Raw genomic sequence first — 55,171 nt, forward strand, 5'->3', positions numbered from 1 at the left:
CAACCGCCCCCCCCCCGCCACCCCCCTCCCTAAACCCCCCCGGGCCGCCCCCCCCCCGCCCCCCGTTGTGGGGGTTGGGGGGGGGGGGCCCCCCCCCCCCCCCCCACAACTCACTATGCGTGGGGGCGCGACTCGCGGGGTTTGTGCGTGTTGGCGCTGGCTCGATCGGGTTGACGAGCACGACCTCGGCCGAACTGGAAATGTACGCTTCGTCGTTCGGCCTGCTCCGCCGCGACTGGTGGTGGCAATCGGATGAGGTGGCCTTTGGTGACGGACGCTGTGCGGGCACGCCGGGTCGTGCCCGCGCGGGTCCGCATCATGGGCTGGATGCTGCTCCTCATGGCGATCGTCCTGGTCACGGTGACACTCGTGACCAGGACGTTGCTCATGCAGCGGATCGACGCGGACGTCACGTCGGCGCTCGAGCAGGAGGCGGGCGAGCTGAGCCGCGTGGCGCGGGCCGGGGTGGACCGGGCGACGCGGCAGCCGTTCCGCAACGTGCGGGAGCTGCTGTTCAACCACCTCCAGCGCCAGCACCCGGACGACGACGAGGTGATCGTGGGCTGGGTGGCGCCGGGGGAGGTCCTCGCACAGGACCGCGCCGAGCCGTTCGGCCTGGCCACGCGTCCCGACGTGCTCGACCCGATCCTGGCCTCCGACGCGACCAGCGGGAGCACCCGGACCGACGCCGGAGAAATGCGGTGGATCAAGGTCGAGGTGACCGGGCGGGCGGGGGACCGGGGCGCGTACGTCGTCGGCTACCTCGTGGACCGCGACCGCGTCGAGATCGACAACACCATCCAGACGCTCGTCGTGGTGAGCGCGGCCGGTCTCGTGGTGGCGGCGCTCGTCGCGTGGGTGGTGGCGGGCCGGATCCTCGCTCCGGTCCGGCTCGTGCGGCGCGCGGCCGCCGAGATCACCGAGCGGGACCTGACCCAGCGCATCCCGGTGGCGGGCCGCGACGACATCGCCGCGCTCGCGTCGCAGTTCAACTCCATGCTCGACCGGCTGGAACAGGCGTTCGCCACGCAGCGGCGGTTCGTCGACGACGCGAGCCACGAGCTGCGCACCCCGATCACGATCGTGCGCGGCCACCTGGAACTGATGGGCGACGACCCGGCCGAGCGGGCCGCGGTGGTGCGGTTGTGCACCGACGAGCTGGACCGCATGGGCCGGATCGTGGCGGACCTGCTGATGCTGGCGAAGGCGGAACGCCCGGACTTCGTGCGGCCGGAGCCGGTCGAGGTGGCCGAGCTGACCACCGACCTCTACGCGAAGTGCCGGGCGCTGGGCGACCGCGCGTGGCGGCTGCCGTCGATCGGCGAGTGCACCGCCCACCTCGACCCGCAGCGCGTCACGCAGGCGGTGGTGCAGCTGGCGCAGAACGCCGTCCAGCACACGGCCTCCGGCGACGAGATCCAGATCGGGTCGTCCTGCCGCGACGGCCGCGTGTCGTTCTGGATCACCGACCGCGGCCCGGGTGTCCCGGCGGCCGACCGCGAGGTCATCTTCGGCCGCTTCACCCGGGGCTCGACGGGCGGCGCCGCCGGACACCGCGTCGGCGCCGGTCTTGGCCTCGCGATCGTCCGTGCCATCGCGGAGGCCCACGGCGGTACCGTCCGGCTCACGTCACCGGAGGGCGGGGGCGCGACGTTCGCGCTGGACCTGCCGGACCAGTCGTAGGGTCGCCGCCGGGGTGGCCCGGCCGCGCGGGCCGGGCCACTCGCCGACCTCAGGTCGCGTCGCCCGCCGACACCCGGGCGCCCTGCTTGGCGGCGGCCACCTTCTCGTCGAGCCGGCCCTCCCACGGGTCGAGCCCCGTCTCGTACTCGTCGTGGCGGCGCCACCACTCGTACGCCCTGCCCTGCGGGTGGCCCTCCGGCGAGTCCTCCCAGTCCTCCTGCCTGCCGAGCGCGGTGAGGTCGAGGTAGCTCCACGTGCTGCCCAGCGCCTCGTCGCCGCGGTGGTTGAGGAAGTACGTGCGGTACACCCGGTCACCGTCCCGGATGAACGCGTTGGTGCCGTGCCACTCGTCCACACCGAAGTCGACGTCGAAGCTGTCGGTGATCGAGTACCAGGGCGCACTCCACCCCATCTCGGCCTTCAGCCGCTGGATGTCCCGCTGTGGCGCGCGGGACACCCGCGCGTACGTGGTGTCCCGGGCGTTCAGGTGTGCCAGGTGCGCGACCTGGTCGGCCATCAGCGAGCAGCCGACACAGCCGCGCTCCGGCCAGCCGTGCACGCCCGGCTCGAAGAAGAACCGGTAGACGACCAGCTGGCGGCGGCCCTCGAACAGGTCCAGCATGCGCACCTGCCCGTCCGGGCCGTCGAACCGGTAGTCCTTCTCCACCGGCGTCCACGGCATCCGCCTGCGTTCGGCGGCCAGCGCGTCGTGCGCCCTGGTCAGCTCCTTCTCCCTTCGCCAGCAGCTGCCTGCGTGCGTCCTCCCATTCCTGGGCAGGGACGATCCTCGACGCCTTCATCGTGCGTTTCCTCTCGATCTTCCGGGACTACGCCGGCAACCGGGCGGGGAGGCCGGCAGCGATGACGAAGCGCGCGTCGTGGAAGTTGACCGCGCGCGAGAACCGGCCGTCGACGAGCGTCAGCACCCACAGACCACCGGCCACGAGGGCACCGGACTCGTCGCGGCGGTAGGTGGCCATGGCCGGTTCGCCGTTGGACCGGGTGGGCAGCGCCCGGTAGTCCCCGGCGAACGCGTTCCGCTCCAGGAACGGCAGGCACACGTGCACGCCCTTGAACCACACGGGGTGCGGCACGGCCTCCAGGCTGAAGTCGTCGTGGATGACGGAGCGGATGGCGGCGGCGTCCCCGGCCTCGAACGCCGCCACGTAACGGTCGAGCAGCGCACGTTCCGCCGCCAGGTCCGGCGCGGACGACCGCTGGTCGGCCAGATCCAGCTCGTCAAACCGGCTGCGGGCCCGCTGCAGGAGGCTCTTCACCGCCGCGACGCTGATGTCGAGCGTCTCCGCGATCTCGGCGGCCGACCACGACAGCACCTCCCGCAGCAGGAACGCCGCCCGTTGCCGCACCGGCAGGTACTGGAGCGCCGCGATCAACGCCAGCCGCACCGACTCCCGCATCACGACCAGCTCGCCCGGGTCGCTGTCCCGGTGGCCCAGCGCCGCGTCGGGCAGCGGTTCGAGCCACGCGATCGACTCGTCGGTGTGGATGGCGGTGTCCGGGTCGGTCGCCGGCGCGCCGAGCCCGGCGGGCAGCACCCGCCTGCTCCGGTGGTGCAGGGCGGTGATGCAGGTGTTGGTCGCGATCCGGTACAGCCACGTCTTCAGGGAGGAGCGCCCCTCGAACCCCGCCATGCCGCGTACTGCCCGCAGGTAGGTCTCCTGCACCGCGTCCTCGGCGTCCTGGTACGAGCCCGTCATCCGGTAGCAGTGCGCGACCAGCCCGTCGCGGAACCTGCCGAACTCGTCGTGCAGCCGCACACCGCTCTCCGGTGAGATCGCCTCTGAGGACACGTCGTACTCCTGCCTGCCCGTCGGTCCGGGCTCCTTCATTGGACATCGTGCGCGGGGAAAAGGAATCGCTACGGCGCCCGCGGGTCGCGGCCGAGCGCGGCCAGCAGCCGCTCGGCGACCGGCCGGTCACCCGGCAGGGCGACCGGGTCGGCGAACACGCCGCGCCGGGTGTCGTCGTCGAGCACCAGCGGCAGCTCCGCGAGCAGTCCCGCGGCGAGGTCGCCGGGAACGGGCCGGGCGCACCCGGCTCCTCGCGCGGCGTCCCACCCGTGGGCGGTCGCCTCGATCGCGCCGACCACGACGAGCTGGCGACACCGCAGCGGCAGGCCGTCGACGTCGACCGACCGCCTGCCCAGCGGGTCCCGCGCCGCGTCGGTCAGGCACGCCGCCGCGTCGTCGAGCTCGCGACGCAACGTGCCCACCGTGACCGGCCCCGTCGTGGCGCCGACCGGTTCGGGCACGGCACCGGAGACCAGGGAGGTGGCCAGGAACCGCAGCGACTGCGTCAGGTGCACGAGGACGTCGGCCACGGTCCACCCGGCACACGCCGACGGACGACCGAGGTCGGCGAGCGTGATCCGTGCCGCCGACCCGGACGCGTAGTCGAGCGCGGGCGCGAGCAGGTTCCTCGTCATCCGCCCGTACGCAGCCGCTCGAGGGCGCCGCGCATGGCCGCCAGCCCGCCCATGTAGAAGCGGGGACCGAACGACACCCGCGCCACCCCCAGCGCCGCGAGCCCCGCCAGGTCGAGGGTGTCGCCGGTGTTGCCGTTGACCGGCCCCACCTCCGCGACCAGCGTGGCGAGGTTGTCGCGGGTCGACCCGCCGACCGGGTACACGCAGTCCGCGCCCGCCTCCCGGTAGAGGCGGCCGCGCCGGACCGCTTCGGCCAGCCGGTCCTGCTCGGGGATCCCGCTGACCGGCAGGAACACGTCGGTGCGGGCGTTCACGACGACCGGGACCCCGGCCTTGTCGGCCGCCGCCCGCACCGCGGCGATCCGCTCCGCCTGCTCCTCGGCGACCACCAGCCCCCTGGCCCGGTGGTCGACGTCCTCGAGGTTGCAGCCGACTGCACCCGCGTCGAGCAGCCGGGCGACGAACTCGTCCGGTTCGAGGCCGTAGCCCGCCTCCGCGTCCATGGTCACCGGCACGGGCACGGCGGCGGCGATCCGTGCGGTGGCGGCGAACATCTCCCGCCACGGCGCCTTCTCGCCGTCGTCGTGGCCGAGCACGTCGGCGACGGCGGCGCTCGACGTCGCCACCACGGGAAACCCCTGCTCGACGACGAGCTCCGCGCTCGCCTCGTCCCAGGCGTTCGGCAGCACAAGCAGCGGACCGTCGTGCAGTTCGCGCAGCAGGTCGGCGTGTGCTTTGAGGTCGGACATGACTACACCTTTCGTGGGATGACGGCACCGGCCAGCACACCCGCGACCGCGAGGCCCGCACCGGTCAGGACAGCGGCGGTGAAGCCGTCGGTGAACGCCGCGCTCGACGCGTAGCCCCCGGCCGACGAGAACCCGACGACCAGGACCGCCACCCCGAACGCGCCGCCGAGCTGACGCATCGCGCTGAACGCGCCGGACGCCTTCCCGACGAACCGCGGCTCGACGGCGGTCAGCACCGCGGACTGCGCGGCGGGCAGGCACATCGCGATGCCGGAACCGGAGAGCACCATCGGCACCGCGATCGCCCAGTAGCCGACGTCGGGGTCGGCGACGAGCGCGAGCCAGACCATGGCGACGGTGTGCAGCCCCAGCCCCGCGACGATGAACGGCCGCTCACCGAACCGGCCGACCAGCCGCCCGGTCCACTGGGGGATGACTGCCGTGGCCAGCCCCCACGGGACTAGCCCGAGACCCGCCGCCAGCGGCCCGTACCCGAGCCCGGCCTGCAGGAACTGGGCCATGAAGAACACCACGCCCAGCGCCGAGGCCCAGTGGAAGAAGATCACGACGTTGCCCGCCGAGAACCGGCGGGAGCCGAACAGGTGCAGCGGGAGCATCGGGTGTGCCGCCCGGCGCTGCCACCAGACGAACGCACCGAGCGCCACCAGCCCGGCCACGCCGGTGCTGAGCACCTCCGCGCTGGTCCAGCCCGCCGTGTTGCCCTGCACCAGCGCCCAGACCAGGCCGAACGAGCCGACGGTGACCAACGCCAGGCCGGGCACGTCGATCGCCCGGTCCGGGCCACGGCTCTCCTCGATCCGCGTCACGGCCAGGTAGACGAGCACCGCGCCCAGTGGCACGTTCAGCCAGAAGATCCACGGCCAGGAGATGCCCGCCACCACGGCGCCGCCGAACAGCGGCCCCAGCGGTACGGCCACCCCGCTCACGCTCGCGAACACACCGAGCGCCCGCGTCCGCAGCTCGGGCGGGAACGCGGCCGCCAGCAGCGCGAGGGCCAGCGGCATGACGAACGCGGCGCCGGCACCCTGCAGTACGCGCCCGGCGACCAGCGTCGCCACGTTCGGCGCGACCGCGCACGCCAGCGACGCCACCGCGAACACGGTCACCCCGGCCGCGAACACCCGCCGCCGGCCCCAGCGGTCACCGGCGGTCGCGGCGGTCATGAGCAGGACGGCGAAACTCAGCCCGTAGGCGTTGACCGTCCACTCCAGCTCGGCGACCGAGGCGCCGAGGTCCGTCCTGATCGCCGTCAGCGCGGTCGCGACGACCAACGCGTCGAGCACGACCATCAACGACGCGATCGACGTGATCGCGAGCACCCACGTCCGCTGTGTCGTCGGCGTCGCACTGGTGACCACCACGGTCTCCTCCTGGCCCGGTCGTCCGTCCACGGAGACTTGGACACCGGCGGCGCGCGGAAGGAATCGGTGGCGGCCTACCTGTTTTCGTGGATGATCGTTTCCGGCCGCAGCGGCCACTCCGACGTGGTGAGACCGAGCCGGTCGTCGTAGGGGTAGCGGTCGTACTCGTCGGTCCACCGCACCGTCCTGGTCGAGGTGGAAGCCGTCCGCGTCGGCGTAGAACCGCGAGAAGCTGGTCCGCCACTGCGAGTTGGAACCCCAGCCGTGCGACGGGGCGTCGGACGGTCGCGGATCACGCCACTCGCAGAAGCCGCCCGATCGGGTGAAGGTGGGGTTGTTCCGCAACGGGGCGAGACGACTTCGCGATGGGCGGGTGACCGAGAAGAGGGAGATGCTCATGCGGATCGTCACGGTGCTGGTGTCAGCGGGAACGTGTGCTGTCGTGGGCCTGATGGGCGGATGCGGAACCGGGACGACACTGGAGGAGACGACCACCACCGTGACCGTCGAGGAACCGGCGGCCGGGCCCGACGCCACGGGGGCCGCGGAGCGGCCACCCGCGGCCGCCCAGTGGACGATGCCCAACCTCGTCGGGGAGACGCTCCAGGACGCGCAGGACCGGATCCAGGCGCTCACCGGCGGTGCCGTCTTCCTCACCGTGTCGCACGACCTCACCGGGCAGGACCGCAACCAGGTGCTCGACCGGAACTGGCGGGTCTGCACCCAGAACCTCGCCCCGGGCGAGGCGTTGTCTCCGGAGTCGGAGGTCGACTTCGGAGTCGTCAAGCTCGACGAGTCCTGTTGACCCGCCACGTATGGTCGAACGAAACTAGAACAAGTTACAGTTGCGGCCGGGTGTGGTGGATCGAGGAGCGGGCATGGCCAAGAAGGTGCCACGTGGCAGTGAGGCCGACTACGTGGTCGTCGGCTCGGGCAGTTCGGGGGCCGCGATCGCGGGCAGGCTGGCCGAGTCCGGCGCGAGCGTGATCGTGCTCGAGGCGGGCAAGGCCGACCGGAACCTGCTGGTCACCAAGCCGGGCATGATCGGCCCACTGCACTCGGTGCCCCAGCTGAAGAAACTCGTCGACTGGGGCTACTACTCGGTGCCGCAGAAACACCTTCTCAACCGGCGGATGCCGGTGCCGCGCGGCAAGGTGGTCGGCGGCTCCAGCTCCGTGAACGGCATGGTGTACGTCCGAGGCAACCGCGCCAACTTCGACTCCTGGGCCGCCGAAGGCAACGCCGGCTGGGACGCCGACAGCGTGAACGCCGCCTACAAACGCCTGGAGGACTTCGAGGACGGCGAGAACGCGTTCCGGGGTGCAGGCGGGCCGATCCGGGTCACCCGCAACAAGATCCCGCAGGAGGGCGCGCTGCAGTTCCTCCAGGCCACCGCCGACACGATCGGCTGCCCGGTCCTCGACGACTACAACGCGGCGTCGCAGGAGGGCGTCAGCCGGATGCAGCAGAACGCCGCCGACGGGCTGCGGTACAGCGCCTCACGCGGTTACCTCCACGACCTCGCGCCCGCGACGCTGGAGCTGCAGTCCCGGGTGCTGGTGACCAGGGTGGTCATCGAGAACGGCCGTGCGGCCGGGGTCGAGGTCACCGACCCGGACGGCACCCGGCGGACCGTCCGCGCGGGCAGGGAGGTCATCCTCTCCGCCGGGTTCGTCGGGTCCCCGCAGCTGCTCATGCTGTCCGGTGTCGGCCACGCCGCGCACCTGCGGGAACACGGCATCAGCGTGGTCGCGGACCTGCCGGTCGGCGACAACCTGCACGACCACATGTTCCACGCGATGACGTTCCAGGCGTCGTCGAGCAGGCACAAGGGTACCGCGCCGTACTTCGCCACGGGCCTGGCCAGGGAGCTGATGCGGCCCGGCAGCACGTTCATGGCGAACTCCGTGTTCGAGGTGCTGGCGTTCCTCAAGACCTCCCAGGCCCGCGACGTGCCCGACCTCCAGCTGCACCTCCTGCCGTGGGCGTACGTGTCGCCCAACCAGGACGAGCCGATCCGGCACAAGGTCGACAAGCGCACCTCGCTCACCGTGCTGGCGACCCTCATCTACCCGAAGAGCCGCGGCACGCTGCGGCTCGCGTCGGCCGCCCCGACCGCGGCCCCGCTGATCGACTTCCAGTACCTGGCCGACCCCGCCGACCTCGAAGTGCTCGGCGAGGGTTCGGAGATGGTGCGCGAGATCTTCGCGTCACCGGCGTTCAACGGCTCGATCAGGGCCGAGACCCACCCCGGCGAGCGGCTGCGCGGCCAGGAGCTGCGCGACGCGATCCTCAACCGCGCCACCTCGGTCTACCACGGCGTCGGCACCTGCCGGATGGGCGTCGACGACCTCGCCGTCGTGGGGCCCGACCTCAAGGTCCGTGGCGTCGACGGGCTGCGGGTCTGCGACGCCTCGATCATGCCGTCGATCACCGGCGGCAACACGAACGCGCCCTGCATCATGATCGGTGAGATGGGGGCGCGGCTCGTCCTCGCGGGAGGAACGCCATGACCGGCACCCAGCTCGCGATCACCCGCCCGGCGACGGTGACCGACGCGTTCCTGCGGCAGCTCGTCGCCCGGGTGCCGGGTTCGTCCGGCGCCGCCTGGAAGCTCACCGAGGTCTACACCGGCGACGTCCTCGTCGAGCTGCCGCAGTCGACGCCCGCCGACATCGAGCAGGCGTTCGTCACCGCTCGCGAGGCACAACGGACGTGGGCCGCCACGCCCGTCCGGCAGCGGCTCGCGGTGTTCGACCGGGCGCACACGATCTTCGTCGACAACGCCCGGACCACCGCCGACCTCATCCAGGTCGAGAGCGGCAAGAACCGGCGGATGGCGATCGAGGAGACCTGCGACCCGCCGATGGTGATGAGCCACTACCTCAAGCGGGCCGCCGGACTGCTCGCGCCGGTCCGGCGTGGCGGGCCGGTGCCGTTCCTGAGCAACTCGACCGAGATCCGGCAGCCCAAGGGCGTCGTCGGGGTCATCGCCCCGTGGAACTTCCCGTTCGCCACCGGCATCTCCGACGCCATCCCCGCGCTGATGGCGGGCAACGGCGTCGTGCTCAAGCCCGACAACAAGACGGCGCTCTCCCCGCTGTACGGCATCCGGATGCTCGAAGAGGCCGGGCTGCCGAAGGGCCTGTTCCAGGTGGTGTGCGGAGAGGGACCGGACGTCGGGCCAACGCTCATCGACAACGCCGACTACGTGATGTTCACCGGCTCCACCGCCACCGGCCGCGTGATCGGCGAACGGGCGGGCCGCAACCTCATCGGCTGCTGCCTCGAACTCGGCGGCAAGAACCCGATGGTCGTGCTCGACGACGCCGACATCGCCGAGGCTGTCGAGGGCGCGGTGTTCGGCGCGTTCGGCAACACCGGGCAGATCTGCATGCACGTCGAACGGATCTACCTGCCCGAGTCCCGCTACGACGAGTTCGCCGACGCGTTCGTGGCCAGGGCGAAGGCGCTCGACGTCCGCGCCGCCTACGACTTCGGCCCGGAGATGGGCTCACTCGTGTCCGTCGACCACATGCACCGCGTCAGGTCCCATGTGGACGACGCGGTCGCCAAGGGTGCCACCGTCCTCTGTGGCGGCAGGCCCCGCCCGGACCTCGGGCCGGCGTTCTTCGAACCGACGATCCTCGAAGGCGTCACGAAGGACATGCTCTGCGGCGTCACGGAGACGTTCGGTCCGGTCGTCGCGCTGCACCGCTACCGCACCGTCGACGAGGCGGTCGCGCTCGCCAACGACACCGACTACGGCCTCAACGCGTCCGTGTGGGGCGGGAACATCGCCGCGGCGCGGGCGGTGGCCGCGCGCGTCGAGGCGGGCAACGTCAACATCAACGACATCCTGGCCACCGCGTTCGCGTCCAAGGGCACCCCGTCCGGCGGTGTGAAGAACTCCGGCGTCGGCGTCCGCCACGGCGACCAGGGCCTGCTGAAGTACACCGACGTGCAGAACATGGCGGTGCTCAAGAAGCAGGTCATGGGCCCGAAACCCGGCCAGGACTACGGGAGGCACGTGGAACGCGTGCTGTCGGGCCTGAAGATGATGCGGCGCCTGCGCATCCGGTGACGTGGACGGCCCGGCTCCCACCGGACCGTCCACCTCAGCCGATCAGAAACCCATGCGACAGCCGGACAGGACGATCTCCTGGCCCAGCAGTGTCACCACGCGCACCGAGTACTGCGCCAGCTGCCCGTTCGGACCGTTCACCGTCTGGTTGAGGTACACGGTCGCCACGAGCGGGATCGAGACGGTCGTCGGCGCCGTGCCGATCGGCTGCCCGTTGAGCGTGCCCACCCTGGACGACCCGCTCAGGCCGCTTTCCGTTGCCACACAACGGGTCTCGATGTCGGTCAGTCGGATCGCGCCGCCCAGGAGGTTCGCGCCGCTGATCTCCGCGGCGGCGTCCGTGTGGCCCGTCGACGGGTCGAGCGTGCACTCGGCGTGCAACGCCTGCACCGTCGCGAGCCCGGGCACCGACAGGCTCGCCGTGGTCAGGTCGCTGTTCGGCGGGCAGGTGGCGTGCGGGGTCTTCGACACGGTGATCACCCCGCTCGCGCTGATGCCCCATGCCTCGGCGCGCACGTACGAGACCAGCTTGACCACCGCGGTCGCCGAGCCGCCGTCGTCGTCGGTGACCGTCACGACCACCAGGTGCGCGCCGACCCCGGTGTAGGTGTGCTCCGCCGCGCAACTGCCCGAGCCCGCGCCCTGGTCGACCGTGCCCGTCACCGGCGCCGAGCCGTCGTCGAAGTCCACCGAGCACGTGTGCGTGTCGTTGGTGGCGATGTCGGTGAACGGCGCGGTGACGGTCACCGGCGTGCCGCGCAGCACGAGCGTGCCGTCGGCCGGGTCGGCGACGGTGACCGAGGGGGCGACGTTGGTCAGCGTCAGGTCGGCCGTGGCCGACACCGGCGGGTTCAGCCCGTCGTCAGCGGTGAGGCGCAGGGTCCACACGCCGTCGTCGGTGCACGTCACGGTCGTGTCGACGGCCGAGGCGTCGGCGAAGGCACAGGTCGCGCCCGCGTCCACACCCGAGGCCGGGGTCGCGGTCCACGTCGTGGTGAGGTTCGGCCCGTCCGGGTCGGTCACGAGACCGGCGATCGCCACGGGGGTGCCCTCCTGGCCCGCGTACGGTCCGCTCGGGTCGACCGTCGGCGGGTCGTTGACGATCACGGTCACGCAGTCGGTCACGGAGCCGTTGCCGCCGTTGTCCTCGCCGTGGGCGGTCACGCAGATCTCGTGCGTGCCAGAGGCGAGCGGGCCGGTGGCGTACGAGTAGTCCACAGTGGCCGGACCGTTCTGCGGCAGCCCGGGGCTGATCGCGGTCACCGGCGCCGCCGGTCCACCGTCCACACTGGCCGTCAGGGACGAGAGCTCCGACGCCAGCAGGTCCGGCAGCACGTCCGGCAGGTTCGCCGGGTCGGGCACGTGGGTGCACTCACCACCGGTGCGGTCGGCGATCAGTTGCAGGCTGTCGCTGTACGGGCCGCTCTGGCACGCGGAACCGGTGCCGACGGCGAAGGTGTGGATGTCGACGTTCGCGGGGACGGCGTCCAGCGCCGAGTTCACGTCACCGATGGACGCGCCGTCGGACAGGAACGCCACGATCTTGCGCGACTCGTTCTGCGCGTCGGTCACCGTGGTCGCCTTGACCACCGCGTCCGGGAAGTACGTGCCCGTGACGACGTCGCGCTCGGAGAACTCGCCGACGTGCCCCTGGCTCATCGAGCCGAGCACCTCCTCGACATCCCTGGTGCCGTTGGAGTTGTCGTCGGTGGCGGGCCCCGTCAGCACCTGGTCACCGTCGGCGGGCCGCACGTCCGCGACGGCCGCCGAGGAACCGAAGATGACGGCCCCGACCGTGCCGACGGGGGAGGCGGGGTCGGCGGCGAGCGCGTTGAGCGCCTGCGACGCCTGCACCTCGCACTGGAGCACGGTGCGTGCGCTCCCGTCACACGACGCGGCCGTGCTCCCGGACACGTCGACCACGTAGGTGAGCGCGGTGTCCTTCACGACCGCGGCCTCACCCACCGACGCCGTGCCCTCGACGGTCACCGGCCCCTGCGGGAACACGGTGTTGTCGGCCGGACTGTCGATGGTCACCGAGATCGCGGTACCACCGGGCAACTGCCCGTCGACGGCGACGGCCGTACCGGTGAAGAGGGCCATCGCCATGAACGCGGAGCTTCCGGACAGTGCCAGGGTTCTTCGGGTCATCCCGTCACATCCTCGTTGTTGGTCGGATCCCCGCACCTTTACATCGGAAGGGAGAACCTCCCGTTGCTCCAACGATTCGGTGAACGAACACCACCTGACCGGCCCATCCCCATGACGAACGTCATGGCCCATGCGGGTGACGAACGGCAGGAAACCGTTGCGTCACTGGGCCGGAAGCGTGTCAAGGACGTGCGCTGTCGGGTGTCCACCGCATCGACACCCGCGGCCCCGCGATCCGCTCGACCTCGAACCCGAGCCGGGCGTAGAGGGCCCGCGCGGGGTTGTCGACGAAGACGTTGAGCCGGACCGGAACGCCGCGCCGCCGCGCTGCCCGAAGGATGCCCCGCAACAGCTGGGTTCCCATGCCGCGCCCCTGCACCTCGGGGAGCAGCGCGATCTCGTCGACGAAGTCGCACTCGCCCTCGTGGACGACACACACGTAGCCGACGGGGCGACCACTCGCCTCGACCACGGCGAAAGGCAGATCGGCGAATTCCCGGTCAGCCGTCGCGCGCTGTTCGGCGTCATCCCACGGAGACGTCTGCTCAACGTACGCACGCAGGGTCGCCCGCCTCGTCTCGAAGAGAAAATCCCGATCGGTGGGGAGAGCAGGACGAACCCGGAGGTCGTGGAAGCGCACGTCGTGTTCGTGTTGGGCGTCTTCCATCTCGCGATCGGTCACTGAGCGCGCGTTAGCGGATTCCGCGGGCGGCGTCCTGGAGAAGGGTGGGGACCGAGGCGACCGCTTCCACGGCGACGCCGCGGAGACGGCTTTCCAGGGCCAGATCGCCGGTGTAGCCGACGGTGGTCAACGCGGCGATGACACCGGCCCAGTCCACGTGTCCCGCACCCGGCTGGAGCCGGTTCGAGTCGCTCACCTGTACGTGGCCGAGGTAGGAACCCCAGCGCCGCAGGGCATCCGCCGGGTCGTCCTCCTCGATGTTCATGTGGTAGGTGTCCGCGCCGATGCGGATCGACGGCAGGCCCACCTCGTCGATCAGGCTCGCCGCCTGCTCCAGGCGGTTCACCATGTGGTCCTCGTAGCGGTTGAGGGGCTCCAGGAACAGGGAGACGCCTTCGGCCGCCGCGTGCTCGCCCAGTTCCGTGAGCCCGGTCACGAGCACCTCGCGGTCCTCGGCCTCGGTGCGGGGTGGCTCGAACGGGGGGAGTCTGCGGGAGAACATGCCGTAGGACGCCGGGGTCATGGCCCCGACGCCGCCGAGTTCGGCGATCACCGTGAGCTGGGAGCGCATCTGCGTGATCGCGTCGGCGCGCAGGGCCGGGTCGAAGGCGCCGAAGAAGTGGAGCATGTCCACGCAGACCGTGCGCATGACGACGCCGTCGGCGGCGGCCTTGCGTAGTTCCGGCAGTCGCTTCTCCAGCGCCAGGTCGCCCTTGCCGCGCAGTTCGATCGCCGCGTAACCAGCCTTCGTGGCGAAGGCCCATTTCTCCGTCAGCGTCTCGCCGGGCAGCATCTGCTCCTGGCAGGTCACACTGATCATTCAGCTCTCCGTGTAGTCGAGGACGACCTGGAGCGCCTCGCCGGGGCGCTCGTCGAGCAGCTGGTACGCCGCCGCGACACCGTCGGGTACCCGCACGCGGTGGCTCACCAACGCCACCGGGTCGATCGCGCCGTCTGCGGCCAGTGCGAGGAACGTGCGGTTCATGCGGTCCTGGTCCCAGCGACCCGCGAGCCTCGGCGGCGGCCCGCCGATCTGCGAGGACACCAGCTCGACCCGATTGTGATGGAACTCCTCGCCGAGACGCAGGCCCATCGCGTCGCCCTGGTAAAACCCCGCCGCCACGACCCTGCCGCCGACCGTGACCGACCTGATCGCCTCGTGCAGCGCTGCGTGGGTGCCGGACAGCTCCACGGCGACGTCGGCGCCGCGCCCGTCGGTCAACGACCGGGCCAGCTCCGCGGCGCTGGTCTCCCGCACGTCCACCGCGGCGACCGCGCCGAACGCGGACGCCGTCGCGAGCCGCAACGGTATGGTGTCGCACGCTACCACCCGTGCCCCGGACAGTGTCGCGAGGCGGGTGGCGAGCAGGCCGATCACACCCTGCCCGAAGACCGTCACCAGCTCACCGAGGTGCGGCTCGGCGGCCAGCACGGCGTTGAACGCGACCGCGCCGACCCGCGCGAACGTGGCGGCCAGCGGGTCCAGACCTGGCGGGATCGTGTGACCGTCCAGTTTGGATGCCGGGACGACGGCCTCGCTGCGGTGCCCCCAGATGCCCCACACCACGTCGTCGACGGCGGGCATGCCGGGTTTGCCCGCAACGTCCGCGGACACCTCGGTGACCACGCCGACCTCCGAGTACCCCCAGCCGACGACCGGGTAGGGCGAGGTGGCGTCGCCCGGCACGAACAGCCGCTGTTGCTCGTCCCACGTGCGGTTGAGGTAGGGGTTGGTGCCGCGGTATGCGGTCAGCTCGGTCCCGGCCGAGATCCCGGAGTACATCGTCCGAACACGCAGGGAGGCGGGCGGGAGCGGTTCTTCGCCGGTCTCCACCACCTCCACGCGGCGCGTGCCGACGAACTGGACAACCGTGCCCAACGGACCTCCTTCGCGTCGTCTCCTCGTCGAAGCGGCAACCTACCTCACGGCTGATCTCATCGGTGCGCATCATCGCCACGGATCGAGCGCGGATCGAGTGGGTCGCGGTTCGCTGGAATCTTCTTCTCGTTACCGCATCGGGTCTTGTATGTGGCTTTCACACCTGTTTCGCTGGTGCGCTAGTTCGTCGGCAGGAGGTGCACATGATTCACCGGAGCATCAGGGCACTGGCCGTAGTGATGCCGATCGCACTCGCGATGACCGCGTGCGGCGGCGATGACTCGGGCGGCGGGGACGAAACGCTCCTGGTCTGGACCGTGGAGGACACGGCGGACCGGGTGCGGGCACAGGAGAAGCTGCTCGCGGAGTTCACCGAGAAGACCGGGATCGAGACCAAGCTCGTCGCCGTGGCGGAGGGGCAGCTGGCCACCGTGCTGTCGTCGGCGGCGTCGTCCGGGGAGCTGCCGGACGTCATCGGCGCGCTGTCGCTGCCGATCGTGAACCAGCTGCGCACCGACGACCTGCTGGACACCGACGCCGCCGCCGAGGTCGTCGACGAGCTGGGCACCGACACGTTCGCCGAGGAGGCGCTCACGCTCACCCGCGACGGCGACACGCAGCTGGCCGTGCCCAGCGACGGCTGGGCACAGCTCCTGTATTACCGCAAGGACCTCTTCGCGAAGGCCGGGCTCGAACCGCCCACCAGCTACGAAGCCATCCAGGCCGCCGCGGAACGGCTCGACCAGGGCGACGTGGTGGGCATCGCCGCGAGCACCACGCCCGCCGACGCGTTCACCCACCAGACCTTCGAGCACCTCGCGCTCGCCAACGGCTGTCAACTGGTCGACGACAGCGGCAAGCCGACGCTGGACAGCGACGAGTGCGTCGAGGCGTTCCGCTTCTACGGGGACCTGATCCGCGAGCACTCCGTCGCGGGCAACCAGGACGTGGACACCACCCGCGCCACCTACTTCTCCGGGCAGGCCGCGATGGTCATCTGGTCGTCCTTCCTGCTCGACGAGCTGGCCGGGCTGCGCAACGACGCGTTGCCGACCTGTCCGGAATGCAAGGCGGACAAGGCGTTCCTCGCCAAGAACACCGGTGTGGTCGCGGGGCTGACCGGACCGGACGGGTCGGAGGCGACCACGTTCGGCGAGGTCGTGTCGTTCGCGATCCTGCAGGAGGCCGCGACCGACCAGGCGAAGCAGCTGGTCACCTACCTGATGGGCGACGGCTACGCGGACTGGCTCGCGGTGGCGCCGGAGGGCAAGGTGCCGGTGCGCACCGGCACGGCCGACGACCCGCAGGCGTACCTGGAGCAGTGGCGTGGTCTCGACGCCGGCGTGGACACCAAGGCGCCGCTCGCGGAGTTCTACGACCCGGAGACGCTCAAGGTCGTCGAGGAGAGCCCGGAGACGTTCACCCGCTGGGGCTTCGCCCAGGGCAAGGGCGAGCTGGCGGGCGCGGTCACCGGACAGCTGGTCGTGCCGAAGGCACTCGCGAACCTGATCAGCGGCGGCGGCGACGCGAAGGCCGCGGCGGATGAGGCCAACGAGCAGACCGCGACGATCGCGGAAGAACTCGGCTCGTAGCACCATGACGCGCACCGAGGATCCCCGGACCGCTCGCCAGGGGGCGGTCCGGGCGCGCGGCCGCACCACGCTCGCCCAGCGAAACGCGCGGAGCGGCCTGCTGCTGATCTCGCCGACCGTGGTGATCGTGGTGGCGGTCGTGCTGGTGCCGCTGGTGTGGTCGGTGCTGATCGCGTTCCAGCGGGTCCGGCTGATCAGCGTCGGCCGTACCGGGTTGTTCGAGAACCTGACGGTCGCGAACTTCGCGCGCGTGTTCGGCTCGGACACGTTGTGGGACACGCTGCTCACGACCGTCGTCTACACGGCGGGGTCGACGTTCCTCGCGCTGGTGCTCGGGGTGAGCGTCGCGCTCGCGCTGCGGAAACCCTTCTTCGGCAGGGGTTTCGTGCGTGCCGCGATGCTCATCCCGTACGTCGCGCCGGTCGTGGCCGTGACGTTCGTGTGGAAGGTGCTGCTCAACCCGGAGTTCGGCATCGTGAACAGCTGGGGGCGGCGGCTGTTCGGCTGGGAGGACCCGGTCGCGTTCCTGTCCCAGGCACGGGGTGAGATCTCGCTGTTCGGGCTGGACGTCCCGGTGCCGACCGCGCTGCTGACGGTCATCGTGTTCGAGGGCTGGCGGTACTTCCCGTTCGTGTTCCTGTTCGTGCTCGCGCGCCTGCAGGCCGTCCCGGGTGAGCTGGAGGAGGCCGCGACCATCGACGGCGCCACCCCGTCGCAGCGGTTCCGGCACATCCTGCTGCCCCAGCTGATGCCGATCCTCGCGGTGCTCGTGGTGCTGCGGACCATCTGGACCTTCAACGAGTTCGACGACATCTTCCTGCTCACCGGCGGTGCCGCGGGCACCGAGGTGGTCAGCATCCGGGTGTACGAACTGCTGACGGTGCAACGGAACGTCGGCGCTGCCGCCGCGCAGTCGGTGTTCCTCGCCGGTGTCCTCGTGGTCCTGCTCGGCATCTACGTGTGGCTGCTGCGGCGGCGGAACGGGGGCCAGGCATGAGCACGGCGCGGCCGTGGACCAGGGACCGGGTGGAACGCGGGATCTTCGGCGTCCTGCGGTGGGTCGTGATCGTGCTGGCCCTGTTCGCGACCCTCGTCCCGTTCTACTACATGCTGATGCTGTCGTTCCGGCCCATCGAGGATCTGCTGTTGCGGCCGGACTCGCTGCTGCCGGACTTCGGCGCGCTCACCTTCGCGACCTACGAGGAGGTGCTGAGCCCGGTCACCGAGGGCGGGCAGGGGTTCCTGTCGCTGCTCGGCAACAGCGCGATCGTCGCGACGGCGTCGGTGCTGGTGGCGCTGCTGGTCGCGATCCCGGGCGCGTACGCGGTGAGCCGCCTGGAGTTCTTCGGGCGCAGGCAGGTCAGCGTGCTGTTCCTGATGGTGTACCTGTTCCCCGCGATCGTGACCGCGATCCCGCTGTTCGTGCTGCTGACGAAGCTGCAGCTGCGGGGCTCGCTCGCGGGGCTGGTGCTGGTCTACATCGCGCAGACCGTGCCGGTCGCGATCTACATGCTGCGCAACTACTTCGAGACGATCCCGGAGAGCGTCGAGGAGGCGGGCATGGTCGACGGGCTCACCCGTCTCGGCGTGATCCGGCGCATCAGCCTGCCGCTCGCCGTGCCGTCCGTGGTGGCCACCGGCATCTTCGTGTTCATGATCGCGTGGAACGAGTTCCTGTTCGCGCTGCTGTTCCTCGTCGAACGCCGGGACCAGTGGACCGTGTCGCTGGGCCTCGCCCAGCTCTCGGGCACCGTCGAGATCCCGACCACCGTTCTGATGGCCGGGTCCGTGGTGATCACCGTGCCGATCGTCGTGCTGTTCTTCCTCACCGAACGACTGCTCTCGGAGGGCCTGACCAGCGGCGCTGACAAGGGGTGAACGGAGCGTGGCGGTCCGTCACCGTCGCTGGTCGATCTCCGCGACGATCGCGTCGTGACCGGCATCGGCGGCCAGCTGGCGGGGGAGCGCGCCGTTGCGGTCGGCGATCCGCGGGTCCGCGCCCGCGTCGAGGAGCAGGCCGACGACGGTGACGTGGTCCTGGCCGCCGTCGCCGAGCACGATGGCTTCGAGCAGGGCGGTCCAGCCGAGGTCGTTGACGTGGTTCACCGGGACGCCCGCGTCGATCAGGATGCCGACGGTCTCGACGTGGCCGTGCTCGCTGGCGGGGATGAGCGCGGTGCCGCCGTACCGGTTCGTGCTGGTCACGTCCGCGCCGTGGGCGAGGGTCGCGACGAGGATGTCGTTCAGGCCTTCCGCGCCCGCGTACAGGTAGGCGGAGTCCCGCAGGTCGTCCTTGGCGTTCGGATCCGCGCCCGCGTCGAGGAGCGCCAGCGCGATCGCCACCCGGTTGGCCTTGGTGGCGGCGACCAGCGGGGTGCGCCCGTCCGCGTCGCGGCTCTCCAGGTCGGCGCCCGCGGCGATGGCGTCCCGCACCCCCGCCAGGTCGCCCGCCGTGACCGCTGCCACGAGCTTGGCGGTGGCCGCCGGGTCCGGTGGTCGCGGTGTGGTAGGTGGCGGCGTGGTGGTCATCGGTGTGGTCTCCTTCGTGGTGGTGGACACGGGCGGAGTGGTGCTGTCGACGGGTGCCGCGCAGGCGGCGACGACGAACGCGAGCGCCGTGACAGGGATCAGCTTATGGTATACCAATTTCCTCATGACTCTCCTGGAGAACGTGAACCGATGACCGAGGTGGACGACTTCGTGCCGGAGTCCGAGCGGGTCACCCGGCGGCTGCGGGGCGAGATCCTGGACGGCGTGCGTGCCCCGGGGAGCAGGCTCGTGGAACGGGACCTGGCGGCCGAGCTGGGCGTGAGCCGGGTGCCGGTGCGCGACGCGCTGCGCGCGCTCGTGGCGGAGGGCCTGGTCACGCCCCGGCCGAGGACGTGGGCGGTCGTCCGTGAGTTCACCGCGTCCGACGTCGCGGACCTGATGGAGGTGCGGTCGGCGTTCGAGCCGCTGGCGTTCCGGCTCGCGGCGCACCGCCACACCCGCGACGGCCTGCGGCGGCTGCGTGCCGCACTCGACGAGGAGCTGGCCGCGGCGGCCGACGGCGACGCGGTCCGCGCCCGCCGCGCCGCGGCGGACTTCCACGAGGTGGTGACCGCCCTGGCGGCGAACGAGCTGCTCGGCGAGCTGGAACGGACGCTGCGCAGCCGCATGCGCTGGCTGCTCGGCCAGCACGACGACCTCGTCGCGATCGCCGAGCAGCACCGGGGCCTGTACGCCGCGATCGCGGCGCGCGACGTCGCCCGCGTCGAGCGGCTCGTGGCCGAGCACCTCGCGACCGGCCACCACCTGGCGGCGGACCGGATCGCGGGCACCTGACTCACACGGCCCACTGTACGCCGATTTGGTATACCAAATCGGCGACGTGGGTCACGTACCGCGGCGGGCGGCTCGCGTCGTGGTCAGCTGGAACAGGTCGGGGCGCGCGTAGTGGCCCGACACGTCGAGGTCGAGGTACGCGCCGTCCAGCAGAGCCATGTCGAGGTCGGTCACCAGCACGTCGCGGCGGTCGAACACCGGGCCGGTGAGCGGCGTGCCGAACGGGTCGACCACGCAGCTGCCGCCCCGGATGACCGGCTGCTCGGCGGGTACCGGGAAGCCCGGCGGATAGTCCGCGGCGACCGCGTACTGGGTCGCCGACAGCACGAAGCAGCGCCCCTCGACGGCGATGTGGCGCATGGTCGCCGCCCACGTGTCGCGTGCGTCGACGGTCGGCGCGGCCCAGAGCTCCACGCCCTGCCGGTACAGCTCGGCGCGGTAGAGCGGCATGTAGTTCTCCCAGCAGATCGCCATGCCGACCCGGCCGAGGTCGGTGTCGATCACGGCGACGTCGGACGCGTCGCCCTGGCCCCAGATCAGCCGTTCCGTGCCGGTGGGGACGAGCTTGCGGTGGTGGCCGAGCAGCGTGCCGTCCGGCGCGATCAGCAGGGCCGAGCAGTACAGGGTGTGCCCGGCCCGCTCGATCACGCCGACCACGACGTGGGCCCCGTGCGTGGCGACCGCGGTGCGCAGCCGGTCGAGGTCCGCGCCCGGGACGTCGACCGCCGACCCGCGGTAACGGGCGAACAGCGCACGCCCTTCGTCGGTGCGAGCGCCGACCGTCGCGCCGAAGGTCGCGCCCTTCGGATACCCGCCGACGAACGCCTCGGGGAACACCACCAGCTCGGCGCCCGCCGACACGGCCTCGGCGAGCAGCGCCTCGAAGCGCGTCAGCGTCTCCGGCGTGTCGAACAGCATCGGCGCGGCCTGCACCACCGCGACCCTCGTCACGGGTAGTAGCCCTCGACCGGGACCTTCGCCTCCTCGTACAGGTGCGGGCCGTCGGACGGTACGGCGGGGAGGTCACTCCCGGTGCGCAGTCCGTTGAGCTGCTCACCGGACAGGGCGAAGACCACCTGCCCGAGCCCAGAGCGGGCCAGCGCACCCGCGCACATGCCACACGGCTGGCAGCTCGTGTACATGGTGGTCTTCGCCGCCGTCGCGGGGTCCAGGTGCTGCGCCGCCCAGCGGGCCAGCTTCAGCTCCGGGTGCGCGGTGATGTCGTCGTCGGTGATGGTGGTGTTGCGTTCCTCGACCAGCACCGTGTCGTCCGGACCGGCGAGCAACGACCCGAACGGCTGGTTGCCCGCCGCCCGCGCTTCGGCGGCCAGCGCGATCGCCCGCCGCAGGTGTTCTGGGTTCACCGGATCTCCTTGTCTCGCAACGTCTCCCGGACACCGGCCAGCATGCGCCATGCCCGCTCCGGGTGCAGTGTCTCCTCGGGGTCACCCGAGAACGTGTCGAGCACGACGGCCTCGGCGCCGTCGGCACGCAGCCGTTCGAGGTCGCCGATCACCTGGTCGAGCGTGCCCTCGCCGAGCCTGCGGTCGGCCACCGGTCCTTCGGTCAGCCGCAGCAGGATCCGTGGCGCGAGGCGGGGGACCGGGCGGCCCTCGTCGGCGGCGATCTCCTTCAGGCGTGCCAGGGTCGCCTGCCAGTCGTCGGGTGTCTGGCGCAGCGGGTGCCAGGCGTCGCCGAGCCGGACCACCCGGCGCAGCGCGCCGTCGCTGTGCCCGCCGATCCACACCGGGATGTCCCCGGCGCGGTAGCCGTCGTCCCGCCACGCCTCGCGGACCGTCGTGATCAGCTCGTCGGTCAGGGCTCCCCGGCGGTGGAACGGGACACCGAGCGCCGCGAACTCCTGACGAGCCCACCCGATGCCGACGCCGAGCACGAACCGCCCGCCGCTCAGGTCGTTGAGGTTCGCGGCCATCCTGGCGACGAGCAGCGGGTGCCGGTACGGCGCGATCAGCACGGTCGTGCCGAGGGTGACCCGCTCGGTGACCCCGGCGAGCCACGACAACGTCGTGAACGGGTCGTAGAAGGGCGCCGGGTACACCGCGGCCACGTCGGGGGTGATGGCCACGTGGTCGGACACCATGAGCAGGTCGAACCCGAGGCCTTCGACCGTCCGCGCCCAGTCACGCAGCACCTCCGGCCGGGTCCCGGGCCCGAAGTTCGGGACGTTCACGCCGATCAACATGTCCGACAGACTATGTCGGCGCACCCTGCCGGATGAAGAGACGATCAACGGCGTTCGGCGGCGTTCGCCGTGGATCTCCCGGTAGGTTGGCGGAATGACCGAGACCCTTGACGCGACCGACTGGGCCATCCTCGCCGAGCTGCAGACCGACGGCCGCGTGGCGCTCACGGAGCTGGGGCGGCGGGTCAACCTGAGCGCATCGGCCACCACAGAACGTGTCAAGCGCATGGAGCAGGCCGGGATCATCACGGGCTACCGCGCCACCGTCGACCTCGACCGGCTGGGGTTCGGCGTGCTCGCGCTGGTGCGGCTGAAGTACCCCGGCAACCAGCACCAGCCGCTGCACCGCCTGCTCGCCGAACGCCCGGAGTTCCTGGAGTGCCTGCGCACCACCGGCGAGGACTGCTACACGCTCAAGGTCGTGGCCGCCTCCATGCCGCACCTGGAACAGGTCGTCAACGAGCTGACCGAACTCGGCACCACCACGACCAACATCGTCTACACGCAGACACTCCCGTTCCGCGGCATCGGCGGACCGCCGCCCGCCTGAGTGTCACAACAATTCGCGACCGGTTTCGACATTAAAAGATTGACGTCGGTCGGTCCAGTAGGCGAGTATTGGTGCACAGCAGCGAACAAAGGAGCGGTCATGGCGAGCGGTTGGAAGCGAGGTGCCTGGTCCCTGGGTGCCGTCGTCGCTGCCGGGTGCGCGTCCGACGGTCGCCGAAAGCGTTCGTACTGGGCCGGAAAAGGCAACGTGACCTGCGCGGACTCCCCGCCATGACGTAACGGTCGTCATGACACGGGAGCCGCCCATCGGGAAACCGATCCGGGCGGCTTTCTCCATTTCGCGTACCCGGAAGCACTTTTTTCCTATCGGCGAGCTTCGGAAGCGCGACGGTCTCCAAAACCGTTGGCCGGGGGTTCGACTCCCTCCGCCGGTGCGCGACACCGCCCTTTTTCGGGCATTGTTCGTTGACAACTGCACAGTCACGCGGTCGTGGTGAACTCGGCGGACACGTCGGTCTTCCAAACCGAAGAAGAGGGTTCGATGCCCTCCGGCCGCTCGCGACAACCGGCACCAGCCGGACACGCGACGGAACCCCGCGAGGGGTTCGCTCAGGTCGTTAGCTCACCAGGTCAGAGCAGCCGACTCTTAATCGGCGGGTACGGGGTTCGAGTCCCCGACGACCTACGACCGGCCACGGGCCGCTAGCTCAATCGCGCAGAGCAGCCGGCTTTACCCGGCGGGTTCGGGGTTCGAGTCCCCGGCGGCCCACGCAGCCCTGTCATTCCCTCGAAGCGCAACAGGCTGCGCGCCCGACTGTTGATCGGGAGGTACCAGGTTCGAGTCCTGGCGGGGGAGCCGCGTGTCCGGCAGGGAGCGCGGCTGGTCCGGTGGGGAAGTGCCGGACCAGCCGCGCAGGGGGATCAGACGCGACGTGCGCCGGGCTTGCCGTCCTCGGTGACGAAGGTCGCGAGCGTGTACAGCGGCGCGTCCGGGCGCAGGACCGTGTCGGAGACGCGGAACTCGGCCAGCCACCGCTCCGGCGTCACGTCGACGCGGATGTAGCCGCGCTGGTTGTTCTGCAGCACCAGGTGCGGGTTGTCCTCGGTCGGCCCGTACACGGTGGTCACGTTGGCGGGGTCGCCGCCGCTCGAGATGGACGTGCCGAGGTACTCCGTCGCGAGGGTCTCCGAGGCCGGGTCGGCGAAGTCGGCCTTCAGGTCGAACACCCAGTTGCGGTGCGCGTCGCCGGTGATGATCACCGGGTTGGCCGGCCGGTGCGCGGCGATGTGGCGCAGCAGCTGGTCGCGGTCGGCGACGTAGCCCTCGCCCCAGCTGTCCTGCGAGGTGTACTGGACGCCGGGGCCGGTCCTGCGGTCGAACGGCGCGAACTTCGTCTGGTTGCCGATGATGTTCCACCGGGCCGTCGACGTGGCGAGACCCTCCTGCAGCCACCGCTCCTGCTCGTCACCGAGGATCGTGCGGTCGGAGTCGAGCGCGCCGGGGGAGTAGCCGCCGACCGCCTGGCCCGCGTTCCAGGACGCCTGGTCCGACCGGTACTGCCGGGTGTCGAGCAGGTGGAACTGAGCGAGCGCGCCGTAGTGCACACGCCGGAACAGCTGGAGGTCCGCGCCCGCGGGCATGGACGACCGCCGCAGCGGCATGTTCTCGTAGTACGCCTGGTAGGCCGCGGCGCGGCGGGCCAGGAACTCGGCGCCGGACTGGCCGCCGCCGATGTCGTCGGCGTAGTTGTTGGTCACCTCGTGGTCGTCGGGGACGACCAGGAACGGCAGCGCGGCGTGCGCGGCCTGCAGCGCCGGTTCGGTCTTGTACTGCGCGTGCCGGACGCGGTAGTCGGCGAGCGTCATGATCTCCCGCAGCGGCGCGTGCGGCCGGTTCACCGCCGGGTTGCCCGCGGAGTCGCCCTCGTAGATGTAGTCGCCGAGGTGTACGACGAGGTCCAGGTCGGAGGCGACGATGTCGCGGTAGCCGACGAAGTGGCCCGCCGGGAAGTTCTGGCAGCTCGTCACGGCCAGCCGCAGCCGGTCCACGGCGGCGCCGGACGCCGGTGCGGTCGAGGTGCGCCCGACCGGGCTGATCGCCGGGCCGACACGGAACCGGTAGAAGTACTCGCGTGCGGGGCGCAACCCGGACAGCTCGACGTGCACCGAGTGGCCTGCCTCCGGGGTGGCCTCGACCGCGCCCCGGCGGACGATCCGGGAGAACCGCTCGTCCTCGGCGACCTCGAACCGCACCCCGAACGCCTGGGGCGGAATCCCGCCGCTGCCGTCCTCGGCGAGCGGGTCGACCGCGAGCCGGGTCCACAGCACGACGCCGTCCGGCAGCGGGTCACCGGAGGCGACGCCGAGGCGGAACGGGTGGTCGAAGTGGGACGGGGCGGCGGCGGCCCGCCCGGCGTTGGCGGTCGTCCCGCCGACGATGGCGGCGGCGGTGCCGAGACCGCCGAGCGCGAGCAGATGACGCCGGCTGAGACCGGCCGATGGCGGGGACTGTGGCGCGTCGGAACTCATGCCTGGACGCTGTCACCGCCGGGCGTGAGTTCGATCAACGGCGTGGGACGTCCTGGCGAACACCCGCTTGCCGACAGGTGGCGGCGCGGACCGGCCGCTTCGAATCGTGTCGTGGGGACAGAACGTGACGTGCCCGTGACGCAGGCGAACAGGGTCGAAAGTCCTCTATGGTCACGGCGTGTGGCCGTCGCATACTGGCTGGCGTGGTCGGGGGAAGCAGATCATTTCTCTCGGCCAAGGGAGTCCAGGAGTGCGTCGATTCACGAAATACCTCATCGGTGCGGTGATGCTGGCCGTGCTGACACTGGTCGGTTCCGCGGGGATGGCGTCGGCGGCCTCGGTCGCTCCGGTGTCGGGCATCGGTAACCCGTCGTGCGCGGGCGGGCTGAAGATCGAGCCCGTGCAGTCGGGCCAGTACGGTCCGGTGACCATCGTCGTCAGTGGACAGTCGTTCGGCTTCAGCACGAGCGGCGACGTCGTGACGTCCGTGATCGTCAAGGGCGGTCCCGGGTACAACCTCTACTCGTACCCGGCACCGGGTGTCACGTCCGACAGCGGCCTGACCGCACCCACCAACGCGAAGACCGGCCAGCCGTACGGACTGAGCCATCTCTGCTTCTTCACGGAGAAGAAGGGCGAGGACCCCAAGTAGCACACCGGTGACCGGCGCGCTCGCGTGACGCGGGCGCGCCGGCGGTCCTGGAGGTATGTGGTGTTTCGCCGGATCTTCGTCGCCGCCGCGACGCTCACGCTCGTCACGATCGCGCAGCCGACCGCCGCCGCGGCCGCTCCTGTCCCGCCGGACCTCGGCATGGCCAGGCTGACCGACCTGACGGTCACCACTACCGCGGGCGGGCAGCAGCAGCTGCGGTTCTCGTCCACCGTCGTCAACGTCGGCGCCGGTCCCTTCCTTGTGGTCGGGTCGCGTCCGGACACGGTTTCGGAGTTCGGGCTGACACAACGGATCCGGCAGTCCGACGGGTCCTCAGTGGACACCCCGGTGACCGCGACGGTGGTCTTCGCGGGAGACGGGCACGGGCACTGGCACGTCCGCGACCTGGAGACCTACACGCTGCACCGCCTGGACACCGGCGCGCCGGCCGGGTACGGCGCCAAGGGCGGCTTCTGCTTCATGGACACGACCGCCTACCGCCTTGCGCTGCCGGGGGCGCCGCAGCAGGCCCAGTACACCGACGAAGGCTGCGGCGGCGCGACCTCGACGACGCTCGCGATGGGCCTGTCCGTCGGTTGGGGCGACCGGTACGGGTGGACGCTGTCCGACCAGTACGTCGACGTCACCGGCATCCCGGTGGGGAAGTACCGCCTCCGTGCGGTCGCCGACGCGCAGGGCCGGTTCACCGAGAGCAGCCGCGCCAACAACGAGACGTGGGTGGACTTCTCACTGGCGACCCGCCGCGGCGGCCTCGTGGTCAAGGTGCTCGGGTACGGTCCGGCCGCGTGACCCCGTCGGCGGTTGTCCGGTGCGCGGATCGGGGATACGGTCACCTCCGCGAGACCCGGCCCGGGGGAGGAGCCACCGATGATCACGGACCCGACGATCATCCGGATCGGCGACGCGGTACAGCTCAACCACGAGGGTGACCGGGCAGCCGCCCGCGTCCTCTTCGCGGAGCTCTGGGACGAGATCGGCGGCGAACGAGGAGACCCACTGCACCGCTGCACGCTGGCCCACGCGATGGCCGACGCGCAGGACGACGTGCACCAGGAGCTGCTCTGGGACCAGCGTGCGCTCGATGCGGCCGACCAGCTCACCGACGAGCGCGTGGCACAGGCCGGGGTGCCGCTGTCGGTGACCGGCCTGTACCCGTCGCTGCACCTGAACCTGAGCGAGTGCTACCGCAGGCTCGGCGACCTCGCGAGCGCCCGCGACCACCTCCGCCGCGCGAAGGAGAGGATCGACATCCTGGCCGACGACGAGTACGGCCGGATGATCAGGAACGGCATGGCGGAGATCGCCGAACGACTGCGCTGACCCGACGTGGTCGAGATCCGGGACGCGACTCCCGCCGACGCGCACGCGATCGCCACCGTCCTGGTGCGGTCCTGGCGCGCCGCCTACCGAGGTCTGCTCCCCGACGACGTCCTCGCCGGGCTGTCCGTCGTCGAACGGGAACGGGTCTGGTCCGACGTCCTCACCACCTGCCCGCCGCGCACCCGCGCGGTCGTCGCCACGCTCGACGGTGACGTCGTCGGCTTCGCCGCGACCGGGCCGCCGCTCGTGCCCGCCGATCGCGCCGACCCCACGCTCGGCGACCTGTACGCGCTCTACCTCGCGCCCGACGTGTGGCGCCTCGGCATCGGGACCCGGCTCCACGCGGCGGCCCTCGAACGGCTCCGGACCTGCGGCTTCACCCACGCCGGCCTGTGGGTTCTCGACACCAACCACCGTGCCCTGCGCTTCTACCACCGCCACGGCTGGACCGACACCGGACGATCCCAGCTCGACCGCGGGCCCGGCGGCACCGAGCTGAACGAACGACGCCTCCACCACGACCTGACGGTCGGCTCTTGAGCTGGAGCGCGCTCCAGGCCCTAGCGTCGGCGCCATGGAGTATCGATTCCTGGGCAGGTCGGGTCTTCAGGTGAGCGAGCTGTGCCTCGGCACGATGATGTTCGGCGAGCGGACCGACGAACCGACGAGCCACCGGATACTGGACATGTTCGCCGAGGCCGGCGGCACCTTCATCGACACGGCGGACGTCTACGGCCACGGCCGTGCCGAGGAGATCCTGGGCGGCTGGCTGAGGACGCGTCGCCGCGCGGACTACGTCATCGCCACGAAGACGTTCGGGGAGATGGGCCCGGGCCCCAACGAACGCGGCCTCTCACGCAAGCACATCCTCGACGCCGTGCGGGCCAGTCTCCGCAGGCTGGGCACGGACCACATCGACCTGTACCAGCTGCACGTCTGGGACGACGGCACGCCGCTCGAGGAGTCGCTGTCCACCCTCGACGGGCTGGTGCGGGAGGGAACGGTCCGCTACGTCGGGGTCAGCAACTTCACCGGCTGGCAGCTGCAGAAGGCCGTCGACATCTCGGCGATGCGTGGCTGGGAGGTGCTGGTGTCCCTGCAGCCCCTGTACAACCTGCTCGACCGGGAGGCGGAGTGGGAGCTGTTCCCCGTCTGCCGCGCGGAAGGGCTGGCCGTGCTCCCGTGGTCCCCGCTGCGGGCGGGCTGGTTGTCCGGTGCGCACCGCCGGGGCGCGACCGCTCCGGTGGCGGGCAGCCGCGTCGAGGCAGGGGCCGAAGCCGGGGTGGTCCCGTGGGGCGGCTACGCCACCGAACGCACGTGGCGCGTGCTCGACGAGGTGGCCGCGATCGCGAGCGAGACCGGGCGCACCGCGGCACAGGTGTCGCTGCGCTGGCTGCTGCAACGCCCGCCGGTCACCGCTCCCATCATCGGCCCGCGCACCCTCGACCACGCGAAGGACAACCTGGCCTCGATCGAATGGACGCTGGCCCCCGAACAGGTGGACCGTCTCACCGCCGCCAGCGAGCCCGAAAGCCTGCCGTACCCGTACGGACTGCTGACCCGCTTCGTCCGGCGCTGAGCCCGTCCGCCCGCGGGCCCGACCACCAGCGGCGCGACGCGAACGCGGCCAGCCCGGCGCCCGCGGCGTTGAGCAGCACGTCGTCCACAGAGGACACCCGGTCCAGCTGGAGGACGAACTGCGCGGTCTCGACCAGGACCGAGCAGCCCGCCGCGAGCACCAGGACCCGCGGTGTCGACGCGAGCGCTGCGAACCGCAGCGGGACGAAGACCCCCAGTGCCGCGAACACCAGCAGGTTGCCGACGATCTGTCCTGGCGACATCGCGAACAGGTCCCGCAGCGGTACCAGGCTCAGCCGACCGGTCACCTCGCCCGCCCGGCTGCCCGGCAACAGGATCATCCACACCCACGGCACCGTCCCGTAGATCATGCCGACCTCGGCCAGCGACGCGCGCCAGGCCCACGACCGCGAGGCGCCCTCGGCGACCCGTCGGCGCGCCAGAAGCCACACCACCAACGTGGTCAACGGCAGCACGGCGACCGTGATGACCACGACGCCGGTGAACGTGCCGACCCAGCCGGCCCACCCCTCGAACACGCCACCTCCCCGGTTCGGTGCAGGCCGAATCTACGGGTGCGGCACCGGAGCCGGAGCGAGGCGTCTGCTACGGTGCCAGTATGCAATATATTAGCCGGATGGACCGGGTCCGGCTCAGCGACCAGGCGCTCGGTGCCATCAGGCGGGCGATCGTGGTGGGTGAGCTGGCGCCGGGGACGCCGGTGAAGGACGTGGAGCTGGCCGCCCGGATGGGCCTGTCACGCACGCCGGTCCGGGAGGCGCTCGCCAGGCTGACGGACGAGGGGCTGATCGAGTCCAAGCCGCACAGCTACACGCGGGTCACGCCGTTGGACGCCGACGCGGTCCGGGACGCGCACGCCGTCGTGCAGTCCATGCACGGGCTGGCCACGCGGCTGGCCGTGCCCCGGCTCACGGCGGCGCACCTGGACGCGATGCGCGAGGCGAACACCCGGTTCGCGGCCGCGGTCGACGGCGGAGCGCTGGAGGACGCCATCGACCGCGACGACGCCTTCCACGGCGTGCTGGTGACGGCGTCCGGGAACGCGGCGGTCGCGGCCACGGTCGGGCGGTACACGCCGTTGCTGCACCGCGCGATCTACCTCTACTTCCGGTCCCCGCTGGGCCGGGACTCGGCCCCGATGCACGACCGGATCATCGCCGCGTGCGAGGCCGGTGACGCCACCCTCGCGGCCGGGCTCGCCGAGCGGAACTGGGCGAACCTGGCGGTACTGCTGGAGGAGAAGCAGCCATGACCTTCGCGACGTTCGAGCGCTACCCGTTGCTGCTCGGCCCGTCCCCGATCCACCCGCTCGAACGCCTCACCGCGCACCTGGGCGGCGCCGAGCTGTGGGCCAAGCGCGAGGACCTGAACTCGGGACTCGCCTTCGGGGGCAACAAGACCCGCAAACTCGAGTACCTCGTCGCGGACGCGCTCGCCAAGGGCTGCGACACGCTCGTGTCGATCGGTGGCGTGCAGTCCAACCACACCAGGCAGGTCGCCGCCGCGGCCGTGCGGGCCGGCTGAAGTGCGTGCTGGTGCAGGAGAAGTGGGTCGACTGGGAGGACCGGGGCTACGACCGGGTCGGCAACATCCAGCTGAGCAGGCTGATGGGCGCCGACGTCCGGCGCGACCCGTCCGGCTTCGGCATCGAGGTCAAGGAGTCCTGGCAGCGCGCGCTCGAGGACGTGCGTGCCGCGGGTGGCACCCCGTACTCCATCCCGGCGGGCGCCTCCGATCACCCGCTCGGCGGCCTCGGCTTCGCCGACTGGGCCGACGAGGTCGCGCGGCAGGAGCGTGCGCTGGGCGTCTTCTTCGACACGGTCATCGTCTGCTCGGTCACCGGCAGCACCCAGGCGGGCATGGTCGCCGGTTTCGCCGGGCAGGACCGGAAACGGCGGGTGATCGGCGTCGACGCGTCGGCCAAACCCGCCGAGACCCTGGACGCGATCCGCCGGATCGCCAAGCAGACCGCCGAACTGCGCGGCACGTCCGTGTCGGACGACGACGTGGAACTGGACGAGCGCTACCACGCCGGGATCTACGGCATCCCGGACGACCAGACCATCGCGGCCATGAAGCTCGCCGCCCGCACCGAGGCGATGATCACCGACCCGGTCTACGAGGGCAAGTCGATGGCCGGTCTGATCGACCTCGTCACCAGCGGCGAGATCGGCCGGGACGCGCGCGTGCTGTACGCACACCTCGGCGGCCAGCCCGCGCTGAACGCGTACTCGGAACTGGCGTTCTAGGACGCGGACAGCGCACGGGCGCACGCGTCCAGCCCGTACTCGCTGGACGCCTTCACGAACACCACGTCGCCCGGGGTGATCAGTTCGGTGGCCACGCGGACCGCCTCCGCCACGTCGTCGACCGGGTGCACCGCGACGCCGGACGCCGCCCGTGCCATGGCCCGGGGATCGCCGTCGCCGACCGCGATCAGCACGTCGATGCCGAGGTCGGCGACCAGCCTGCCGACCTGTTCGTGCCTGGCCCGTGCGGCGTCGCCCTGTTGCCCCATCGCGCCGAGTACCGCGATGGTGCGGCGGTCCGCGGCCAGCGCCCGGAACGCGTGCAACCCGGCGCGCATGGACTCCGGGTTGGCGTTGTAGGCGTCGTTGACGACGGTGACGCCGTCGGGCCGCTCGGTGATCTCGAAGCGGCCCGGAGACCGGCGCGTGGCCGCGTTCAGCCCGGCGGCGATCTCGTCGGTCGACAACCCCAGCGCGACGGCGGCCGCCGCGGCACCCAGCGCGTTGGCCACCTGGTGCTCGCCGACGAGGTCGAGCGCGACCCGCGCCCGGCCCGACGGCGTGACGAGGTGGAACGACGGCCGTGCGCGGTCGTCCGCACGCACCTCCTCGGCACGCACCGCCGACGCCTTGCCGTACCACAGGATCCTGCCCGCGGTGCGGTCCGCCATGCCCACCACGTACGGGTCGTCGGCGTTCAGCAGCGCGTACCCGTCCGGCTGCAGCGCCGCCACCAGCTCGCCCTTCGCCTCGGCCACGTCCGCCAGGCCGCCGCCCATGCGGGACACGTGGGCCGCACCCACGTTGAGCACGAGGCTCACGTGCGGCGGCGCGATCCCGGTCAGGTACGTCAGGTCGCCCTTCCTGCCCGCGCCCATCTCCAGCACCAGGTACCGGGTCCCGGCATCGGCCCGCAGCACGGTGAGCGGCAGCCCGAGCTCGTTGTTGAACGAGCGGTCGGTCGACACCGTCGGCGCGTGCCGTTCGAGGATCTGGGCCAGCAGGTCCTTGGTGGTGGTCTTGCCGACGGAGCCGGTCAGTGCGATCACCGTGCAGTCGAGGCGGGTGAGCACGTGCCCGGCCAGCACGCCCAGCGCCGCCTGCACGTCCGTCACCACGATCGCGGGCACCCCGACGGGACGGGCGGCCAGCACGGCCACGGCGCCGCCCGCCACCGCCCTGGCCGCGTAGTCGTGCCCGTCGACCCGGCTGCCGACCGTCGCGGCGAACAGGCCGCCGGACACCACCTCCCGCGAGTCGACCGCCGCCGGACCCGTCACCAGCGCCTCCGGGTCGGGTACCGCGTCCAGGCGTGCGTCCAGGACCTGGGCGATCTCCGCCAGCGTCATCGGGATCACGCGCCGCTCCTCGCCAGTGCCAGGCCGATGAGCCGGTCCAGCAGGTCCGGGTAGGACAGCCCGCTGGCCGCCCACCCCCTGGCGTAGACGGAACGGGCGGTGAAGCCGGGCATCGTGTTGATCTCCAGTACGTACAGGCGGCCCGTGTGCTCCTCGTAGAGGAAGTCGACGCGGGCCAGGCCGTAGGCGCCGATCGTCCGGTACGCGTGCAGGGACAGCTCGCGCACCTCCTCTGCGACCGGGCCGGGCAGCGGCGCGGGCACCGTGGCCAGCTCGTAGTCGCTGAGGTACTTGGACTTGTAGTCGAGCCAGTCGCCGCGACGGTTGAGCTCGACGGCGACCGAGGCGGCGGGGGTGTCGTGGTCGCCGAGCACGCCGCAGGTCAGCTCGCGGGCGACGACACCCTGTTCGACGACCGCGACCCGGTCGTAGCGCAACGCCAGCTCGACCCCGGCGTCCAGTTCCGCCATGGAGGTGACGCGGGAGACGCCGATGGAGGAGCCCATGTTGGCGGGCTTGACGAACAGGGGCCAGTCGAGCGACTTCACCAGGCCCTGCCGGTCGGACGTGGTGCGCCAGTCGTGCTCGCTGAACCAGACGTGCGGGGTGACCGGAATGCCTTCGGCCTGGAACGCCCGCCGCATCGCGGTCTTGTCCATCGCCACCGCCGAGGCCAGGACGCCGCAACCCACGTACGGCAGGCCGAGCGCCGCCAGGTGTCCCTGCACGACACCGTCCTCACCGAACGGGCCGTGCAGCACCGGGAAGACGACGTCCACCGCACCCCTGCGCAGCTCCGTCGACCAGCCGCCCTGCCGGTCGATGACGACGAGGACGGGGTCGTACCGGTCCGTCGGCAGCGCGTCGAACACCGCCCGCGCCGACTGCAGCGACACCTCGTGCTCGGCGGATGGTCCGCCTGCCAGCACCGCCACGCGCAGGCGTTCAGTCATGATCACCCGGGCAGTGTCGGAGTTCGCGTTGACCGGCCACCAGAGCATTTACTGGTCATTTTCTGGTCTGCTGAACGAGCAGGATCTCCCTCTACCGTGCCGGGCCATGCGCACCATCGGGTTGATCGGCGGGTTGAGCTGGGAGTCGACGGTCATCTACTACCAGGTCGTCAACCAGCGGGTACGTGCACGCCTCGGCGGCAGCCATTCCGCCAACAGCCTGATCTGGTCGGTCGACTACACGATCGTCGAGGACCTCATCGTCGCCGGCCGCTGGCACGAGGTGGGCGAGCTGCTCGCGGCCGCCGGCGTCCGGTTGGAGGCCATGGGCGCCGAGCTGCTTCTCATCTGCAGCAACACTTTCAGCCGGGTGAACGACGACGTGGCGCGGGCGGCGAGTGTGCCGGTGCTCCACATCGCCGACGCCGTGGGCGCCGAGATCAGTGCCAGGGGGCTGCGCACGGTCGGTCTGCTGGGCACCCGCTTCACGATGGAGGAGCCCTTCTACCGGGACCGGTTGGCGGAGCACGGCTGCGACGTGCTCGTCCCCGGACGGGACGAACGCGAGCTGGTCCACCGCGTGATCTTCGAGGAGCTGATCCGCGGGGTGCTGCGACCCTCGTCCAGACAGGCCTACGTGCGGACGATCGCCGGCCTGGCCGACCGGGGCGCCGAGGCCGTCGTGCTCGGCTGCACCGAGATCGAGCTGCTCGTCACCGACGAGGACACGGCCGTCCCGTTGCTGCCGAGCGCCCGGCTGCACGCGGAGGCGGCGGCCGCCTTCGCCCTGGGTGCTACCCCGACAGTTCTCGGCGCCAGAGGTCTTCGCTGATGCGTTCGACCCCGGCGACCAGGTGACGGCGATACGTGCTGAACGACAGGCCGAGGCGTTCGGCGGCGACCTCCTGGGTGGGGGCGCCACGCAGGTAGGTCATGTCGAGGGCGCGGTGCGGCTTGGCGGCCCTCGGGTCCCGGCCCAGGGCGCGGATGGCGTCCTCGACCAGTTCGCGCAGCGCGCCGACGGGGTCGGCGCGGCCTGCGAGCAACCGGCTGCGGGTGAGCGGGTTGCGGGCCAGCTCCGCGTGTTTCGACAGGTGCCGCAGGGTTTTGCGGACGGCGTCGGCGAACTCGTCCTGTGACAGCACCGTCAGCTCGGGTTCGTGCTGGACCATCGGCTCCCGCGCACCCGACAGCACGCGGTCGAGCCACACCCGCGCCGGTACGGTTCGCCAGTCGTGCGCGGGTGGTTCGGCACCGAACGACCACGCCAGGTGGTCCGAGCGCAGCAACCAGCCCACCGCACGCCAGCGGATCAGGCTCACGACCGGCGACGTGCCCCCGCGCCGCGCACGCACCCAGCTCCGGTGGACCGCCAGGTGCTCGCCGGGCCGCGGCGGAGCGGTGGCGCGGGCGTGCGCCCAGGCCGCGGCGACCACCGGATCCGCCTCCGAGTCCCGTTCCGACGCCACACGGAGCCACGCGGAGACGCCCGCGAGTTCGCCGTCCGCGATGGTGCGGTAGAGGCGGAAGGCGTCCGGCTGCCGCGTCGTCCAGTGGGCGACCACCTCCGCCGCGTCCCACTCGGCGGCCAGGCGCAGCACGTCGTCGGCGTCCTCGGGCCGGAACACGTCCTCGTACACCTCGTCCACCGCGCGCCAGACGTGCGGCCCCGGTGCCCGGCCTTCGGCGCGGTGCAGGTAGAACAGCGAGCCGACGGCGCGGAGCACGTCCGCGTCGTCGGCGGCGTGGATCCGCTCCGTCAGGTGGGCCCTGACGCGCAGGCGCAGGTCCGCGTGGCCCTCGGGGTCGCGCCAGCGCAGGTCGGCGTCGAGGGCCTGCCGTACGACGTCGTGGGGGAACAGCCCGAACGGGCTCGACTCGACGAACGGCAGCCGTCGCAGCCAGGAGAACAGCGCCGCCGCGTCCGCACCGGGCAGCACCGCGCGCAGCACGTCCTGTGTGGACCGGTAGGTGAGCGCGCAGACGTCGAGGGCCTGCCGGTGAGCGGGACCGGGCACGTCGCCGACGACGTCGTCGAGCAGGGCGGCGACCAGGTCGTGGGGCCGGCGGCCGTCGAGCACGGCCGCCGCCCCGAGCGTCAACGCGAGCGGGTGCCCACCCGCGAAGGCCAGCAGCTGATCACGCAACACACCGGCCACGCCGCGGGACTCCAGCAACGCGTCGGCGTCCATGGGGTCCAGGTCGCCCAGCCGGATGACCCGCACCACCTCGGCCCAGCCCGGGTCGGCCCGCCACGTCACGTCCGGGGCCACCCGCCCGGCCACGACGACGACCGCGCCCGCAGGCAACCTCGGCAGGAACCGCTCACGCAGCCACCCCGCCAGACCGTCCAGGCGCTCGATCGCGTCGACCAGCAGCACCGCGCGTTCGTCGGCGAGGACTGGCCCCGCCTCGGCCAGGAACGCCGTGGGGGAGGGGACGAGCACCCGTCCGTCCAGCACCGTCACCGTGCGCCCGGCCTCCGCGGCCCGCTGGGCGAAGCACCGCAGCAGCGCCGACTTGCCGACGCCGCCGGGGCCGTGCACGAACAGCACCCCGCCGCCGCACAACGCCTCGTCGAAGGCGGCGCGTTCCTCCTTCCGCCCGACGAAGGCACGCAGCCGCGCGGCCTGGAGACGTCCGTGCAGGGCACCGAGTGGTTCGGTCACGACGACCACGATCGACGCCGAATGTGCGTGCGCCGTCCGCGGTGTGTCACGGTTTCTCGACAGCCGCATGCCGACGTTCGGCCACGGAAGGGTGAGCTGCGCTTATAGGATCCCCACGCGATGGACTCGGGGTGACGGTCGGATGGGGTGCGGACGTGGGGTGGCAGTTCGGCCATTACCGGATGGAGGGGTTGATCGCCCGAGGTGGCATGGGCGAGGTGCACCGCGCCTACGACACCCAGCACGACCGGGTGGTGGCGGTCAAGCTGCTCAACGCACACCTCGTCGACGACGACGAGTTCCGGCGGCGGTTCATCCGTGAGGCACGTGCCGCGGCCCGGCTCCGGGAGCCGCACGTCATCCCCATCCACGCGTACGGCGAGATCGACGGACGCCTGTACCTGGACATGCGGCTCGTCGAAGGCGACGACGTCAGCACCCTCCTGGCGCGGCACGGGTTCATGGCGCCCTCGGCCGCCGTCGACCTGGTCGTGCAGGTGGCCGGCGCGCTCGACGCGGCCCACGCCGACGGGCTCGTACACCGCGACGTGAAGCCGTCGAACGTGCTGCTCGACGCCGGTGGCTTCGCCTACCTCGTGGACTTCGGCATCGCCCGGTCCATGTCCGCCAGCTCCGCCATCACCGGCATCGGTGTCCCGGTCGGGACCGTCGCCTACATGGCGCCCGAACGGTTCCAGCCCGACAGCCTGGTCGACCACCGCGCGGACGTCTACTCGCTCGCCTGCCTGCTCTACCAGTGCCTCGCCGGGTCGGCGCCGTTCCCCGACGAGAACCCGTTCGCCCTCATGCAGGCCCACCTCCACCGGGAACCGCCGCGGCTCACCGACCGGCGGCCCGACCTGCCACCCGCGTTGGACCACGTCATCACGACCGGCATGGCGAAGAACCCCGCAGACCGGTACCAGACCGCGGGGTGCCTGGCCGTGGCGGCCAGGCACGCCCTGGCGCGGCAGGCGTCCCGCCCAGCCACGGTGCCGGTGCCCCTGGCGCCCCTGCCACCACACCGCGCCGGGCGGTGGTGGCTCGTCGGCGCCGCGGTCGCGGTCGTGGCCGCGTTGGCGGGCGCGGCGGTGCTCATCGGCCTTGCCCGCTCGGACGGCGACGGAGCGCCCGAGAGCCGGTCGACGACGACCACGAACGAGACCACCACCCGTCCCGACCCCCCGGACGCCGAGCTCGCGGTGTCGGTCCCGATCAGCACGCCGGACTGCGACGGCAGCTACATCGTCATCGTGGGGTCCGCCGTGAACCCCGACGAGTACCCGCAGGACGTCCAGGCCTTTCTCGACGCCAAGCCCGGCGCGGGCTACCTCCACGCCCCCTCGACCGGGTGCGGGTCACTCCGGCAGCGGATCGACGGCGCGGACATCTACTCCGTCTACTACGGACCCTTTCCCGACGAGGCCGAGGCCTGCGCCCGCCGCACGACCGAGGGCGGCGACGCCTTCGTCCGCAGGCTGGACAACACCTCCTCACCGGAGAAGGCGGTCAGCTGCGGCTGACGGTGTGCCGACGCCCGTGTGGACGGACCATCGTCGTCGTCTGACCGCACGAACCCGGTGCGGGGAACGGCCTATTTCCCATCAAGACGGTTCGTAATACGTTTACCGTACGTAATGGATGTTTGTCAGTGAGTTCCCAACCCTGCGGGAGGCCCTGTGACGTCCACCGTCGTACACCGCGCACTGGACGGCAGGCGCTACGAGCTGAGCGGCACCCTGGACCTCGGGCAACCGAGCACGTCCTCGGTGCGGGTCACCGTGCGCGGCCGGACCCACGAACTCGTCGCGGGCGTGAGCGGACTCGCCGAGGAGGTGGCCGCGGCCCTCGGTGTGACCGGGTTCGACGAGGAACTGGCATTCGCGGGCGGCACGCTGCTCATCGGCCGCACCCGCCGCGTCGAGCCGGGTTCGCGGATCACCGAGAACATCCTCGTCGCCGTGTGGCGCGGGCGGCGGCACTGCCTGGTCAGCCACTTCTACGACACCACCACCGCGGCGGCCGTCGAGGCACTCGCCACGCTCGGCGTCACCGAACACGACGACGGGATCGCCCTGCGGCCCACCGGGGGCAGCGCCGTGGTCGCGCCCGCCGCCGTGGTCAAGGAGGTGCCGTCGCTCGGCCTGCTGGAGATGACCGTCCCGTCGGCGCCGCAGGCGACGCGCCTGCCCGAGTGGAAGGGCGCCAGGACCCGCTCCGGTGAGCTGTTCTCCGACCGGATGTCCAACGGCGAGCCCTACTTCGTCCTCGCCGGCGAGGACACGTGGACGACCGTCCTCCCGCTCGCCGACACGGACCTCGCGCGGGTGCCCGCACTGGTGGACCAGCTCGGCGCGCGCCTGCTCGGCGACCGGTGACGCGGTCGTGTTCCCCGTCAGCGTCGCGGCCTACGTCGTCCTGTTCGTGCTCGTGATCGCGGTGGCGGAACGGGTGCGCGCGCCCCGCGCCCTGCCCGCCGCGCTCGCCGCGCACCGGACCGTGCCGCGCCGCGCGATCCGGCCGGTGGCGGTCGCGGTGACCGTCGCCGAGGCGGCACTCGCCCTGCTGGTGCTCGCCGGGCCGTCCTGGCTCGGTCTCATGGCCGCCGCCGTGCTGTTCGCCTGCTACGGCGGATATGCCTGGTACGTCACGGAAAGCGGCCGTGGCGGACCGTGCGGCTGCGGCGGGGCGGACGTGCCGATGGGACACTGGGTGACCGGCCGGGCGTTCGCACTCGCCGCGCTGGCCGTGGTCGCCGGGGTGGCGGGCGACGACGTGCTGCCGCTGACCCGGTTCGACGAGCGCCTGCTGCTCGTCCTGCTCGCCGCGGCGACGATCGGCACCTTGCTCTGGCACCTGCCCGCCGCCATGACCCGACACCCGGAGGTGGTCCGGTGAGCTTCCAGACCAGCGCGTTGATCGTGACGTGGGTTGCCCTGCTGCTCCTCGCTTTCGTGGTGGCCGGGCTGGTCCGCCAGGTGCACGCGTTGCAGGCGGGCGCGGGCCCGCGCCCGGTCGCCGCCGGGTCGCGGACCGGGGAACCGGCGGACCTCGCGCGGTTCGGCGTGACCGGGCCCGCCGTCCTGCTGTTCCTGCGCGCCACGTGCCACACGTGCGTCGAGGCGCTGGCGGAGACCGTCGAGGTGGCGGGGGACCGGCTGACCGTCGTCGCGCTCTACGAAGGACCGGCCCCGGACCCGGCGCCCGGCGTCGTCGCGCTCGCCGACCAGGGCCACCTGTTCGCGGGCTACGGCGCGCTCGCCACCCCGTTCGCGGTGCTGACCGGTGCGGACGGCCGGATCGCCGCCGCCGCGCCCGTCGGGTCCAGGGCGGCCGTCCGTGCACTGCTCAACCCGGTGATGGAGGTTCGATGACCGACGTGATCACGGTGCCCCCGTTGCGTGGCACCGACCCCGGCATGCCCGTCGAACCACGTACGCGCGGCAGGCGGTTGCGCTGGGCGGGCTGGGCGCCGACCAGACGGGCCGTGCTGCGGGCGGGCACCGTCGCGGGGCTGACCGTGCTCGGCGGCGTGTTCCCCTCGGTGCGCAGGGCGGTCGCCGACGGCTACGACATCTACCCGAAATGTCCGTCCTACGCCGCCGACCACAACTGTTCGCCCGGCTGCGGGCCGAGCACGATCTTCGCCGACGCGTGCGTTACCTCCGGCACGAACACCGGGTTCCACAAGAACGACCAGGTCACGTGGCGGCTGCGGCCCAACGCCTGCCTGTCCGGCAGCTACGACGGCTGGATGTGGCGCTACGACCAGGCGTGCGGGGCGTGCACGTGCCACGTCGAGCGCCGCTGCCACGACGGCTACCGCAAGACCGGCTCCGGCTGGGTGAACTCCATCTGCCGGTGGACCACCGAATGCGGCTGCCCGTCGTCGGTGAGCTGGCCCTCGGTGTCCTCGGGCGCCTCCGGCGCCACCGTGACCGCGATCCAGCACCTGCTGACCCACCACCGGTTTCCGACCACAGTGGACGGTGCGTACGGCCCGGCGACCACTCAGGCGGTTCGCGACTTCCAGGCGGCGCGCGGCCTCGCGGTCACCGGCGAGGTCGGCCCCGCCACGTGGCCGTCGCTCGCGGTCACCACCCGCCAGGGCAACAACGGCAGCCACGTGCGTGCCACCCAGGTGGAGCTCAACCGCTACGGCTACAAGCTGGTCGTGGACGGCATCTTCGGCTCGGGCACGTTCGCGGCCGCCTCGGACTTCCAACGGCAGAACAGGATCACCGTCGACGGCATCGTCGGACCCACCACGTGGCGCACCCTCACCGGTGGCGCGGTGTGACCCCGTCAGCTCCCGCGTTCCGCCGCGGGCTGACCCACCCGGCGGCGGCGCTGCTCCTGGCACCCGCCGCGGTCGCCCTGGCACTGGCCGGGTGGGCGGTCGCCGTGTGGGCGGTGCTGGGCGGGCTCGCGGGGTACACGCTGTCCGGCTCCGTTTGAACGAGGAACAGCGCGTTCGCGCTGACCTCGCCAGGTTGGCGGGGCAGGACGAGGCAGGGCACGGCGCTCCTGCTGTTCGACACCGGGCTGGTGCTGGGTGCGCTGCTGAGCGCGCTCGTGCTGTGGGTGGTCAGCGGCCTCGCCACGCCGGTGCCCGAGGTCGTGCGGTACGGGATCGTCGTCGCGGTGACCGTCGCCGGGGTGCTGCGGGACGCGGGCGTGGTGCGGTTCCCACTGCCGCAGAACGCGCGGCAGGTCCCACAGGACGTGCTGACCGGTGACGTGGCGCGGGGTTCGCTGCGGTTCGGCTTCGAGATGGGCACCGGGGTGCGCACCTACGTGTCGTCCACCGTGCCGTACGTGCTGGTGGCCGCCCTGCTGTTGACCGGACCCGGCTTCGTGACCGCGGTCGCGACCGGCGTGGGCTTCGGCCTCGGGCGGGCGCTCACCCCGACGGCGCGGTACGTGAGCCGGGACGGCGAGACGTGGGACGACGTGCTGTACCGGCACCTGCCCGCGATCAAGGTCGTGAGCGGGGTGGCGGTGGCCGCCGCACTGGCCGTCCTGCTGCTCGTGCCGCGCTGATCGGCGCACGCCGACCCGCGTACGCTCGCCGTGCGCGGCTGGGGCGAACACAGGGGAGTTGTCGATGTCGGACGTCTACGAGATCGTGCTGACCGTGGATCTGGTGCCGGAGATCGGTGACCCGGAGCTGGCCGAGTTGCGGTGGCACCTGGGGGCGGGGCCGCGGCCGGAGACGTACCCCATGGGCAGCGACAACCACGTCGAGACCTTCCCGCTCGGCGACCCCGCGGACCCGGACTGCCAGTGGGAGACTGCCGAACCGGAGCCGTTGTTCGCGGGGCGCGGCGCCGCACACCGCGTCGGCGGGGTGCTCGTGTCCGAACTGGTCGGCGGGCCGAGCGGGTGGGCGTTGACGGTGCGTCAGGAGGTGCACCCGGACGCCTTCTCGCAGTTGCGGACGTTGACGGACTGGCTCGGCCGGCACGCGCGGACCGCCACCCCGTTCGTCGGGTACGTGCGGTTCCACGAGGACGTCGAGGTCTCGCCGCTCGTGCTCCGGAACCGGGAGATCGCCCTCCCCGACGCGGTCCAGGCACACCTGCTCGACTGGGAGTGACGTGCGCGCGGGCCGCCGGTGGCGTTACTGTGCGGCCCCATGCCATCGAGACGGGTGATCCTGGTGTTGACGCTCGGAGCCGTGGTGCCGCTCGCCGGGTGCACCTCAGCCGCGGGCTTCGAGGAGCGCATGGACTTTCTGCGGCAGATGTCCCGGCAGGGCGCGCAGACCCACGACCTGCTCGCGGCCCAGGAAGCCCCGGACATCGACGAGGAACGGTGCGACCGGGCGTTCGACGGAATCGTCCGCACCGAGGACTTCCCGTCCGACCTGCCCAGCGGCGGCCAGTCAAAGGAATGGGCCGCACAGATCCGCGAGTTCTTCGTGGACTCGTGCGTCTCCGGAAAACCCAAACCCACGGACAACCGCGAACCCCCCACCCCAACCCCGACAACAACAACGGCCGTCACGACCACAACAACCCCCGAACCGTGACAAACCCCCAGTAACCAACCATCCCACCCCGCGAGTCGCGCGCGAGAACACCGCGAGTCGCGCGCCCGGACACACCGAGTTGGTCAATTCGTGCATGTTGGGCCTCCGGGGGACCTACACGAATTCGACAACTCGTTGTGCGTGAGCGCGCGACTCGCCATGTTCTGGCGCGCGACTCGCGGTGTTCTGGGGCGCGACTCGCGGGTGGTGGTGGGTGTTTGGGGGGCGTTAAGGCGGGGGCTGGGGGCGTCAAGGTCTCGTCAGGGGGGCGCCGCTTGTGTCTCATCGGGCGCAGACTCCGCTCGGTTGGTCGCCGTTGGGGCGGCCCACGTGGAGGGAGCATGGGGCTGATGGCCGACCTGGCCTGTGCCGTGCTGCTGATCGCCGGCTTCCTGGTCCTCGCCTTGGCGTTGCGTGGATTGGAGTGGCTGTGAGTGGCGCCGGTGTCCTGGCGAACGTCGTCGGCGGTGTGCTCGCACTGCTGCTGATCATCTACCTGTTCGTGGCACTCACCCGTCCGGAGAGGTTCTGATGACGTCCACTGTGGCCGGTCTGCTCCAGGTCGGTGTGCTGCTGGTGGCGCTCGCGGTCGTGTACCGGCCGCTGGGGGACTACATGGCGCGGGTGTTCACCGACCGCGACCACCTCGCGGTCGAACGCGCCATCTACCGCGTCGGCCGGGTGAACCCGGAGAGCCAGCAGCGTTGGCCCGTGTACGCCGCGGGGGTGCTCGGGTTCTCGCTCGTGTCGATCGTGCTGCTCTACCTCGTCCAGCGGCTGCAACCGTTGCTGCCGTGGAACTTCGGCCGCGGTGCCGTCGAACCGGGCATCGCGTTCAACACGGCGGTCAGTTTCGTGACGAACACGAACTGGCAGTCGTACGTGCCCGAGGTCGTCATGGGGCACACGGTCCAGATGCTGGGTCTGACGGTGCAGAACTTCGTGTCCGCGGCCGTCGGGCTCGCGGTGGCGATCGCGCTGGTGCGCGGGTTCACGCGGTCGGCGACGGACCGGCTCGGCAACTTCTGGGTGGACCTCGTGCGCGGCGTCGTGCGGATCCTGCTGCCCATGGCGTTCGTGTTCGCGGTCGTGCTGATCGCGCTGGGCGTGGTGCAGAGCCTGGCGTCCGGGGTGGCGGTGACGAACCCGGACGGCTCGTCGAGCACGATCGCGCTCGCCCCGGCCGCGTCGCAGGAGGCGATCAAGGAGCTGGGCACGAACGGCGGCGGCATCTTCAACGCCAACTCGTCCCACCCGTTCGAGAACCCCAACGGCTGGACGAACCTGGTCGAGATCTTCCTGATCCTCGTCATCCCGGTGAGCCTCACGAGGACGTTCGGCACGCTGGTCGGCAACCGGCGGCAGGGTTACGCACTGCTGTCGGTGATGGCGGTGCTGTGGGGCGCGATGCTGACCGTCGTCTGGTGGGCCGAGGCGCACCCGAACGGGCCCGCCGCGCTGCTCGCCGGCGCCGCCGTGGAAGGAAAGGAACAACGGTTCGGGATTCCCGGTTCGGCGTTGTTCGCCGACGCCACCACGGGAACGTCCACCGGCGCGGTGAACGCGATGCACGACAGCTTCACCGGCCTCGGTGGCGGCGGGGTGATCCTGAACATGCTGTTCGGCGAGATGACGCCGGGCGGCGTGGGCACGGGCCTGTACTCGATCCTGGTGATGGCGATCATCGCCGTGTTCCTCGCCGGGCTGATGGTCGGCCGCACGCCGGAGTACCTCGGCAAGAAAGTGGGGCGTCGCGAGGTGACGGCCGCCGCGATCTCCATCCTCGCCATGCCGACCGTGCTGCTGCTCGGCGCGGGCATCGCGATCCTGCTGCCCGGCACACCCGGCCACCTCGCGAACAGCGGCAGCCACGGCTGGTCGGAGGTGCTGTACGCCTACACGTCCGCGTCGAACAACAACGGCAGCGCGTTCGCGGGCATCACCGTCACGAGCCCGTGGTTCCAGTCCTCACTGGGCATCTGCATGCTGTTCGGCCGGTTGATCCCGATCCTGGCGGTGCTGTGCCTCGCCGGATCGCTTGCGGCGCAGAAGAAGGTGCCCGCGACGGCCGGCACGCTGCCCACCCACGGCCCGCTGTTCGGCACGCTGCTGACCGGCACGGTCGTGCTCGTCGCGGCACTCACGTTCGTCCCCGCACTCGCCCTCGGTCCCGTCGCGGAGGCACTCGCATGACCACCACGACCGAACGACCCGTCGCCGACCGGCGCCACGCCGCGAGGACCGGCCGGGTCGGCGCCGGGGTGTTCAGCCCCCGCCAGTTGCTCGTGTCCCTGCCGGACGCGCTGCGCAAGCTCGACCCGCGCCACCAGGTGCGCAACCCCGTCATGTTCGTCGTGTGGGCGGGCTCGGTGCTCACCACGGTGTTCGCGGTCGGGGACCCGAGCGTGTTCACGGTCATGGTCGCGGTGTGGCTGTGGTTCACGGTCCTGTTCGCCAACCTGGCCGAGGCGGTGGCCGAGGGCCGCGGCAAGGCGCAGGCGGAGACCCTGCGACGCACCAAGAAGGAGACGATGGCGCGCAGGCTGCGCGCCGACGGCGTCGAGGAACACGTGCCGGGAGCGGAACTGCGGGTCGGTGACCTGGTGGTCGTCGAGGAGGGACAGGTGATCCCCGGCGACGGTGACGTCGTCGAGGGCATCGCCACGGTCGACGAGTCGGCGATCACCGGTGAGTCCGCGCCGGTGATCCGCGAGTCGGGCGGTGACTTCTCGTCGGTCACCGGCGGCACCACGGTGCTGTCCGACCGCATCGTCGTGCGGATCGCGACGAAACCCGGCGAGTCGTTCGTGGACCGGATGATCGCGCTCGTCGAGGGCGCGCGGCGGCAGAGGACACCCAACGAGATCGCCCTGACGATCCTGCTCTCCACACTGACCATCATCTTCCTGCTCGCCGTCGTGACCTCGCAGCCGATCGCGCGGTACTCGGGCGGTACGCAGTCGGTGATCGTGCTGACCGCGTTGCTGGTCTGCCTCATCCCCACGACGATCGGCGCGCTCCTCAGCGCGATCGGCATCGCGGGCATGGACCGGCTGGTGCAGCGCAACGTGCTCGCCACGTCCGGCCGGGCGGTCGAGGCCGCCGGGGACGTGTCCACCCTGCTGCTCGACAAGACCGGCACGATCACCTTCGGCAACCGGCAGGCCACCGAGCTGATCCCGACCGGTACGTCCACAATGGACGAACTGGCGGCGGCGGCCCGGCTGTCCAGCCTCGCCGACAGCACCCCGGAGGGCCGCGGCATCGTCGGCCTCGTGGCGAGGAACCACGGGCCGGCCGGGCAGGCGGGCGACGACGAGAAGGCGGCCGAGTTCGTGCCGTTCACCGCGCGGACCCGCATGTCCGGCATCGATCTGGCCGACCGGCACGTCCGCAAGGGCGCCGCGTCCGCCGTCCGCGCGTGGGTCACCGAGGCGGGTGGGGACGTGCCCGTGGCCGTCGACGAGGTGGTCGACCGGATCAGTGCCGAAGGCGGCACACCGCTCGTGGTGGCGGAACGCGTCGACGGCACCGCGGTGGTCCACGGCGTGATCCGGCTGTCCGACGTGGTGAAGCCCGCCATGAGGGAGCGGTTCGCCGAGCTGAGGGCCATGGGCATCCGGACCGTCATGATCACCGGCGACAACCCGTTGACGGCGCGGGCGATCGCGGCGGAGTCCGGTGTGGACGACTACCTCGCGGAGGCCAGGCCGGAGGACAAGATGGCGTTGATCCGCACGGAACAGGAGGGTGGCCGGCTCGTCGCGATGACCGGGGACGGCACCAACGACGCGCCCGCCCTCGCCCAGTCCGACGTCGGCGTCGCGATGAACTCAGGGACCATGGCCGCCAAGGAGGCCGGGAACATGGTCGACCTGGACTCCGACCCGACGAAGCTCATCGAGATCGTCGCGATCGGCAAGCAGCTGCTGATCACCCGCGGCGCTCTCACGACGTTCAGCGTGGCCAACGACCTCGCGAAGTACTTCGCGATCCTGCCCGCCATGTTCGCGGGCATCTTCCCCCAGCTGGACAAACTGAACATCATGAACCTGCACAGCCCGGCGTCGGCGATCACGTCGGCCGTGGTGTTCAACGCGCTCGTCATCATCGGCCTCGTCCCGCTCGCGCTGCGCGGTGTGCGGTACCGGCCGTCGACCGCGTCCGCGCTGTTGCGGCGCAACCTCCTCGTCTACGGGCTTGGTGGCGTCGTCACGCCGTTCGCCGGCATCTGGCTCATCGACCTCGTCGTCCGACTCGTCCCGGGAATGTGACTCCATGAACTCGCTCGCCAAACAGACCTTCGCCGGGCTGCGTGTCCTCGTGGTCCTCACCGTGCTGCTGGGCGTCGGCTACCCGCTCGGCGTGTGGCTCGTCAGCCGGCTGCCCGGGTTGCACGCCAACGCGGAAGGCTCCGTCGTCGCGGTCGACGGCAGGACCGTCGGGTCCGACCTGATCGGCATCGACCCGGTGGCGAAGGACCCGGCGCACGACCCGTGGTTCCACACGCGGCCTTCCGCGATCGCGCTCGACCGGGACGGGGACGGGTCCCCCGACGCGCTGGGCCCCGCGGACCCGTCGGTGTCAGGCGGCTCCAACAAGGGCGGTTTCGACGACGACCTCGCCGCCGCCATCCAGGCCCGCAAGGACGCCGTCGCCCGGCGCGAGGGCGTGCACCCGGCGCGGGTGCCCGCCGACGCCGTGACCGCGTCGGCGTCCGGCCTGGACCCGCACATCAGCCCCGCCTACGCAGAACTGCAGGTGCCCAGGGTCGCCCGCGAGAACGGGTTGTCCGAAGAGGACGTTCGCGCGCTGGTCACCGGCAACACCGACGGCCGCGGCGCCGGGATCCTCGGTGAACCCGGCGTGAACGTGCTGAGGCTGAACCTCGCCGTCCAGGCGGCGGGAAGGTGAACGTCAGCCTCGCCAGGGGCGCACGTTCCCCCAACCCCAGGCCGGCATCGGCTCCGCCGCGTTCGGCGTGGCGTCCGGGGCGGAGAAGATCACCGCCAGGCGGGTGCCCCATTCGAGGTAACCCGCGAACGCGGAACGGAACTCCGGGTCGTCGGGCAGACCCACCTCGTCGGCGGTGCCCTGCAGAAGCGCGACCCACCGTCGGCGCTGCTGCTCGGTGATGCCCTTGCCGAGGTGCATCGCGATCATGTGCGGGTGCCCGCCGCGTTGCTCCGAGTACGTGCGGGGACCGCCGAACACCTCGCTGAGCCACGTCGCGACGTGCTTCGCGTGGTCGGCGTCCATGTCGGCGAACAGCGGTGCGAGCAACTCGTCCTGCGGGACCCGCTCGTAGAACGTCTGGAAGAGCTTGTCGAACGCCTCGGCGCCGCCCGCCCACTCGAACAGGGTCGGTACCGGATCGGCGATCTCGACCGGCGCGTAGTGGCGCATCTCCTCGATGTCGTCGACGAACGCGCCGATCTCGGCGAAGAACGGCGGGAAGTGCGGGCCGGTGCGGAACCCCTCCACGTGGTCGCGGGTGGAGGTCCAGGTCAGCCGGACCACGTAGCTCTCGGTATCCTCCTCGCAGCGCGTCAGTTCGAGGTCGCGGCACTCGGGCGCGGCCGCCAGGTGCACGGCCGCGCGGCGGTAGGCGTCCTCGAACTCCGTCGACCGCTCGGCGGGCACGCGGTAGCGGATGTACTCGATCCTCACCCGGCTAGTCGATCACCCTTGGTTCGGGGTCGGCAAGTACGTACTTTGTGGTTCGTGAACGTGCGGAGAACGCGGTACTACTGCCCGGTCGAACTCGCCGTCGACGTCATCGGCGGGAAGTGGGCCGTGGTCGTGCTGGCCCACCTCAAGGACGGTGCGCACCGGTACGGCGAACTGCGCAGGCGGATGCCGGACGTCAGCGAGAAGGTCCTCACCACCCGGTTGCGTGAGCTGGAGGCCGCCGGTCTCGTCGAGCGCACCGCCGACGACGGCGTCCCGCCGACCGTGACCTACCGGCTGTCCACCGAGGCCGCCGAACTCGCCCCGGCGCTGCGTGTCCTCTACGACTGGGGCCAACGCCGCGCCGACCGCGACGGCATTCCGATCGAACCGGTCACCTGACCGGCCCGGCTCCGCGTCACCGGCTGAAACCGGCGGCGAGACCGCGGAGCAGCTGGCGGCGGCCGAAGGCGTAGAGGGCCAGGATCGGCAGCGTGGTCAGCACGACGGCGGCGACGATGGCGGGCACGTTCACGCTGTACTGGCCCTGGAAACTCCACAGCGCGAGCGGCAGCGTCCGTTTGTCCGGGCTCTGGGTGAGGACCAGCGGCAGCAGGAACCCGTTCCAGATGTTCAGTGCGTTGTAGACGGTCACCGTGAGGATGGCGGGCCGGGTCAACGGTGCCGCCAGCCGCCACATCGTCATCCACTCGGTGGCGCCGTCGATCCGCATCGCCTCGAACAGTTCCTTGGGCACGTCGCGGATGAAGTTGGCCAGCACCAGCACCGACAGCGGGATGGCGAATGCGATCGACGGCAGGATCAGCGCCATCAGGCTGTCGTACAGCCGCAGCTCGATGATGATCAGGTAGATGGGGATCACGGTCGCCTGGAGCGGGATCGCGAGCCCCATCAGGAACAGCCCGTTCACCACGCGCAGGAACCGCAGCCGCCAGCCCCGCACGATCGCGTAGGCGGCCATGAAGGAGACCAGGACCGCGGGGATCACCGCGCCCGCGGTGGCGATGACGCTGTTGACGAAGTACGTGACGAACCCGGACTCCAGGACGAACCGGTAGTTCTCGAGGGTGGGGTCGCCCGGCGGCACCATCGGGTTGCTGGAGTAGTAGTTGGTCTGGAGCTTGAAACTGGTGATCAGCACCCAGTAGATCGGGATGACGATGATCGCCAGCCACAGCCAGCCCGCCAGGCCACCGAGCCAGTTGCGCCGGGTGGCGGCCGGGTTGCCGCGGCGTTGCCGCTCACGGCGCACCGGCGTCCGCTGCGGCGGCTTGGTCAGCGTGAGGCTCATGTCATGCCCCCTCGAACTGGCTCTGGCTCGCGTCCCGGCCACCCAGCCTGCGCAGCAGCAGGGCGAGCGCGAGGCCGACGAGGACGAGGATGACGGCGATGGCGCTGGCCGGGCCCATCAGGTTGGCCTGGAAACCCCGTTTGTACATGTCCAGCGCGAGCACGCGGGTCGCGTCGCCGGGGCCGCCTTCGGTCAGCACGAAGATGAGGTCGAAGAACGTCAGCGAACCGACCACCATCAGCGTCGACGAGGTGATGATCGTGTACTTCAGCTGGGGCAGGGTGATGCTGAAGAACTGGCGTACCCGCCCGGCGCCGTCGATCTGCGCCGCCTCGTACAGGCTCTGGGGGATCTGCCGCACGGCGCCCTGATAGATCAGCGAGTGGAACGGGATGAACTGCCAGGACACCACGAACACGACGAGGCTGAACGCGAGCGTCGGCCTCCCGAGCCAGTCCTGGCTGAGGAACTCGACGCCCAGCCCGGCGCCGAGGCCGAAGTTCGGGTCCAGCAGCGCCTTGTAGGCGATCGCGATGGCCGCCGAGCTGAGCAGCAGCGGGATGAGGTAGAGCACCGCCAGCACCGCTCGGTACCGCTGCTGCCCGGCCAGGAACGTGCCGATCAGGATGCTCATCGGCGTCTGCACCGCCCAGGACGCGAGCATCACCAGGAAGGTGATCCAGACGGCGTGCGGCAGCCCGGAGTCGGCGAGCACCGCCCGCCAACTGTCCAGTCCGGACGGATGGATGGCGCCGAGCCCGTCCCACGTGGTGAAGCTCAGCAGGAACACGCCGACCAGCGGGAGGAGGGCGAAGCCGACGAAGAACAGCAGCGCGGGCACGACCAGCCACGGCAGGATGCCGTGGCGGCCGCGCCGCGCCGCGTGGGGGGTGCGCACGGACATCGGTGTGCTCGCGGGCCCGCTCACTGCCCCGTTGCCGCGTTGAGGCTGTCGGCGAACTGCTGCGGTGAGATGGACAGCTGGAACAGCTTCACGATGTTGTCGAGCAGGGTCTCGGCGGCGGTCGGGTTGAGGGCCTGGTCCCACGACTGGGCGAAAGTCTTGGCGTTGCTGGCGATGTCGTAGACGAAGGTGACGAAGTCCGCGTTCTTGCTGGCCTCCAGCTGCGCCTGCGTGCCCTTCAGGATCGGCACCCCGCCGGACTCGATCCAGTCCTTCACCTCCTGGTCGTCGAGCACACCGCTGGTGAAGAACTTCTTGGCGACCTCTTTCTGCTCCGCGCTGGCCTTGGCGGAGATGGCGAGGTACTGGCCGGGGTTGCCGACGGTGTCGCTGGGGTCGCCCGCGCCGCCCTCGACCGGCGGGAAGTTCATGTAGCCGAGGCCGCCGCTCGGCACGAAGTCACCGCCCTGGGCCTGCTGGATGCCGTAGGACCAGGAGCCGTGCAGCATCATCGCGGCCTTGCCGGTGTACAGCAGGGCCTGGTCGGCGTTGGAGTCCGCGGTGACCGAGGAGAACCCGTCGACGAAACCCTTGGCGCGGACCAGGTCCTGCAGCTTCGTCAGCGCCTCGATGGCGGCCGGGTGCGACCACGCGTCCTTCTCGCCCTCGAACGCGGCCTGGAACACCTCGGGGCCGCCGATGCGGTCGAACAGGAACTCCAGCCACATCATGTTCGTCCAGCGGGACTGGCCGCCCAGCGAGAACGGCGCGATGTTCTTAGCCCGGAACTTCGGCACCAGGGCCATGATGTCGTCCCACGACTCCGGCGGTTCCACGCCGACGTCGTCGAAGACCTTCTTGTTGTAGTACAGGACGATCGGCTCGACCGTCTCGCACGGCATCGCGTAGATCTTGCCGTCGATGGTCGCCGGGCCGAACGAGGAGTCGATCAGCCGGTCCTTCACCTTCGGGTTGTCGTCGAACCACGAGGTGAGGTCGTCGACCTGACCCGCTTCGACCCAGGTGCGCAGCCCGCCGCCGCCCCAGCCCCAGATGATCGTGGGCGCCTGCCCCGCGCCGAGCGCGGTCTTGATCTTCGTCTTGTACGGGTCGTTCAGGAACGCGGTGGTGGCGATCTTCGAGTCGGGGTTGGCCTCGTTGAACCGGTCCACCGAACCCTGCCGGATGCCTTCCTGCGGTGGTCCGCTGAGGAACCAGTACGACGCGCCGCCGCCGGCGCTGCCCGGTCCGGAGGTGCCACAGCCGGAGAGTGCCAGCGAAACCGGCACGCTCGCGGCCAAACCGAGGACGGTACGTCGAGAAATTGGTGTGCCCACGCTGGTGCTCCGTTCTCGCGCCGAGACTCCGCTGGCTCATGTGTTTCGAAAACTTTCGAAAAGTTTCGAAAACCGGCTTGGCCAGCCTAGGGATTCGGGCAGATTAGTGTCAAGACGCACATTGCTTGATTGCCTGAAATAGGGCGGAAAAGTATGCTCATCGCGACCTCGAAACATTTCGAAACTTTCGGTCCCGTGCAAAGGAGTCGTGATGGCGACGGCCGACAGGTCGCCGGCGGAGAGCTCGGGGGAGCCGACGAAGCCGACGCCCGCGAGCGCCGGACGCACCACGTTGGCGGCCGTCGCGCGGCTGGCGGGGGTCTCCGTCGCGACCGTGTCGAAGGTCGTCAACGGGCGCAGCGACGTGGCGCCGGAGACCCGCTCCCGGGTGCGGGAACTGTTGCGCCGGTACGACTACGTCGCGCCCGCCGTCCGCCGCACGGAGGTCACCGCGCCCCCGGCCGTGGAGGTGCAGTTCGCCGGCGACCTCAAGCCGTACGTGGCGGAGGCGCTCGCCGGTATCGTCGACGCGGCGACCGAGCTGGGGGTCTCCGTGGTGATCAGCCGACCGGAACGGGGCCCTCGCTGGGCGCGGGACCTGGTCGCGACGGGCCGCCGCGCACTGATCGCGGTCACGAGCGTGTACACCCCCGCGTACCTGGACGCGCTGACCCAGGCGGGGCTCCCGCTCGTCGTGCTCGACCCGCTGCACCTGCCGCACAGCGACGTCAACAGCGTCGGGTCGACCAACTTCGCGGGCGGGTTCGCGGCGACCCAGCACCTGCTCGGGCTCGGCCACCGCCGCATCGCCTACCTCGGCGGCCCGGTGATCTCGGCCGCCAACCAGGCACGCGCACACGGCTACCGGGCCGCGATGGAGGCGAGGGACCTGCCGGTGCCGGACGCTTACGTCCGGTCGGGGGAGTTCACCTACGAGACGGGCGTGCTCGGCGCCGCGGCGTTGCTGGACCTCACCGAACCGCCGACCGCCGTGTTCGCGGGGAACGACGAGATCGCCCTCGGCGTCGTCGAGACCGCACGCACCCGCGGGCTGCGCGTGCCGGAGGTGCTGAGCGTGGTCGGCTTCGACGACTCGCTCCTCGCCAGGGTGGCGTCACCACCGCTGACCACCGTGCGACAGCCGCTGCGGGAGATGGGCGGCGTGGCCCTGCGCACCGCCCTCCGCCTCGCCGACGGCGAACGCCTCGAGTCCCACCACGTCGAACTCGCCACCGAACTGGTCGTCCGGGGCTCGGCCACACGGGTATGACCCGTGGGCGGCCCGGCCGCTGTGGGCCGAGCCGCCGAACCTGACGGTCGGTCCCGGGCTCAGCCCGCCTTGGTGTGGCGCTGCAGGTGCTGCGCGTACCCGGCGAAGTCGGCCGCCAGCTGTGCCGGGGTCCAGCCGCCGTCCCGGTAGGTCACGAACGACTCGGCCGGGTGGGCCCAGATGGCGAAGCGGTCACCGCCGAAGCTGAAGTACTGGCCGGTGATGGCCGCGGACTCCGGGGAGCTGAGGTAGACCACGAGTGGGGTGACGTCCTCGACGGTGCCGGTGCCCTGGCGGCGCAGCTCCGGCGGGACCGGTTCGCCCGCCTCCACTTTGGACACGATGTCGGCCAGTGCGGGGATGGTCGCCGCCATCCTCGTGAGGGCCTTGGGCACCACGGCGTTCACCGTGACGTCGATCTTCGCCAGCTCCACCGACCACACGCGGACGAGCGCGATGATCGCGGCCTTCGCCGCGGCGTACGCGGTCTGGCCGAAGCCACCCGACTGGCCCGCCGGCGATCCGATGAGGATCAGCCTGCCGCCCCCGCCCTGTTCGCGGAACCGGCGCGCGGCGGCGCGGCCACAGGTGATGGTGCCGCGCAGATGGCTGTCCAGCACCAGGTCCAGTTCCTCGTCGGTCAGTTTCAGCAGGGTCCGGTCCCGCAGCGCGCCCGCGTTGGTGCACATGACGTCCAGGCGGCCGAACTCCTTCACCGCGCGCTCGACCAGTGCGTCCGCGGCCTGCGTCGTGCCGACCGCGCACACCTCGGCGACGGCCGTGCCGCCCGCCGCCGTGATGGCGTCGACGGCCTCCGTGGCCGCGTCGGCGTCCAGGTCGTTGACCACCACCGCGGCCCCGGACCGGGCGAGTGCCTCGGCGTAGGCACGGCCGAGGCCCCGTCCCGAGCCGGTGACGACCGCGACCCTGCCGGTCAGGTCGATATCGTCGCTCATTCGTCGTCCTCCTGGGCTCAGCGGTTGATCTTGATCGAGGCGAAGTCGTAGTCGCCCAGCTTGGGCACCTGGAACCCGGTGACGCCGGGGCGGAAGGCCGCCGCCCAGTGCACGCCGCAGATCGGGATGACCGGTGGGCCGGCGTCGAACACGTCGGTGATGATCCGCCGGGTCGGTCCCTGGCGTTCGTTCTCGTCGCTGCTCGCGCGGGACCGCGCGAGCAGGTCCGCCACGCCGTCGATGGCGAAGCCGCCCGGGTTGTAGGCGCCGCCGGGCAGGTAGTAGTCGGCGATGAACTGGCTCGGATCCGGGCGGGTGACCTGGACGCGCTGGATCGTCGCGGTGAAGTCCCCGCGTCTGGTGTCCTGGATCATCTGGGTGAACTCGAGCGTGCGCAGTCCGGTGTCGACACCGATCTCCGTGAACTGGGCCTGAAGGATCTGTCCCATGTCCGCGAAGCTGGTGTTGGGCAGGTGGACGATCTCGAAGGAGAACCCGTTCGGCAGTCCGGCGTCGGCGAGGAACTGCCGGGCCTTCGCGACGTCGTGGTACTCGGAGACGTCGTCCAGGTCGGGGACGTTCGGCCAGAACCCGGTGCTGAACGGCTGCGCGGTGGGTGTGCAGTCGCCGTCGAAGAGGCTCTCGCTGATCGCCTCGCGGTCGATGGCGTACGTCAGTGCCCTGCGCACGAGCGGGTCGCCGAACTCCGACCTCGCGGTGTTCAGCAGGAGCGCGAAGACCGTGCTGCTCGGGCCTTTCACGATCGACAGGTTGTTGGCCTCCGCCTCCTCGACCTGACCGGCCGCGATGGTCGTGCCGTCCATCTCGCCGGACACGACCGAGCGCAGGCGGGTCGGTTCGTCGTTGAAGACGGTCATCTCGATGCCGCCGATGGTGGTCTTGTCGGCGTTCCAGTACTTGTCGAACTTGGTGAACGTGATCTTGCCCTGCCGGAGGTCGGTGAGTGCGAAGGGACCGGTGCCGACCGGTTTCGTGCTCAGGTCGGTACCCGCGAGGGCTGTCGGTTCGACCACGATGCCGGCTTCGCCGGACAGGACGTCGAGGATGTGGCCCGACGGCTCGCTGAAGTCGATCCGTACCTCGTACTCGCCGAGCGCCTCGACCCGGTCCACCTTCGTGAGGGACGTGGCCTGCGCGCCCTTCGCGCGGAAGGCGTCCAGGGACGCGACGACGGCGGCGGAGTCGAACGGCGCACCGTTGTGGAAGGTGACGCCTTCGCGGAGCGTGAGGGTGAGGGATTTGTGGTCCTCGGTGAACTCCCACTCGGTCGCGAGCCCCGGCTGGAGTTCACCGGCCGGGGTGCGGCCGATGAGGCTCTCGTACACCACGTCGAGGAAGACCGGGTCCAGCGGCGCGGACAGGCGTGGGTCGAACGAGGTGGGCATGCCGGGGACCGCGTACCGGAAGACCGCGTTCGGGTCGAACGAGCCGTCGCCGGTCGCCGCTGTCCCGCCGCCGCCGCAGCCGGCGAGCGCCAGCGCCGCGGTGGCCGCCAGCGCGATGGCCCGGAGGATGCGTTGTCTCATGGTCAGCGGCTGATCTTGATCGAGGCGAAGTCGTAGTCGCCGAACTTGGGCACCTGGAACCCGGTGACGCCCGGACCGAACGCGGCGACCCACTGCACGCCGCAGA

General features: G+C 71.2%; 57 protein-coding genes, 5 tRNA genes and 1 pseudogene (1 of these 63 only partly in view). 38 read left to right on the plus strand and 25 right to left on the minus strand.

The window, feature by feature from the left end; genetic code table 11:
• Positions 1-267 precede the first annotated feature (267 nt).
• Positions 268-1,683 carry an ATP-binding protein gene (locus tag ACIBVP_RS05010; RefSeq protein ID WP_396104644.1) on the plus strand — a complete coding sequence of 472 codons (1,416 nt, stop codon included), beginning with the start codon at positions 268-270 and terminating at the stop codon, positions 1,681-1,683.
• A gap of 49 nt (positions 1,684-1,732) precedes the next feature.
• Here the strand turns inward: ACIBVP_RS05010 and ACIBVP_RS05015 are convergent, their stop codons facing one another.
• The 5 genes from ACIBVP_RS05015 to ACIBVP_RS05035 all read right to left on the minus strand — a co-directional run bounded on the left by ACIBVP_RS05015 (position 1,733) and on the right by ACIBVP_RS05035 (position 6,260).
• Positions 1,733-2,365 (minus strand): DUF899 family protein, encoded by a 633-nt coding sequence (locus ACIBVP_RS05015; RefSeq protein WP_396104645.1) that lies wholly within the window; start codon positions 2,363-2,365, stop codon positions 1,733-1,735.
• 145 nt (positions 2,366-2,510) lie between these two features.
• Positions 2,511-3,533, minus strand: coding sequence for an RNA polymerase subunit sigma-70 (locus tag ACIBVP_RS05020; RefSeq protein ID WP_396104646.1), 1,023 nt, complete (start codon positions 3,531-3,533; stop codon positions 2,511-2,513).
• Positions 3,534-3,562: 29 nt separating this feature from the next.
• Positions 3,563-4,129 carry a TIGR03086 family metal-binding protein gene (locus tag ACIBVP_RS05025; RefSeq protein ID WP_396104647.1) on the minus strand — a complete coding sequence of 189 codons (567 nt, stop codon included), beginning with the start codon at positions 4,127-4,129 and terminating at the stop codon, positions 3,563-3,565.
• Positions 4,126-4,878: an isocitrate lyase/phosphoenolpyruvate mutase family protein gene (locus ACIBVP_RS05030; RefSeq protein WP_396104648.1), complete on the minus strand. Its 753-nt coding sequence runs from the start codon at positions 4,876-4,878 to the stop codon at positions 4,126-4,128. Before ACIBVP_RS05030 ends, ACIBVP_RS05025 begins: the two co-directional genes overlap by 4 nt.
• Positions 4,879-4,880: 2 nt before the next feature.
• A complete protein-coding gene (locus tag ACIBVP_RS05035) occupies positions 4,881-6,260 on the minus strand; it encodes a DHA2 family efflux MFS transporter permease subunit (RefSeq protein WP_396104649.1) in 1,380 nt (459 codons plus the stop codon).
• A gap of 373 nt (positions 6,261-6,633) precedes the next feature.
• On the opposite strand from ACIBVP_RS05035, the gene ACIBVP_RS05040 reads away from it, so the two are divergent.
• The 3 genes from ACIBVP_RS05040 (at position 6,634) to ACIBVP_RS05050 (ending at position 10,344) form a co-directional block, all read left to right on the plus strand.
• Entirely contained in the window at positions 6,634-7,065 is a 432-nt protein-coding gene (locus ACIBVP_RS05040; RefSeq protein WP_396104650.1) for a PASTA domain-containing protein, read from the plus strand.
• 73 nt (positions 7,066-7,138) lie between these two features.
• Positions 7,139-8,773: a GMC family oxidoreductase gene (locus tag ACIBVP_RS05045; RefSeq protein WP_396104651.1), complete on the plus strand. Its 1,635-nt coding sequence runs from the start codon at positions 7,139-7,141 to the stop codon at positions 8,771-8,773.
• Entirely contained in the window at positions 8,770-10,344 is a 1,575-nt protein-coding gene (locus ACIBVP_RS05050; protein WP_396104652.1) for a succinic semialdehyde dehydrogenase, read from the plus strand. The genes ACIBVP_RS05045 and ACIBVP_RS05050 overlap by 4 nt, the downstream gene beginning before the upstream one ends.
• A 42-nt stretch (positions 10,345-10,386) precedes the next feature.
• Here the strand turns inward: ACIBVP_RS05050 and ACIBVP_RS05055 are convergent, their stop codons facing one another.
• The 4 genes from ACIBVP_RS05055 to ACIBVP_RS05070 form a co-directional block, all read right to left on the minus strand.
• Positions 10,387-12,495, minus strand: coding sequence for a choice-of-anchor P family protein (locus tag ACIBVP_RS05055; RefSeq protein WP_396104653.1), 2,109 nt, complete (start codon positions 12,493-12,495; stop codon positions 10,387-10,389).
• 181 nt (positions 12,496-12,676) lie between these two features.
• Positions 12,677-13,177: a GNAT family N-acetyltransferase gene (locus tag ACIBVP_RS05060; RefSeq protein ID WP_396104654.1), complete on the minus strand. Its 501-nt coding sequence runs from the start codon at positions 13,175-13,177 to the stop codon at positions 12,677-12,679.
• 10 nt (positions 13,178-13,187) lie between these two features.
• Positions 13,188-13,997, minus strand: a complete 810-nt coding sequence (locus ACIBVP_RS05065; RefSeq protein ID WP_396104655.1) for a sugar phosphate isomerase/epimerase family protein — start codon at positions 13,995-13,997, stop codon at positions 13,188-13,190.
• Positions 13,998-15,056, minus strand: a complete 1,059-nt coding sequence (locus tag ACIBVP_RS05070; RefSeq protein WP_396104656.1) for a zinc-binding alcohol dehydrogenase — start codon at positions 15,054-15,056, stop codon at positions 13,998-14,000.
• A 203-nt stretch (positions 15,057-15,259) separates the two neighbouring features.
• On the opposite strand from ACIBVP_RS05070, the gene ACIBVP_RS05075 reads away from it, so the two are divergent.
• The 3 genes from ACIBVP_RS05075 to ACIBVP_RS05085 are packed head-to-tail and all read left to right on the plus strand — an operon-like array spanning position 15,260 to position 18,526.
• Entirely contained in the window at positions 15,260-16,648 is a 1,389-nt protein-coding gene (locus ACIBVP_RS05075; RefSeq protein ID WP_396104657.1) for an ABC transporter substrate-binding protein, read from the plus strand.
• 4 nt (positions 16,649-16,652) lie between these two features.
• Positions 16,653-17,645 (plus strand): carbohydrate ABC transporter permease, encoded by a 993-nt coding sequence (locus tag ACIBVP_RS05080; protein ID WP_396104658.1) that lies wholly within the window; start codon positions 16,653-16,655, stop codon positions 17,643-17,645.
• Positions 17,642-18,526: a carbohydrate ABC transporter permease gene (locus ACIBVP_RS05085; RefSeq protein WP_396104659.1), complete on the plus strand. Its 885-nt coding sequence runs from the start codon at positions 17,642-17,644 to the stop codon at positions 18,524-18,526. Before ACIBVP_RS05080 ends, ACIBVP_RS05085 begins: the two co-directional genes overlap by 4 nt.
• 18 nt (positions 18,527-18,544) lie before the next feature.
• On the opposite strand, the gene ACIBVP_RS05090 is transcribed toward ACIBVP_RS05085, so the two are convergent.
• Positions 18,545-19,177 (minus strand): ankyrin repeat domain-containing protein, encoded by a 633-nt coding sequence (locus ACIBVP_RS05090; RefSeq protein ID WP_396104660.1) that lies wholly within the window; start codon positions 19,175-19,177, stop codon positions 18,545-18,547.
• On the opposite strand from ACIBVP_RS05090, the gene ACIBVP_RS05095 reads away from it, so the two are divergent.
• A complete protein-coding gene (locus tag ACIBVP_RS05095) occupies positions 19,167-19,331 on the plus strand; it encodes a hypothetical protein (protein ID WP_396104661.1) in 165 nt (54 codons plus the stop codon). The two genes, ACIBVP_RS05090 and ACIBVP_RS05095, sit on opposite strands and share 11 nt — an antisense overlap.
• Positions 19,328-19,972 carry a GntR family transcriptional regulator gene (locus tag ACIBVP_RS05100; RefSeq protein WP_396104662.1) on the plus strand — a complete coding sequence of 215 codons (645 nt, stop codon included), beginning with the start codon at positions 19,328-19,330 and terminating at the stop codon, positions 19,970-19,972. Before ACIBVP_RS05095 ends, ACIBVP_RS05100 begins: the two co-directional genes overlap by 4 nt.
• A 51-nt stretch (positions 19,973-20,023) precedes the next feature.
• On the opposite strand, the gene ACIBVP_RS05105 is transcribed toward ACIBVP_RS05100, so the two are convergent.
• From ACIBVP_RS05105 to ACIBVP_RS05115, 3 genes are read right to left on the minus strand one after another with little or no spacing between them, the layout of a single operon-like run.
• The gene (locus tag ACIBVP_RS05105) at positions 20,024-20,923 is read right to left on the minus strand and encodes a carbon-nitrogen hydrolase family protein (RefSeq protein ID WP_396104663.1); all 900 of its coding nucleotides are present in this window, start codon (positions 20,921-20,923) and stop codon (positions 20,024-20,026) included.
• Positions 20,920-21,336: a nucleoside deaminase gene (locus ACIBVP_RS05110; protein ID WP_396104664.1), complete on the minus strand. Its 417-nt coding sequence runs from the start codon at positions 21,334-21,336 to the stop codon at positions 20,920-20,922. The genes ACIBVP_RS05105 and ACIBVP_RS05110 overlap by 4 nt, the downstream gene beginning before the upstream one ends.
• Positions 21,333-22,175, minus strand: coding sequence for an LLM class flavin-dependent oxidoreductase (locus ACIBVP_RS05115; RefSeq protein ID WP_396104665.1), 843 nt, complete (start codon positions 22,173-22,175; stop codon positions 21,333-21,335). Before ACIBVP_RS05115 ends, ACIBVP_RS05110 begins: the two co-directional genes overlap by 4 nt.
• A 94-nt stretch (positions 22,176-22,269) precedes the next feature.
• Here ACIBVP_RS05115 and ACIBVP_RS05120 point away from each other — a divergent pair, with 94 nt between their 5' ends.
• The 6 genes from ACIBVP_RS05120 (at position 22,270) to ACIBVP_RS05145 (ending at position 23,541) form a co-directional block, all read left to right on the plus strand.
• Positions 22,270-22,725: an Lrp/AsnC family transcriptional regulator gene (locus ACIBVP_RS05120; protein WP_396104666.1), complete on the plus strand. Its 456-nt coding sequence runs from the start codon at positions 22,270-22,272 to the stop codon at positions 22,723-22,725.
• A 325-nt stretch (positions 22,726-23,050) separates the two neighbouring features.
• Positions 23,051-23,119: transfer RNA gene (locus ACIBVP_RS05125), tRNA-Trp, on the plus strand.
• A 50-nt stretch (positions 23,120-23,169) separates the two neighbouring features.
• Positions 23,170-23,242, plus strand: a tRNA-Gly gene (locus ACIBVP_RS05130).
• Positions 23,243-23,296: 54 nt separating this feature from the next.
• Positions 23,297-23,370, plus strand: a tRNA-Lys gene (locus ACIBVP_RS05135).
• 11 nt (positions 23,371-23,381) lie between these two features.
• Positions 23,382-23,454, plus strand: a tRNA-OTHER gene (locus ACIBVP_RS05140).
• 14 nt (positions 23,455-23,468) lie between these two features.
• Positions 23,469-23,541: transfer RNA gene (locus ACIBVP_RS05145), tRNA-Asn, on the plus strand.
• Positions 23,542-23,606: 65 nt separating this feature from the next.
• Here the strand turns inward: ACIBVP_RS05145 and ACIBVP_RS05150 are convergent.
• On the minus strand, positions 23,607-25,214 hold the full coding sequence (locus ACIBVP_RS05150) for an alkaline phosphatase D family protein (protein WP_396104667.1): 1,608 nt from the start codon (positions 25,212-25,214) through the stop codon (positions 23,607-23,609).
• Between the two features lie 250 nt (positions 25,215-25,464).
• On the opposite strand from ACIBVP_RS05150, the gene ACIBVP_RS05155 reads away from it, so the two are divergent.
• From ACIBVP_RS05155 to ACIBVP_RS05175, 5 genes are all read left to right on the plus strand, one after another.
• Positions 25,465-25,866 carry a hypothetical protein gene (locus ACIBVP_RS05155; RefSeq protein WP_396104668.1) on the plus strand — a complete coding sequence of 134 codons (402 nt, stop codon included), beginning with the start codon at positions 25,465-25,467 and terminating at the stop codon, positions 25,864-25,866.
• Positions 25,867-25,926: 60 nt separating this feature from the next.
• The gene (locus ACIBVP_RS05160; protein ID WP_396104669.1) at positions 25,927-26,676 is read left to right on the plus strand and encodes a lysyl oxidase family protein; all 750 of its coding nucleotides are present in this window, start codon (positions 25,927-25,929) and stop codon (positions 26,674-26,676) included.
• Between the two features lie 78 nt (positions 26,677-26,754).
• A complete protein-coding gene (locus ACIBVP_RS05165; RefSeq protein ID WP_396104670.1) occupies positions 26,755-27,207 on the plus strand; it encodes a hypothetical protein in 453 nt (150 codons plus the stop codon).
• Positions 27,208-27,213: 6 nt separating this feature from the next.
• Positions 27,214-27,747: a GNAT family N-acetyltransferase gene (locus ACIBVP_RS05170; RefSeq protein ID WP_396104671.1), complete on the plus strand. Its 534-nt coding sequence runs from the start codon at positions 27,214-27,216 to the stop codon at positions 27,745-27,747.
• A 34-nt stretch (positions 27,748-27,781) separates the two neighbouring features.
• Complete coding sequence (locus ACIBVP_RS05175) at positions 27,782-28,786, plus strand: aldo/keto reductase (protein ID WP_396104672.1); 1,005 nt, start codon at positions 27,782-27,784, stop codon at positions 28,784-28,786.
• Here the strand turns inward: ACIBVP_RS05175 and ACIBVP_RS05180 are convergent.
• Complete coding sequence (locus tag ACIBVP_RS05180) at positions 28,716-29,324, minus strand: VanZ family protein (protein ID WP_396104673.1); 609 nt, start codon at positions 29,322-29,324, stop codon at positions 28,716-28,718. The two genes, ACIBVP_RS05175 and ACIBVP_RS05180, sit on opposite strands and share 71 nt — an antisense overlap.
• A 98-nt stretch (positions 29,325-29,422) precedes the next feature.
• On the opposite strand from ACIBVP_RS05180, the gene ACIBVP_RS05185 reads away from it, so the two are divergent.
• Entirely contained in the window at positions 29,423-30,058 is a 636-nt protein-coding gene (locus ACIBVP_RS05185; protein ID WP_396104674.1) for a GntR family transcriptional regulator, read from the plus strand.
• Positions 30,055-31,055: pseudogene (locus ACIBVP_RS05190) on the plus strand (1-aminocyclopropane-1-carboxylate deaminase). The gene ACIBVP_RS05185 and the pseudogene ACIBVP_RS05190 overlap by 4 nt, the downstream one beginning before the upstream one ends.
• On the opposite strand, the gene murF reads toward ACIBVP_RS05190, so the two are convergent.
• A complete protein-coding gene (gene murF, locus ACIBVP_RS05195) occupies positions 31,052-32,404 on the minus strand; it encodes a UDP-N-acetylmuramoyl-tripeptide--D-alanyl-D-alanine ligase (RefSeq protein WP_396104935.1) in 1,353 nt (450 codons plus the stop codon). The pseudogene ACIBVP_RS05190 and the gene murF sit on opposite strands and share 4 nt — an antisense overlap.
• Positions 32,405-32,409: 5 nt before the next feature.
• Complete coding sequence (locus ACIBVP_RS05200; protein WP_396104675.1) at positions 32,410-33,366, minus strand: D-alanine--D-alanine ligase family protein; 957 nt, start codon at positions 33,364-33,366, stop codon at positions 32,410-32,412.
• Positions 33,367-33,472: 106 nt separating this feature from the next.
• Here ACIBVP_RS05200 and ACIBVP_RS05205 point away from each other — a divergent pair, with 106 nt between their 5' ends.
• Positions 33,473-34,198, plus strand: coding sequence for an aspartate/glutamate racemase family protein (locus tag ACIBVP_RS05205; RefSeq protein WP_396104676.1), 726 nt, complete (start codon positions 33,473-33,475; stop codon positions 34,196-34,198).
• Here the strand turns inward: ACIBVP_RS05205 and ACIBVP_RS05210 are convergent.
• The gene (locus ACIBVP_RS05210; RefSeq protein WP_396104677.1) at positions 34,161-36,035 is read right to left on the minus strand and encodes an AAA family ATPase; all 1,875 of its coding nucleotides are present in this window, start codon (positions 36,033-36,035) and stop codon (positions 34,161-34,163) included. The two genes, ACIBVP_RS05205 and ACIBVP_RS05210, sit on opposite strands and share 38 nt — an antisense overlap.
• A 131-nt stretch (positions 36,036-36,166) precedes the next feature.
• On the opposite strand from ACIBVP_RS05210, the gene ACIBVP_RS05215 reads away from it, so the two are divergent.
• The 13 genes from ACIBVP_RS05215 (at position 36,167) to ACIBVP_RS05275 (ending at position 46,983) form a co-directional block, all read left to right on the plus strand.
• Entirely contained in the window at positions 36,167-37,558 is a 1,392-nt protein-coding gene (locus ACIBVP_RS05215; RefSeq protein WP_396104678.1) for a serine/threonine-protein kinase, read from the plus strand.
• Between the two features lie 156 nt (positions 37,559-37,714).
• Positions 37,715-38,413 (plus strand): hypothetical protein, encoded by a 699-nt coding sequence (locus ACIBVP_RS05220; protein WP_396104679.1) that lies wholly within the window; start codon positions 37,715-37,717, stop codon positions 38,411-38,413.
• 7 nt (positions 38,414-38,420) lie between these two features.
• Positions 38,421-38,933 carry a MauE/DoxX family redox-associated membrane protein gene (locus ACIBVP_RS05225; RefSeq protein ID WP_396104680.1) on the plus strand — a complete coding sequence of 171 codons (513 nt, stop codon included), beginning with the start codon at positions 38,421-38,423 and terminating at the stop codon, positions 38,931-38,933.
• Positions 38,930-39,409 (plus strand): hypothetical protein, encoded by a 480-nt coding sequence (locus ACIBVP_RS05230; RefSeq protein ID WP_396104681.1) that lies wholly within the window; start codon positions 38,930-38,932, stop codon positions 39,407-39,409. Before ACIBVP_RS05225 ends, ACIBVP_RS05230 begins: the two co-directional genes overlap by 4 nt.
• Positions 39,406-40,335 (plus strand): peptidoglycan-binding protein, encoded by a 930-nt coding sequence (locus ACIBVP_RS05235; protein ID WP_396104682.1) that lies wholly within the window; start codon positions 39,406-39,408, stop codon positions 40,333-40,335. The genes ACIBVP_RS05230 and ACIBVP_RS05235 overlap by 4 nt, the downstream gene beginning before the upstream one ends.
• Positions 40,332-40,493 carry a hypothetical protein gene (locus tag ACIBVP_RS05240; RefSeq protein ID WP_396104683.1) on the plus strand — a complete coding sequence of 54 codons (162 nt, stop codon included), beginning with the start codon at positions 40,332-40,334 and terminating at the stop codon, positions 40,491-40,493. Before ACIBVP_RS05235 ends, ACIBVP_RS05240 begins: the two co-directional genes overlap by 4 nt.
• A gap of 90 nt (positions 40,494-40,583) precedes the next feature.
• Positions 40,584-41,078, plus strand: coding sequence for a hypothetical protein (locus ACIBVP_RS05245; protein WP_396104684.1), 495 nt, complete (start codon positions 40,584-40,586; stop codon positions 41,076-41,078).
• A 64-nt stretch (positions 41,079-41,142) separates the two neighbouring features.
• Complete coding sequence (locus tag ACIBVP_RS05250) at positions 41,143-41,634, plus strand: hypothetical protein (protein WP_396104685.1); 492 nt, start codon at positions 41,143-41,145, stop codon at positions 41,632-41,634.
• 39 nt (positions 41,635-41,673) lie between these two features.
• Entirely contained in the window at positions 41,674-42,069 is a 396-nt protein-coding gene (locus ACIBVP_RS05255) for a hypothetical protein (protein ID WP_396104686.1), read from the plus strand.
• A gap of 430 nt (positions 42,070-42,499) precedes the next feature.
• On the plus strand, positions 42,500-42,601 hold the full coding sequence (gene kdpF, locus ACIBVP_RS05260; protein ID WP_396104687.1) for a K(+)-transporting ATPase subunit F: 102 nt from the start codon (positions 42,500-42,502) through the stop codon (positions 42,599-42,601).
• Positions 42,601-44,262, plus strand: coding sequence for a potassium-transporting ATPase subunit KdpA (kdpA, locus tag ACIBVP_RS05265; protein ID WP_396104688.1), 1,662 nt, complete (start codon positions 42,601-42,603; stop codon positions 44,260-44,262). Before kdpF ends, kdpA begins: the two co-directional genes overlap by 1 nt.
• Positions 44,259-46,343, plus strand: coding sequence for a potassium-transporting ATPase subunit KdpB (gene kdpB, locus ACIBVP_RS05270; RefSeq protein ID WP_396104689.1), 2,085 nt, complete (start codon positions 44,259-44,261; stop codon positions 46,341-46,343). The genes kdpA and kdpB overlap by 4 nt, the downstream gene beginning before the upstream one ends.
• Before the next feature lie 4 nt (positions 46,344-46,347).
• Entirely contained in the window at positions 46,348-46,983 is a 636-nt protein-coding gene (locus tag ACIBVP_RS05275; protein WP_396104690.1) for a potassium-transporting ATPase subunit C, read from the plus strand.
• A gap of 3 nt (positions 46,984-46,986) precedes the next feature.
• Here ACIBVP_RS05275 and ACIBVP_RS05280 read toward each other — a convergent pair whose 3' ends face one another.
• The gene (locus ACIBVP_RS05280; RefSeq protein ID WP_396104691.1) at positions 46,987-47,739 is read right to left on the minus strand and encodes a group II truncated hemoglobin; all 753 of its coding nucleotides are present in this window, start codon (positions 47,737-47,739) and stop codon (positions 46,987-46,989) included.
• A gap of 54 nt (positions 47,740-47,793) precedes the next feature.
• On the opposite strand from ACIBVP_RS05280, the gene ACIBVP_RS05285 reads away from it, so the two are divergent.
• On the plus strand, positions 47,794-48,141 hold the full coding sequence (locus ACIBVP_RS05285) for a winged helix-turn-helix transcriptional regulator (protein ID WP_396104692.1): 348 nt from the start codon (positions 47,794-47,796) through the stop codon (positions 48,139-48,141).
• A 16-nt stretch (positions 48,142-48,157) separates the two neighbouring features.
• Here the strand turns inward: ACIBVP_RS05285 and ACIBVP_RS05290 are convergent, their stop codons facing one another.
• From ACIBVP_RS05290 to ACIBVP_RS05300, 3 genes are read right to left on the minus strand one after another with little or no spacing between them, the layout of a single operon-like run.
• On the minus strand, positions 48,158-49,051 hold the full coding sequence (locus tag ACIBVP_RS05290; protein ID WP_396104693.1) for a carbohydrate ABC transporter permease: 894 nt from the start codon (positions 49,049-49,051) through the stop codon (positions 48,158-48,160).
• A 1-nt stretch (position 49,052) separates the two neighbouring features.
• The gene (locus ACIBVP_RS05295; protein WP_396104694.1) at positions 49,053-49,955 is read right to left on the minus strand and encodes a carbohydrate ABC transporter permease; all 903 of its coding nucleotides are present in this window, start codon (positions 49,953-49,955) and stop codon (positions 49,053-49,055) included.
• Positions 49,956-49,975: 20 nt separating this feature from the next.
• Entirely contained in the window at positions 49,976-51,256 is a 1,281-nt protein-coding gene (locus ACIBVP_RS05300; protein WP_396104695.1) for an extracellular solute-binding protein, read from the minus strand.
• Positions 51,257-51,503: 247 nt separating this feature from the next.
• Between ACIBVP_RS05300 and ACIBVP_RS05305 the strand changes: the two genes are divergently transcribed.
• Positions 51,504-52,562: a LacI family DNA-binding transcriptional regulator gene (locus ACIBVP_RS05305; protein WP_396104696.1), complete on the plus strand. Its 1,059-nt coding sequence runs from the start codon at positions 51,504-51,506 to the stop codon at positions 52,560-52,562.
• Positions 52,563-52,621: 59 nt separating this feature from the next.
• Here ACIBVP_RS05305 and ACIBVP_RS05310 read toward each other — a convergent pair whose 3' ends face one another.
• The 3 genes in view from ACIBVP_RS05310 to ACIBVP_RS05320 are tightly spaced (at most 17 nt apart) and all read right to left on the minus strand, a layout consistent with a single transcriptional unit that may run on beyond the window.
• Positions 52,622-53,518: an SDR family oxidoreductase gene (locus tag ACIBVP_RS05310; RefSeq protein WP_396104697.1), complete on the minus strand. Its 897-nt coding sequence runs from the start codon at positions 53,516-53,518 to the stop codon at positions 52,622-52,624.
• 17 nt (positions 53,519-53,535) lie between these two features.
• The gene (locus tag ACIBVP_RS05315) at positions 53,536-55,065 is read right to left on the minus strand and encodes an ABC transporter substrate-binding protein (RefSeq protein WP_396104698.1); all 1,530 of its coding nucleotides are present in this window, start codon (positions 55,063-55,065) and stop codon (positions 53,536-53,538) included.
• Positions 55,066-55,067: 2 nt separating this feature from the next.
• On the minus strand, positions 55,068-55,171 hold the 3' portion of the coding sequence (locus tag ACIBVP_RS05320; protein ID WP_396104699.1) for an ABC transporter substrate-binding protein. 1,423 nt of this gene lie beyond the right edge of the window; only the last 104 of its 1,527 coding nucleotides appear in the window; the start codon falls outside the window, past its right edge — the gene reads right to left on this strand; its stop codon occupies positions 55,068-55,070.

The sequence above is a fragment of the Actinophytocola sp. NPDC049390 genome, from assembly GCF_044466355.1.
Classification (GTDB): domain Bacteria; phylum Actinomycetota; class Actinomycetes; order Mycobacteriales; family Pseudonocardiaceae; genus Actinophytocola.

Coding starts and splice junctions, on each gene's coding strand:
- ACIBVP_RS05015 (WP_396104645.1), bottom strand. CDS start 2,365: ATGCCGTGGACGCCGGTGGAGAAGGACTACCGGTTCGACGGCCCGGAC.
- ACIBVP_RS05020 (WP_396104646.1), bottom strand. CDS start 3,533: ATGAAGGAGCCCGGACCGACGGGCAGGCAGGAGTACGACGTGTCCTCA.
- ACIBVP_RS05025 (WP_396104647.1), bottom strand. CDS start 4,129: ATGACGAGGAACCTGCTCGCGCCCGCGCTCGACTACGCGTCCGGGTCG.
- ACIBVP_RS05030 (WP_396104648.1), bottom strand. CDS start 4,878: ATGTCCGACCTCAAAGCACACGCCGACCTGCTGCGCGAACTGCACGAC.
- ACIBVP_RS05045 (WP_396104651.1), top strand. CDS start 7,139: ATGGCCAAGAAGGTGCCACGTGGCAGTGAGGCCGACTACGTGGTCGTC.
- ACIBVP_RS05050 (WP_396104652.1), top strand. CDS start 8,770: ATGACCGGCACCCAGCTCGCGATCACCCGCCCGGCGACGGTGACCGAC.
- ACIBVP_RS05055 (WP_396104653.1), bottom strand. CDS start 12,495: ATGACCCGAAGAACCCTGGCACTGTCCGGAAGCTCCGCGTTCATGGCG.
- ACIBVP_RS05065 (WP_396104655.1), bottom strand. CDS start 13,997: ATGATCAGTGTGACCTGCCAGGAGCAGATGCTGCCCGGCGAGACGCTG.
- ACIBVP_RS05075 (WP_396104657.1), top strand. CDS start 15,260: ATGATTCACCGGAGCATCAGGGCACTGGCCGTAGTGATGCCGATCGCA.
- ACIBVP_RS05080 (WP_396104658.1), top strand. CDS start 16,653: ATGACGCGCACCGAGGATCCCCGGACCGCTCGCCAGGGGGCGGTCCGG.
- ACIBVP_RS05085 (WP_396104659.1), top strand. CDS start 17,642: ATGAGCACGGCGCGGCCGTGGACCAGGGACCGGGTGGAACGCGGGATC.
- ACIBVP_RS05090 (WP_396104660.1), bottom strand. CDS start 19,177: ATGACCACCACGCCGCCACCTACCACACCGCGACCACCGGACCCGGCG.
- ACIBVP_RS05100 (WP_396104662.1), top strand. CDS start 19,328: ATGACCGAGGTGGACGACTTCGTGCCGGAGTCCGAGCGGGTCACCCGG.
- ACIBVP_RS05115 (WP_396104665.1), bottom strand. CDS start 22,175: ATGTTGATCGGCGTGAACGTCCCGAACTTCGGGCCCGGGACCCGGCCG.
- ACIBVP_RS05120 (WP_396104666.1), top strand. CDS start 22,270: ATGACCGAGACCCTTGACGCGACCGACTGGGCCATCCTCGCCGAGCTG.
- ACIBVP_RS05150 (WP_396104667.1), bottom strand. CDS start 25,214: ATGAGTTCCGACGCGCCACAGTCCCCGCCATCGGCCGGTCTCAGCCGG.
- ACIBVP_RS05165 (WP_396104670.1), top strand. CDS start 26,755: ATGATCACGGACCCGACGATCATCCGGATCGGCGACGCGGTACAGCTC.
- ACIBVP_RS05175 (WP_396104672.1), top strand. CDS start 27,782: ATGGAGTATCGATTCCTGGGCAGGTCGGGTCTTCAGGTGAGCGAGCTG.
- ACIBVP_RS05185 (WP_396104674.1), top strand. CDS start 29,423: ATGGACCGGGTCCGGCTCAGCGACCAGGCGCTCGGTGCCATCAGGCGG.
- murF (WP_396104935.1), bottom strand. CDS start 32,404: ATGACGCTGGCGGAGATCGCCCAGGTCCTGGACGCACGCCTGGACGCG.
- ACIBVP_RS05200 (WP_396104675.1), bottom strand. CDS start 33,366: ATGACTGAACGCCTGCGCGTGGCGGTGCTGGCAGGCGGACCATCCGCC.
- ACIBVP_RS05205 (WP_396104676.1), top strand. CDS start 33,473: ATGCGCACCATCGGGTTGATCGGCGGGTTGAGCTGGGAGTCGACGGTC.
- ACIBVP_RS05235 (WP_396104682.1), top strand. CDS start 39,406: ATGACCGACGTGATCACGGTGCCCCCGTTGCGTGGCACCGACCCCGGC.
- ACIBVP_RS05250 (WP_396104685.1), top strand. CDS start 41,143: ATGTCGGACGTCTACGAGATCGTGCTGACCGTGGATCTGGTGCCGGAG.
- ACIBVP_RS05255 (WP_396104686.1), top strand. CDS start 41,674: ATGCCATCGAGACGGGTGATCCTGGTGTTGACGCTCGGAGCCGTGGTG.
- kdpA (WP_396104688.1), top strand. CDS start 42,601: ATGACGTCCACTGTGGCCGGTCTGCTCCAGGTCGGTGTGCTGCTGGTG.
- kdpB (WP_396104689.1), top strand. CDS start 44,259: ATGACCACCACGACCGAACGACCCGTCGCCGACCGGCGCCACGCCGCG.
- ACIBVP_RS05275 (WP_396104690.1), top strand. CDS start 46,348: ATGAACTCGCTCGCCAAACAGACCTTCGCCGGGCTGCGTGTCCTCGTG.
- ACIBVP_RS05290 (WP_396104693.1), bottom strand. CDS start 49,051: ATGAGCCTCACGCTGACCAAGCCGCCGCAGCGGACGCCGGTGCGCCGT.
- ACIBVP_RS05295 (WP_396104694.1), bottom strand. CDS start 49,955: ATGTCCGTGCGCACCCCCCACGCGGCGCGGCGCGGCCGCCACGGCATC.
- ACIBVP_RS05305 (WP_396104696.1), top strand. CDS start 51,504: ATGGCGACGGCCGACAGGTCGCCGGCGGAGAGCTCGGGGGAGCCGACG.
- ACIBVP_RS05310 (WP_396104697.1), bottom strand. CDS start 53,518: ATGAGCGACGATATCGACCTGACCGGCAGGGTCGCGGTCGTCACCGGC.
- ACIBVP_RS05315 (WP_396104698.1), bottom strand. CDS start 55,065: ATGAGACAACGCATCCTCCGGGCCATCGCGCTGGCGGCCACCGCGGCG.